This window comes from Novosphingobium aerophilum (assembly GCF_014230305.1).
GTDB lineage: Bacteria > Pseudomonadota > Alphaproteobacteria > Sphingomonadales > Sphingomonadaceae > Novosphingobium > Novosphingobium aerophilum.
In genome coordinates this window covers 1-55,649 of the sequence record NZ_JACLAU010000006.1, presented here as the reverse complement: position 1 = coordinate 55,649, position 55,649 = coordinate 1, and the positions used below count along the sequence as shown (strand labels likewise).

53 protein-coding genes, 1 tRNA gene and 1 pseudogene (1 of these 55 running past the window's edge) are annotated in these 55,649 nt (G+C 68.6%); 22 read left to right on the top strand and 33 right to left on the bottom strand.

Annotation, left to right across the window (positions count from 1 at the left end; genetic code table 11):
- The 4 genes in view from H7F49_RS06275 to H7F49_RS06260 are tightly spaced (at most 16 nt apart) and all read right to left on the bottom strand, a layout consistent with a single transcriptional unit that may run on beyond the window.
- Positions 1–348: the start of an NAD(P)/FAD-dependent oxidoreductase gene (locus H7F49_RS06275; RefSeq protein WP_185682723.1), read on the bottom strand. The gene continues 819 nt to the left of window position 1, outside the view; only the first 348 of its 1,167 coding nucleotides appear in the window; it begins with the start codon at positions 346–348; its stop codon lies beyond the left edge, outside the window.
- Between the two features lie 16 nt (positions 349–364).
- Complete coding sequence (locus H7F49_RS06270; RefSeq protein WP_185682722.1) at positions 365–1,951, bottom strand: FAD-dependent oxidoreductase; 1,587 nt, start codon at positions 1,949–1,951, stop codon at positions 365–367.
- Positions 1,948–3,204, bottom strand: coding sequence for a cystathionine gamma-synthase family protein (locus H7F49_RS06265; protein WP_185682721.1), 1,257 nt, complete (start codon positions 3,202–3,204; stop codon positions 1,948–1,950). Before H7F49_RS06265 ends, H7F49_RS06270 begins: the two co-directional genes overlap by 4 nt.
- Positions 3,194–4,459: an aromatic ring-hydroxylating oxygenase subunit alpha gene (locus H7F49_RS06260; RefSeq protein WP_214647684.1), complete on the bottom strand. Its 1,266-nt coding sequence runs from the start codon at positions 4,457–4,459 to the stop codon at positions 3,194–3,196. Before H7F49_RS06260 ends, H7F49_RS06265 begins: the two co-directional genes overlap by 11 nt.
- A 242-nt stretch (positions 4,460–4,701) precedes the next feature.
- On the opposite strand from H7F49_RS06260, the gene H7F49_RS06255 reads away from it, so the two are divergent.
- Positions 4,702–5,700, top strand: coding sequence for a LysR family transcriptional regulator (locus H7F49_RS06255; protein WP_235981951.1), 999 nt, complete (start codon positions 4,702–4,704; stop codon positions 5,698–5,700).
- A gap of 280 nt (positions 5,701–5,980) precedes the next feature.
- Here H7F49_RS06255 and H7F49_RS06250 read toward each other — a convergent pair whose 3' ends face one another.
- The 6 genes from H7F49_RS06250 to H7F49_RS06225 all read right to left on the bottom strand — a co-directional run bounded on the left by H7F49_RS06250 (position 5,981) and on the right by H7F49_RS06225 (position 16,769).
- A complete protein-coding gene (locus H7F49_RS06250; protein ID WP_185682719.1) occupies positions 5,981–7,966 on the bottom strand; it encodes a tetratricopeptide repeat-containing sulfotransferase family protein in 1,986 nt (661 codons plus the stop codon).
- A 115-nt stretch (positions 7,967–8,081) separates the two neighbouring features.
- Positions 8,082–10,733 carry a TonB-dependent receptor gene (locus H7F49_RS06245; protein WP_235981949.1) on the bottom strand — a complete coding sequence of 884 codons (2,652 nt, stop codon included), beginning with the start codon at positions 10,731–10,733 and terminating at the stop codon, positions 8,082–8,084.
- 249 nt (positions 10,734–10,982) lie between these two features.
- Positions 10,983–11,399, bottom strand: a complete 417-nt coding sequence (locus H7F49_RS06240) for a ketosteroid isomerase-related protein (protein ID WP_185682717.1) — start codon at positions 11,397–11,399, stop codon at positions 10,983–10,985.
- Positions 11,396–12,229 carry an S-formylglutathione hydrolase gene (gene fghA / locus H7F49_RS06235; protein WP_185682716.1) on the bottom strand — a complete coding sequence of 278 codons (834 nt, stop codon included), beginning with the start codon at positions 12,227–12,229 and terminating at the stop codon, positions 11,396–11,398. Before fghA ends, H7F49_RS06240 begins: the two co-directional genes overlap by 4 nt.
- Positions 12,230–12,369: 140 nt before the next feature.
- Positions 12,370–13,482 carry an S-(hydroxymethyl)glutathione dehydrogenase/class III alcohol dehydrogenase gene (locus H7F49_RS06230; RefSeq protein ID WP_185682715.1) on the bottom strand — a complete coding sequence of 371 codons (1,113 nt, stop codon included), beginning with the start codon at positions 13,480–13,482 and terminating at the stop codon, positions 12,370–12,372.
- A 122-nt stretch (positions 13,483–13,604) separates the two neighbouring features.
- Positions 13,605–16,769, bottom strand: coding sequence for a DUF2339 domain-containing protein (locus H7F49_RS06225; RefSeq protein WP_185682714.1), 3,165 nt, complete (start codon positions 16,767–16,769; stop codon positions 13,605–13,607).
- Positions 16,770–17,003: 234 nt separating this feature from the next.
- Here H7F49_RS06225 and bchE point away from each other — a divergent pair, with 234 nt between their 5' ends.
- The 4 genes from bchE (at position 17,004) to sorB (ending at position 21,127) form a co-directional block, all read left to right on the top strand.
- Positions 17,004–18,686 carry a magnesium-protoporphyrin IX monomethyl ester anaerobic oxidative cyclase gene (gene bchE, locus H7F49_RS06220; RefSeq protein ID WP_185682713.1) on the top strand — a complete coding sequence of 561 codons (1,683 nt, stop codon included), beginning with the start codon at positions 17,004–17,006 and terminating at the stop codon, positions 18,684–18,686.
- Positions 18,683–19,285 (top strand): bacteriochlorophyll 4-vinyl reductase, encoded by a 603-nt coding sequence (gene bchJ, locus H7F49_RS06215; RefSeq protein ID WP_185682712.1) that lies wholly within the window; start codon positions 18,683–18,685, stop codon positions 19,283–19,285. The genes bchE and bchJ overlap by 4 nt, the downstream gene beginning before the upstream one ends.
- Positions 19,286–19,562: 277 nt before the next feature.
- Positions 19,563–20,774 (top strand): SorA family sulfite dehydrogenase catalytic subunit, encoded by a 1,212-nt coding sequence (sorA, locus tag H7F49_RS06210; RefSeq protein WP_185682711.1) that lies wholly within the window; start codon positions 19,563–19,565, stop codon positions 20,772–20,774.
- On the top strand, positions 20,774–21,127 hold the full coding sequence (gene sorB, locus H7F49_RS06205) for a SorB family sulfite dehydrogenase c-type cytochrome subunit (protein WP_185682816.1): 354 nt from the start codon (positions 20,774–20,776) through the stop codon (positions 21,125–21,127). Before sorA ends, sorB begins: the two co-directional genes overlap by 1 nt.
- 57 nt (positions 21,128–21,184) lie before the next feature.
- Here sorB and H7F49_RS06200 read toward each other — a convergent pair.
- A pseudogene (locus H7F49_RS06200) lies at positions 21,185–21,310 on the bottom strand (PEPxxWA-CTERM sorting domain-containing protein); the annotation flags it as partial.
- A gap of 360 nt (positions 21,311–21,670) precedes the next feature.
- Here H7F49_RS06200 and H7F49_RS06195 point away from each other — a divergent pair.
- The 6 genes from H7F49_RS06195 to H7F49_RS06170 all read left to right on the top strand — a co-directional run bounded on the left by H7F49_RS06195 (position 21,671) and on the right by H7F49_RS06170 (position 24,514).
- The gene (locus H7F49_RS06195) at positions 21,671–21,883 is read left to right on the top strand and encodes a hypothetical protein (protein ID WP_185682709.1); all 213 of its coding nucleotides are present in this window, start codon (positions 21,671–21,673) and stop codon (positions 21,881–21,883) included.
- A 95-nt stretch (positions 21,884–21,978) separates the two neighbouring features.
- Positions 21,979–22,515 carry a sigma factor-like helix-turn-helix DNA-binding protein gene (locus tag H7F49_RS06190; RefSeq protein WP_185682708.1) on the top strand — a complete coding sequence of 179 codons (537 nt, stop codon included), beginning with the start codon at positions 21,979–21,981 and terminating at the stop codon, positions 22,513–22,515.
- 62 nt (positions 22,516–22,577) lie between these two features.
- Positions 22,578–22,901: a hypothetical protein gene (locus H7F49_RS06185; RefSeq protein WP_185682707.1), complete on the top strand. Its 324-nt coding sequence runs from the start codon at positions 22,578–22,580 to the stop codon at positions 22,899–22,901.
- A 31-nt stretch (positions 22,902–22,932) separates the two neighbouring features.
- A complete protein-coding gene (locus tag H7F49_RS06180) occupies positions 22,933–23,373 on the top strand; it encodes a hypothetical protein (protein ID WP_185682706.1) in 441 nt (146 codons plus the stop codon).
- A 44-nt stretch (positions 23,374–23,417) separates the two neighbouring features.
- Entirely contained in the window at positions 23,418–23,939 is a 522-nt protein-coding gene (locus H7F49_RS06175) for a JAB domain-containing protein (protein ID WP_185682705.1), read from the top strand.
- A 41-nt stretch (positions 23,940–23,980) separates the two neighbouring features.
- Positions 23,981–24,514, top strand: a complete 534-nt coding sequence (locus tag H7F49_RS06170; RefSeq protein WP_185682704.1) for a hypothetical protein — start codon at positions 23,981–23,983, stop codon at positions 24,512–24,514.
- A 76-nt stretch (positions 24,515–24,590) separates the two neighbouring features.
- Here the strand turns inward: H7F49_RS06170 and dinB are convergent, their stop codons facing one another.
- The 4 genes from dinB to H7F49_RS06150 all read right to left on the bottom strand — a co-directional run bounded on the left by dinB (position 24,591) and on the right by H7F49_RS06150 (position 30,241).
- A complete protein-coding gene (gene dinB / locus H7F49_RS06165) occupies positions 24,591–25,676 on the bottom strand; it encodes a DNA polymerase IV (RefSeq protein ID WP_185682703.1) in 1,086 nt (361 codons plus the stop codon).
- 145 nt (positions 25,677–25,821) lie between these two features.
- Positions 25,822–26,181 carry a P-II family nitrogen regulator gene (locus tag H7F49_RS06160; protein WP_185682702.1) on the bottom strand — a complete coding sequence of 120 codons (360 nt, stop codon included), beginning with the start codon at positions 26,179–26,181 and terminating at the stop codon, positions 25,822–25,824.
- 69 nt (positions 26,182–26,250) lie between these two features.
- Positions 26,251–28,803 (bottom strand): DUF2309 domain-containing protein, encoded by a 2,553-nt coding sequence (locus H7F49_RS06155; protein ID WP_185682701.1) that lies wholly within the window; start codon positions 28,801–28,803, stop codon positions 26,251–26,253.
- Position 28,804: 1 nt separating this feature from the next.
- Positions 28,805–30,241: a proton-conducting transporter transmembrane domain-containing protein gene (locus H7F49_RS06150; protein WP_185682700.1), complete on the bottom strand. Its 1,437-nt coding sequence runs from the start codon at positions 30,239–30,241 to the stop codon at positions 28,805–28,807.
- Positions 30,242–30,350: 109 nt separating this feature from the next.
- Between H7F49_RS06150 and H7F49_RS06145 the strand changes: the two genes are divergently transcribed.
- A complete protein-coding gene (locus H7F49_RS06145; protein WP_185682699.1) occupies positions 30,351–31,217 on the top strand; it encodes a LysR substrate-binding domain-containing protein in 867 nt (288 codons plus the stop codon).
- 121 nt (positions 31,218–31,338) lie between these two features.
- On the opposite strand, the gene thiD is transcribed toward H7F49_RS06145, so the two are convergent.
- The 3 genes from thiD to glmM form a co-directional block, all read right to left on the bottom strand.
- A complete protein-coding gene (gene thiD / locus H7F49_RS06140) occupies positions 31,339–32,130 on the bottom strand; it encodes a bifunctional hydroxymethylpyrimidine kinase/phosphomethylpyrimidine kinase (RefSeq protein ID WP_185682698.1) in 792 nt (263 codons plus the stop codon).
- A 169-nt stretch (positions 32,131–32,299) separates the two neighbouring features.
- On the bottom strand, positions 32,300–32,524 hold the full coding sequence (locus H7F49_RS06135; protein ID WP_185682697.1) for a DUF1272 domain-containing protein: 225 nt from the start codon (positions 32,522–32,524) through the stop codon (positions 32,300–32,302).
- Complete coding sequence (gene glmM / locus H7F49_RS06130; RefSeq protein WP_185682815.1) at positions 32,524–33,864, bottom strand: phosphoglucosamine mutase; 1,341 nt, start codon at positions 33,862–33,864, stop codon at positions 32,524–32,526. Before glmM ends, H7F49_RS06135 begins: the two co-directional genes overlap by 1 nt.
- 132 nt (positions 33,865–33,996) lie before the next feature.
- Here glmM and H7F49_RS06125 point away from each other — a divergent pair, with 132 nt between their 5' ends.
- Together H7F49_RS06125 and H7F49_RS06120 are read left to right on the top strand one after the other, a co-directional pair.
- On the top strand, positions 33,997–35,307 hold the full coding sequence (locus H7F49_RS06125; protein WP_185682696.1) for a dicarboxylate/amino acid:cation symporter: 1,311 nt from the start codon (positions 33,997–33,999) through the stop codon (positions 35,305–35,307).
- 122 nt (positions 35,308–35,429) lie between these two features.
- Positions 35,430–36,044 carry a superoxide dismutase gene (locus H7F49_RS06120; RefSeq protein WP_185682695.1) on the top strand — a complete coding sequence of 205 codons (615 nt, stop codon included), beginning with the start codon at positions 35,430–35,432 and terminating at the stop codon, positions 36,042–36,044.
- On the opposite strand, the gene H7F49_RS06115 is transcribed toward H7F49_RS06120, so the two are convergent.
- The 6 genes from H7F49_RS06115 to H7F49_RS06090 form a co-directional block, all read right to left on the bottom strand.
- The gene (locus H7F49_RS06115; RefSeq protein ID WP_185682694.1) at positions 36,029–37,285 is read right to left on the bottom strand and encodes an AI-2E family transporter; all 1,257 of its coding nucleotides are present in this window, start codon (positions 37,283–37,285) and stop codon (positions 36,029–36,031) included. The genes H7F49_RS06120 and H7F49_RS06115 overlap by 16 nt on opposite strands.
- A gap of 219 nt (positions 37,286–37,504) precedes the next feature.
- Positions 37,505–38,140, bottom strand: a complete 636-nt coding sequence (locus tag H7F49_RS06110; protein ID WP_185682693.1) for a sigma-70 family RNA polymerase sigma factor — start codon at positions 38,138–38,140, stop codon at positions 37,505–37,507.
- Positions 38,137–38,331, bottom strand: a complete 195-nt coding sequence (locus H7F49_RS06105; RefSeq protein WP_185682692.1) for a NepR family anti-sigma factor — start codon at positions 38,329–38,331, stop codon at positions 38,137–38,139. The genes H7F49_RS06110 and H7F49_RS06105 overlap by 4 nt, the downstream gene beginning before the upstream one ends.
- 220 nt (positions 38,332–38,551) lie before the next feature.
- Positions 38,552–38,869, bottom strand: a complete 318-nt coding sequence (locus H7F49_RS06100) for a hypothetical protein (protein WP_185682691.1) — start codon at positions 38,867–38,869, stop codon at positions 38,552–38,554.
- 24 nt (positions 38,870–38,893) lie between these two features.
- Complete coding sequence (locus H7F49_RS06095) at positions 38,894–39,691, bottom strand: response regulator (protein ID WP_185682690.1); 798 nt, start codon at positions 39,689–39,691, stop codon at positions 38,894–38,896.
- A 372-nt stretch (positions 39,692–40,063) separates the two neighbouring features.
- Positions 40,064–41,236: an N-acetyltransferase gene (locus tag H7F49_RS06090; RefSeq protein WP_185682689.1), complete on the bottom strand. Its 1,173-nt coding sequence runs from the start codon at positions 41,234–41,236 to the stop codon at positions 40,064–40,066.
- 131 nt (positions 41,237–41,367) lie between these two features.
- Here H7F49_RS06090 and H7F49_RS06085 point away from each other — a divergent pair, with 131 nt between their 5' ends.
- On the top strand, positions 41,368–42,429 hold the full coding sequence (locus H7F49_RS06085) for a fatty acid desaturase family protein (protein ID WP_185682688.1): 1,062 nt from the start codon (positions 41,368–41,370) through the stop codon (positions 42,427–42,429).
- Positions 42,430–42,465: 36 nt separating this feature from the next.
- Here H7F49_RS06085 and lptG read toward each other — a convergent pair whose 3' ends face one another.
- Both lptG and lptF read right to left on the bottom strand, forming a co-directional pair.
- The gene (gene lptG, locus H7F49_RS06080) at positions 42,466–43,563 is read right to left on the bottom strand and encodes an LPS export ABC transporter permease LptG (protein WP_185682687.1); all 1,098 of its coding nucleotides are present in this window, start codon (positions 43,561–43,563) and stop codon (positions 42,466–42,468) included.
- Entirely contained in the window at positions 43,553–44,779 is a 1,227-nt protein-coding gene (gene lptF, locus H7F49_RS06075) for an LPS export ABC transporter permease LptF (protein ID WP_185682686.1), read from the bottom strand. Before lptF ends, lptG begins: the two co-directional genes overlap by 11 nt.
- Before the next feature lie 242 nt (positions 44,780–45,021).
- On the opposite strand from lptF, the gene H7F49_RS06070 reads away from it, so the two are divergent.
- On the top strand, positions 45,022–45,642 hold the full coding sequence (locus H7F49_RS06070) for a VIT1/CCC1 transporter family protein (protein WP_185682685.1): 621 nt from the start codon (positions 45,022–45,024) through the stop codon (positions 45,640–45,642).
- 66 nt (positions 45,643–45,708) lie between these two features.
- On the opposite strand, the gene clpS is transcribed toward H7F49_RS06070, so the two are convergent.
- From clpS to H7F49_RS06055, 3 genes are all read right to left on the bottom strand, one after another.
- Positions 45,709–46,137 (bottom strand): ATP-dependent Clp protease adapter ClpS, encoded by a 429-nt coding sequence (clpS, locus tag H7F49_RS06065; RefSeq protein ID WP_407940291.1) that lies wholly within the window; start codon positions 46,135–46,137, stop codon positions 45,709–45,711.
- Between the two features lie 205 nt (positions 46,138–46,342).
- On the bottom strand, positions 46,343–47,194 hold the full coding sequence (locus H7F49_RS06060) for a phasin family protein (protein WP_185682684.1): 852 nt from the start codon (positions 47,192–47,194) through the stop codon (positions 46,343–46,345).
- 143 nt (positions 47,195–47,337) lie between these two features.
- A complete protein-coding gene (locus H7F49_RS06055) occupies positions 47,338–49,260 on the bottom strand; it encodes a PHA/PHB synthase family protein (RefSeq protein ID WP_235981947.1) in 1,923 nt (640 codons plus the stop codon).
- 188 nt (positions 49,261–49,448) lie between these two features.
- Here H7F49_RS06055 and H7F49_RS06050 point away from each other — a divergent pair, with 188 nt between their 5' ends.
- Complete coding sequence (locus tag H7F49_RS06050) at positions 49,449–50,648, top strand: LL-diaminopimelate aminotransferase (protein WP_185682683.1); 1,200 nt, start codon at positions 49,449–49,451, stop codon at positions 50,646–50,648.
- Between the two features lie 217 nt (positions 50,649–50,865).
- On the opposite strand, the gene H7F49_RS06045 is transcribed toward H7F49_RS06050, so the two are convergent.
- Both H7F49_RS06045 and H7F49_RS06040 read right to left on the bottom strand, forming a co-directional pair.
- Complete coding sequence (locus H7F49_RS06045) at positions 50,866–51,162, bottom strand: hypothetical protein (RefSeq protein ID WP_185682682.1); 297 nt, start codon at positions 51,160–51,162, stop codon at positions 50,866–50,868.
- Positions 51,163–51,200: 38 nt separating this feature from the next.
- The gene (locus H7F49_RS06040; RefSeq protein ID WP_185682681.1) at positions 51,201–51,575 is read right to left on the bottom strand and encodes a hypothetical protein; all 375 of its coding nucleotides are present in this window, start codon (positions 51,573–51,575) and stop codon (positions 51,201–51,203) included.
- Positions 51,576–51,587: 12 nt separating this feature from the next.
- Between H7F49_RS06040 and H7F49_RS06035 the strand changes: the two genes are divergently transcribed.
- From H7F49_RS06035 to H7F49_RS06015, 5 genes are all read left to right on the top strand, one after another.
- Positions 51,588–52,046, top strand: coding sequence for a tyrosine-type recombinase/integrase (locus tag H7F49_RS06035; RefSeq protein ID WP_185682680.1), 459 nt, complete (start codon positions 51,588–51,590; stop codon positions 52,044–52,046).
- 321 nt (positions 52,047–52,367) lie between these two features.
- A complete protein-coding gene (locus H7F49_RS06030) occupies positions 52,368–52,568 on the top strand; it encodes a hypothetical protein (protein WP_185682679.1) in 201 nt (66 codons plus the stop codon).
- Positions 52,569–52,681: 113 nt separating this feature from the next.
- Entirely contained in the window at positions 52,682–53,011 is a 330-nt protein-coding gene (locus tag H7F49_RS06025) for a hypothetical protein (protein ID WP_185682678.1), read from the top strand.
- Positions 53,012–53,092: 81 nt separating this feature from the next.
- Positions 53,093–53,166: transfer RNA gene (locus H7F49_RS06020), tRNA-Cys, on the top strand.
- A gap of 164 nt (positions 53,167–53,330) precedes the next feature.
- Complete coding sequence (locus H7F49_RS06015) at positions 53,331–54,581, top strand: tyrosine-type recombinase/integrase (RefSeq protein ID WP_185682677.1); 1,251 nt, start codon at positions 53,331–53,333, stop codon at positions 54,579–54,581.
- On the opposite strand, the gene H7F49_RS06010 is transcribed toward H7F49_RS06015, so the two are convergent.
- Positions 54,576–54,839 (bottom strand): helix-turn-helix domain-containing protein, encoded by a 264-nt coding sequence (locus H7F49_RS06010; protein WP_328806553.1) that lies wholly within the window; start codon positions 54,837–54,839, stop codon positions 54,576–54,578. The two genes, H7F49_RS06015 and H7F49_RS06010, sit on opposite strands and share 6 nt — an antisense overlap.
- Entirely contained in the window at positions 54,836–55,144 is a 309-nt protein-coding gene (locus H7F49_RS06005; protein WP_185682676.1) for a hypothetical protein, read from the bottom strand. The genes H7F49_RS06010 and H7F49_RS06005 overlap by 4 nt, the downstream gene beginning before the upstream one ends.
- Positions 55,145–55,649: the final 505 nt, after the last annotated feature.

Below are 55,649 nucleotides of genomic sequence, written 5' to 3'. Positions count from 1 at the left end.
CGCATCGATCCGGTCCACCCGATAGCCCATGTCGCCGCACATCCCGGCGATGTAGTGGTAATGCTCGAGCTGCTTCTCGGTGACCGCGATGATCACCCGTTCGGCCTGGAACTCGGTGGGATAGCCCAGCAGCGCGTCCATCTGCGGCCACATCCGCTGTTCCTCGTCGAACAGCGGGCTCTGGTAATGCGAAGCGCCGCCGCCGTTGCGGCTCGAGGCTTCCCAGCCGACCACGCCCTTGTCGAGCACCAGCACGTCGACGCCCGAGCGCGCCAGCCACCAGGCGGCGGAGAGGCCGGTCACCCCGCCGCCGATCACGATCACGGAAGCCCCGCGATTTGAACTCATCGCCGCGTCTCCGCCGTCACAGGTGCATGTTGCCGCCAAGCGCGCGGCGATGCTGTTCCTCGCGCTCGGTGCCGATGTCGCGATAGGGGGTCCACTGGGTGGGGATGCCGAACCACACGTCCCACCCGTCCTTCATGGCCTGGTCCTCGGCCCAGTCGGCGAGGACGCCGAGTGCCACCGGACGGACCGGTGCCCGCCACCCGGCGCGCGGCGCCTGGGCCATCGGCAGGTTGGAGGCCATGGCCAGCAGCATGCCCACCTGTTCGCGGCAACGCCGGGCCTGGCACACGCCCATGCAGGCGCGGGTCAGCCGCTTGACCTGCTCCTGGTCGGGCGGGCCATCCTCGAGCAGGGTGGCGAGCGAGCGGGCCCGCATCTTTTCGCCGCGTTCCAGATAGTTGGGCGGCTGGACGTCGAGCAGGTCGGCGCGGCTGACCTCCTCGCACTGGCAGACGATCACGCGATCGTCCGAAGCGGCGACCAGCGCCCGCAGCCAGGCCTCGCGGTAAGCGAGCCGGTCCACCGCGGTGACGGGTTCGGGGCGCAAGGGCGCGCCGTCAGGATCGTGCCCGAGCGCGCGGCGGGCGGCGGCGCGGCCCTCGGCGGCGGCCTGCGCCTCGTTCAGGCCCAGCCCGGCGCAGTCCCCGGCAAGGAAGATCCCGGGCAGGGCGAGCCCGGCGCGCGCCTGCGGGACATGCCCGCCACGCGCCGGATCGGTGACGATGCGCCCGCCGGCGGCATCGAGCAGTTCGATCGCGGGGACCATGTCGATCGCCAGGCAGATCGTGTCGCAGGCGATGGTTTCGGCCTCACCCCCGCCGAGCGGCGCGATCACGGCGGCGCGCACCCCGTCGATCCCGCCCTGCGCCTCGCGCAGCACGCTGCCGCAATGGACCGCCACCCCGGCCAGCTTCAGCGCGGCCATCTCCGCAAGGTCGCCGACCGGCGCCGCGGCGGTTTCGATCATGGCGGCCACCTCCAAGCCCCGCCCCAGCGCCAGCCGCGCCGTGGCGATGGCCAGATCCCCGGTGCCCAGGATCACGATGCGGCGGCCGGCGAAGGCATCGTAGCGGGTCAGCAGGGCATGCAGCCCCTGCGCGCCCATCACCCCGGGCTGGTCCCAGCCGGTGAACGACAGCGCCAGATCGCGTGCGCCGGTGGCCAGGACGATCGCCTTGAACCCCACGGTCCACGAACGCTCCTCGTCGGCCAGGCCCAGCATCGGTTCGGGGAGGGCCGCCAGGTTGGCGTGGTTGCGCCACAGCCCCCAGGCATAGACGCCCAGTTGCAGCTCGACCCCGGCCTCCATCGCCTGTTCGAACAGGGGCTGCGCCATGAACACCTGTTCGATCATCCGGTCCTTGGTCTGGACCGCGCCGGTCATCCGTCCGCCGAACCAGTAGGGCACGTCATTGCCCATCTGCGCCCCGGCGACCGGGTGTTCGTCGACCAGCAGCACGCTGGCCCCCAGGGCGGCGCCTTCCAGCGCGGCGGCCAGCCCGGCGGGCCCGGCCCCGACCACGACCAGATCGAAATGCTGGTCGGCCCCGGGCAGCTTGCGGTTGATGGCGTAGGGATCGTGCCCGGTAAACTCGTCGCTCACACCGCCTCCAGCGCCTGCGCCAGATCGGCGATCAGGTCGTCGACATGCTCGATCCCCACCGACATGCGGATCGTCCCATCGGTGATGCCACCGGCCAGCCGCCGTTCCGGGCTCACCGCGTAATGCGTGGTGCTGGCCGAATGGCAGACCAGCGTTTCCGACCCGCCCAGGCTGACCGCGACCTTCATCAGCCGCAGGTGGTCGAGCAGACGGAAGGCCTCGGCCTCGCCGCCCTTGAGGTGGAACGAGAAGGTCGATCCCGCCCCCTGGCACTGGGCATCGAACACCGCGCGCTGCGGCGAACCCTGGGGCAGGAAGCCCAGATAGGTGATCCCGGCCACCTTGGGATGATCGCGCAGGAAGGTGGCAATCGCCGCGGCATTGCTCATCGCCCGTTCGGAGCGGACATGGACGCTCTCCATCGAGCGCAGCACCAGCCACGAGGTGAACGGGTCAAGATGGCTGCCGAGCGTGGTGCGCAGCAGTTGCAGCGGCTGGATCAGCGCAGCCTTCCCCGAAACCCCGCCCGCCAGCAGATCGCTGTGCCCGCCGCAGTACTTGGTCAGCGAGGTCATGCACAGGTCCACGCCCAGCGCGATCGGGCGCTGCGCGAAGGGGCCGAGCAGGGTGTTGTCGCAGACCACCACCGGGCGGCGACCGGTGCGCCGGCCGATCTCGTCAGCGACCGCCACGATCATCGGCAGGTCGGTGATCGCCGCGGTGGGGTTGGCGGGGGTCTCGATCACGATCAGCGCCAGCGGCCCGGCGGCAAGCGCGCGCTCGGCCTGGGCCATGACATGATCGCGGCTGCACCCGTCGGTGATGTCGAAGGCGGAAATGCCGAAGCCGGGCATGACCAGATTGTAGAGCCCGTCGGTGCCGCCATAAATCGGGCGCGAATGGAGCACGCTGTCGCCCGGGCGGAGATGGGCGAGGGCGATCGCGCTGTGCGTCGCCATGCCCGAGGCGAAGACCGCCGCGGCCTCGGCCCCGTCAACCTGGGCGAGCCGGTCCTCCAGCATGGTGAGGTTGGGGTGGCCGAGACGCGAATAGATGTAATGGGTCTGGCCGACCTCGGGGCCGGTCCCGTCGAAGTAGGCTTCGTGGATCGCCTTGGCCTGGGCCGCGGATTCGTAAACGAAGGTGCTGGTCAGGTAGACCGGCGGCTTGGCCGCGCCCTGGGCCCGGGCGGGATCGTAGCCGGCGGCGACGGCGGCTGTCTCGGGGCGGACGCTGGCCGGTTCATGCGGCATGCGCCGCTCCTTCCGCATAGGACAGGGCTCCTCCCATGGTGCCGGCCTGTTGTTCGATATAGGCGCGGGCCTTGGTGCAGTACCAATCGACGAAGCGCAGGACCAGCACCTCGGCATCGGGGGAATAGGGCCCGGGGCGATAGCCGGGGCTGTCCACCCCGGCCTGGTTGTTCTCGGCCAGGTCCTTGTCCTGCTGGTTGGTGATGTTCCACAGCTCGATCAACTGGGCCCGGTCATAGTCGACCCCTTCGACCGCATCCTTGTGGACCAGCCACTTGCCGGTCACCAGCGTCTCGCGCGGGCCGATCGGCATGGCGCTGAAGAAGAACAGGTGATCGCCCACGGCATGGGCGAAACTGTGCGGTTCCAGCGCCCAGCGCAGCGAGCCGATATCCCCCTCCGCCGCGCCGACCATCGGGCGGGCGACGATCGGTTCGCCGTCCATCGACATCGAGCGCATGCCCGGGTTGAGCGGGAAGCGGATCGCCTGCCACCAGTCCTCGCCCGCCGGGCCGACCGGCAGGCCATGCTCGGCCATGCGCGCCTCGAAGGTGGCCGCATGATCGGCCCCGCCGAACTCGAAATAGGACGACACCTCGACCGGGAAGGTCTTGGCCAGTTCGGGGTGCCCGGCCTGGCAGTGATAGCATTCGCGGCCGTTTTCCAGCACCAGCTTCCAGTTGGCGTATTCGGTCAGGGTCTCGACATGGGCGACCTTGGCGTTGGCCAGATCGTGGGGGGCCAGCAGCGCGGTCATGTCGCGGCGGAACACCTCGAACGGGGGCGGCGTCTCGGCCAGGCAGATGTAGATCACCCCGGCCACGGTCTCGACATGGACCTCGCCCAGTCCATGCTCGGCGCGGTCGAAATCCTCGGGCATGCGCATGGCGGACAACAGGGAGCCGTCCAGGTTGTAGGTCCAGCGGTGATAGGGGCAGACCAGCCGGGGTGCCTTGCCGGTGCCTTCCTTGCACAGCATCGCCCCGCGGTGCCGGCACGAATTGTGGAAGGCCCGGATCTGCCCGGCCCGGTCGCGGACCAGCAGGATCGGCCAGCGCCCGACCTTGAACGAGGAATAGGACCCGGCTTCGGGCAGTTCGCATTCGAACCCGGCCATCAGCCAGGACTGGCCGTAGATCGCCGTCAGATCGAACTCGAAGACGGCCGGATCGGTGTAGAGCGCCTGCGGGAGGCTGTGGCCCGCGCGTCGTTCATCCAGCAAGGCCTTGATTTCGCCCAGGTCCACCCGCGCCATCCTTTTTGCCTGGCCTTCCGGACATCGCGCGGACGCCCGGGGTCAGCCCCTTGCAGCGCATCCGCGCGCGACCCTCGCTCGAGCCGCGACGGAGCCCCGTGTCCCCGACGTTGCACGGGGCAGGCATGGCCGCGAATCCCATTAAGTCATGCAGTCATGCGAATTTGGCCGCGCCGAGCCCGCGCCCGGCCCGCTTTTCGATTTGACCTGGATCAATGCACGGCGCAATTTCCGCCCAACCCATGGGAGTGCACGCGATCGGACCGCATGGCTTCATCAACCGGCGCTGGCTGCCCCTCAACGCGCTGCGCGCGTTCGAGGCGGTCGGCAGCCGACTGAGTTTCACCGCGGGCGCCCAGGCCCTGACCGTCACGCAGAGCGCGATGAGCCGGCACGTCAGCAGCCTGGAAGACCTGATCGGCAAGCCCCTGTTCGAACGCAGCGCCAGCGGCCTGCGGCTGACTCCCGCGGGCGAGATGCTGCTGCCGGTCGTAAGCAAGTGCCTCGACCGGATCGAGCAGACGCTCAACATGGTCCGCGACCAGACGCTGGAAAGCCGGCCGCTGCGGGTCCATATCCCGCCCTCGCTGCTCTACCAGACCGCGCTGCCCCTGCTCCACGGCTTCCGCCGCGAGCACCCGGATATCCGCATCGACGTCTGCACCTCCAACGTCACCGGCCCGCCGCCCGGCAATGTCGACGTTGCGATCGTGTTCGACCGGCCGAATGTCGATGACCGGGTGACCGATCTCCTGTGGATGGTCCGGGTCGCGCCGCTGTGCTCGCCGGGGACCTGGGAGCAGCACCGCGGCAAGACGTTGGAGCAGTTCCTGAACGACACCGAACTGCTTCACGTCAAGCTGGAGAACGAACCGCGCAGCCTGCTGTGGAGCTCTTATGCCGACCAGCAGCGCATCGCGCTCGACTGCCGCGGCGGGCTGGCCTTCGACACCGCCTTTTCGGCGGTGCGCTATGCGATCGGCGCCTCGGGCGTGGTCCTGGCCGATATCGACATGTTCGCCTCCGAGATTTCCGCGGGCAATCTGGTCATGCCGTTCGAGGCGGTCGCCGCCGACGGCTATGGCTACTACCTGAAGATGCACGCCGAGGACCTGGCCGACCCCGCCCTGTTCCTGTTCCGCGACTGGATCATCCGCCACTTCGCCGGCGGCGCCGCGCATCACGAGGCGCGCGGCGACATGAGCGTCCCGGTCGAACTGCCCTCGCGCCTGGCGGGGTGAGCGCGGTGTTCCGGCCGGCCGTATTGGGCGCGGGTCGGCGTATGCGGGTTGGAACGACGGCAAGCGCCTGAAGTCGGACCTTTGCTTCCTCCCCGGTACGGGGAGGGGGACCACCGAAGGTGGTGGTGGGGCACTCTCCGTGGGGCACGGCAGCTGGTCAAGGCGGGGTCCCCCTCCACCATCCTGCGGATGGTCCCCCTCCCCCGGTGGGGGAGGATCAGGAACCTCCGCTCCCCACCCAACCCCGCCATCGGCCGCGCGCTGAACGCGTCGCGCTGACCTAGCCGACCAGCGCCTCGCCCAGCGCGGCCTTCAGCGGGCCGAGCCAGGGCTCGAACGGTTTCCACTGTTCCATTCCGTCGCGGTAGATCGGGCGGCGGACCTGTTCCGAGCTGGGGGTCCGCACGCTGCGGGCGGTCTTGTGGAAGGACACGCAGGATTCCTCGAAGGGCAGGTCGCAGAAATCGAGCAGGCGCCGGACGCTGCCTTCCAGGTCCTGCACCACGTCCTCGTGCTGGACCCGCAGCACGCGCCCAGGCAGGGCCGTGTCCCAGTGCTGCATCAGGTCGAGATAGGTCCGGTAATAGCGGGCGATATCCTCGAGGTTGTAAGTGAACTCCTGGCCGTTGGCGAAGAGCTGCTTGAAGTTGCTGAAGCAGCAGGCCATCGGTTCGCGCCGGGCATCGATGATCCGGGCATTGGGCAGCATCAGGTGGATGAGGCCGATGTGCCGGAAATTGTTCGGCATCTTGTCAACAAAGCGGGGCGCCCCGTGCCGGTAGATGCGCGTGTCGGCCAGGTACTTGGCGCCGAGCCGGGCGAATTCCTCGCGCGGCATGTCGGCCAGGACGCCGGGATAGATCGGGTTTTCTGGATCGGGATGGCCGCGCTGAAGATCGAGCACGATGCGCGGGATGTCGGCCAGTTCCTGCGTCCCGTCGACTTGCGAGTGCGAGGCGAGGATCTGCTCCAGCAGGGTCGAGCCCGAGCGCGGCAGGCCGACGATGAAGATCGGATCGGGGCGCGGATCGCCCCAGCCTTCGCGTTCGGCGAAGAAGGCGCGGGTGCAGACCTGTTTCTGGTTGCGCGTGTTGGTTTCGAACACGGCGATGGAGAACGCGCTCTCGCTGCGCTTCTGGGCATTGCCCCGCTCGTAGTAGGACCAGGCTTCGGCCGCGTCGCCGCGGTCCTCCAGGCCTTTGCCCAGGGCGAAGCAGAGGTGATAGCGGTCGGCCAGGCGGGTCGTCTCGAGCGCTTCCAGACGCCGCATCTCGGCGATTTCCGCGTCGGTGAAGCGGTAGACCTTGAGGTTGGCGAGGCTCCAGTAGGCATCGCCGAAATCGGGCCGGGTCGCGGCGGCCGAATGATAGGCGGCCACGGCTTCGGGCATGCGGCCGATGGTTTTCAGCGCATGGCCCAGCCAGAGGTACACGTCGGCATCGTCGGGCCGGTCGCGCAGCATTTCGTGATAGAGCGCGATGACCCGCTCATGCTCGCCGAGGCCGACGGCGGCCGTGGCCGCGAGCGCGCGATAATCGTAATTGTCCGGATCGAGCGCCAGCAGCAGGTTGATCTGCTCGCGCGCCTCCACGTACTTGTGGCGCAGGGCCAGGGTGTGCGCATAGTCGAAGCGCGCCGCGCGGTAATCGGGGGACAGTTCGAGCGCCCCGGCCAGCAGCAGTTCGGCATCGTCCAGCACGTCGCGGGCAATGCCGATCTTGGCGAGCAGCCGCATCGCTTCGGCATTGTGGCCATGGGTCTGGAGAAAGTGCCGGACCATCACCTCGGCCGGTTCGAGATCGCCGTCCGAATAGAGCGCCGTGGCGGTGACGACATCGGGCGGCAAGGCCGTGAGGATCGCCACATGGTTGTCGGCCAGGGCGGCGTTATCCTGGTCCCCGACCAGCCGGTAGAGCCCGGCGAGCATTTGCCAGGCCGCCACCAGCGCCGGGTTGATGTTGACCGCGCGCAGCAGGCTGTCGATGGCGCCCGGGGCATCGCGCAGCGCGACCCGGCAAAGGCCGCGCTCCTGGTGCAACCGGCTGAAATGGGGATGGGCCGCCTCGAGCCGGTCCAGGGCGGCCAGCGCGGCATCGATCTGCTTCAGGTGCCGCAGGCTCTGCGCTTCGACCAGCAGGGCATCGCGATCGGTGGGGCTGGCCTCAAGCTGGCGGCGGGCCGGGGCCAGGGCCTCGGCAAAACGCCCCGATGCGACCAGGGCCCGGGCGCGTTCAAGCTCGGACGGAGCGGAGGATGGGGTCAGCATGGGGTTCGGTGGCCGATGGATGGACGTGTCCCGCAGAAAGCGCCCCGATCACAGGTGGAAAGGGCGGGGATCGCCCCCGCCCTTTCGGTTCATTCCGGTGGTCCAGCGGGTGCGATCAGAAGCTGGTGCCCACCTTGAAAGAGATCACCCGGGGGCGCAAGGGCGTTTGCATCTTGATGTATTGCGCCGCGCTGGTGAAGGTGCTGGCCTGCGAATTGGTCAGGTTCGACACGAAGACTTCGGCGCGCCAGTTGTCCCGCGTCAGCCCGACGCTCAGATCGAAGGTCGTATAGGCGGGCTGTTCGTAGCGCAGCAGGGTCGAAGTCGGGATCAGCACACCAGCGCCCGAGGTGTAGGACGAGGGCTGGTTGAACATCTTGCCGACGTGAGTCATGCCCACCGCGATGTGCGCCAGGTTCGAACCGACCATCCATTCATAGCGGCCCTGCAGGCTGCCCTGGAATTCCGGCGAGAAGGCCCCGACCCCGCCAACCTGGCCAAACGGGTTGGCGAAGGGCGCGGTCACGCCTTGCGAGGTGAACTGGGTGATGCACTTGCCCACGCCCGGCGAGGCCGGATTGTTGTTGATCAGGCACGGCGAATTGGACTGGCGGTTGCGGTTGTAGGCCCCGGCGCCCGACAGGGTGAGGCCGGGGGCGAGCTTCGCGGTGAACTGGGCCTCGATCCCCTTGTTGTGGTAGCTCGGTCCATTCATCGTGAAGGCGTAGTTGAAGCCCACCGCCGGGTTGAACAGGCCGAACTGCACGCTGTCCCAGATCATGTAGTAGGCGGTCAGGTTCAGGATCAGCTTGCGATCGAACAGTGAGGTCTTCAACCCGATTTCGTGATTGGTCAGGTTGTCGGGTTCGTAAGTGAGCGGGGTGGCGAACTGGAAGACGCCGTTCAGCCGGGCCCGCTGGTTGGATGACCGGTTGAACCCGCCCGGACGGAACCCTTCGGAGAAGGTGTAGTAGAGCATGGTGTCCGGCGTGACCTGGTAGGTCACGTTGGCCCGTCCCCTGAACCCGGTGTAGACGGATCGCAGGTTCTTGGCGTCAAGGTTGTTGCCCGGGGTGCAGTTGCCGTTCGCGACATTCACGCAACCGTCGAAGCTGCTGAACACCGAACCGGTCTGCCGCTGGGTGTAGCGGAAGTAGCGGCCGCCGGCGGTCACGGTGAGCTTGTTGGGGATGATGTCGAAGTCGAACGATCCGAACACCGCAAGCTGATCATAGCCGCGCTGGATATCCTGCCCGAAGGCGGTGTTGTCACCCCGGACGCCGCCGAAATAGACGGTCGAGGCCGGGTTCGGCCGCAGGTTGGCAAGACAGGTGGCCCCGCCCGCGAGCGCCGAGGCCAGGTTGGCCGGGTTGCACGACGGGATGGTCTTGTAGTTGAAGTTCATCGCGTCGTAGATCTTGAACTGCTCGACAAAGCCGCCGACGATGAAGCGCAGGCGCCATTCGCTGGGCGAGCTGATCCGCAGCTCGTTTGTCAGGTGGGTGTTCCGGACCGTGTCCTGCCAGTTGGCGGTCGGAGCATAGCACGTCGCCGGCTTGCCCGCGCCGAAGGCATAGTTGGTCCCGCCGGTGCACTGGTAATAGACGCCGTAGGGCGCGCGCGAGTAGTTGGTGTAGTCCATCTGCTGCGAGACGTTCCGCACCATGTAGGAGCCGGTGTAGACCACCTTGAGCTGATCGATCTTGCCGTTGATCGTCAGGGCCGTGTTCGAGAACTTGTCGATGTTGTAGGCCGGCGAGAAGGTGGTGGTCTGCATCCGCTGCAGCGGCTGAAAGTCGGCCCCGGTCGGCGTTTCGAAGAACACGCCCTGCGCGTCCATGTGCTGGAAGCTCTGGGTGACCAGCGCATTCCAGTCCTCATCGATCTGGTACAGGGCCGACAGGCGGACACCCTGGTAAGTGACCGGGTTCTGGTCCTTGGCGGCGACCGAGGAATTGTTGATCTGCGGCGCATTGCCGACGGTGCAATAACCCGCCCGGCCCGGGGCCAGGCCGTTCGGGCACAGGCCGGTGTTGTTGGGCCTGATGCCCAGCGTGTAGTTGCCCAGATCGTTGTTGGACCGGGTGAACGTGCTGTAGACGTTGTCGATGTAGCCGCCGCGGCGATCGTTGTAGACGACCGCGCGCACCGCCAGCTTGTCGGCGATGATCGGCACGTTGAAGGTCGCGCTCAGGCTGGTGTTCGGGGCACCGCCGGTGGTCAGGCCATAGGACGCGTCGATGCTTCCGCTCAGGCCGCCGAACTGCGGCTTGTTGGTGATGTACCGGATCGCGCCCGCCTGGGCGCCGCCGCCGAACAGCGTGCCCTGCGGCCCTTCCAGAACCTCGACCCGCTCCATGTCGGCCATGAAGATGTCGGCGTTGCGGCCCGGGAACTGCATCGACTGATCGTCGAGATAGACCGCCACGTTGGGGAAGGTGCCGATCGAGCCGCTGCCCTGGGTGCCGGCGCCGCCGGCGCTGAGGCCGCGGATGAAGATTTCGCCCTGGCCCGGACCGTTGTTGCTGAACGCGACATTGGGGGTGATCCGGCGGACATCCTCGAAGGTCGCGATGTTGTACTTGGCCAGCGCGGCGCCGCTGTAGGCCTGGATCGTCATCGGCACCTTCTGCAGCGATTCCGTGCGCCGCTGGGCCGTCACCACGATTTCCTCGATCTGGTCGCTCCGCGCGGCGGGCGCGGAGCCGACGTCCTCGGCCCAGGCAGAGCCGGGAATGGCCAGGGCCAAGGCGCTGACAGATGCCAAGAGAACGTTCGGCCGAATGCCGGTATGCGCAGGTGACGCCATCGCTTGTACCCCCCGTTGACCCGAGCCACTCGGGCCTCGAATTCGTTCTGGCACCGCCCAGCCAGGTCCAGCCCCCGGCAGGTTAGGTGATGGACTGAACTTTGTCGAACCTGCGGCCCGGCGTAAGCGCTTTAAGCTGATATCAGCATCCCAAAAAGTCATGAGGCCCGCCGGACCCGTTCCGGGCCGGTCCGGAGGGCGACAGGATCAGCCTCCGACCTGCGCGATCCAGTCGGCCAGGTTGTAGTAGACCGAGACCCGGGTGATCGCGCCGTCCGCCAGTTCGAAGAAGGCTCCGGCCGGCAGGACGTAGGTCTGCCCGGTGGCCGGAGGCAGGCCCTCGTCGTCCGCCAGATAGGTGCCGTGGACCGTGAACTCGGCCGCGGCGCGGGTGCCGTCGTCGCTGGCCATGACGACGATGTCGGCCAGTTGCTCGCGATAGCAGCGGTCCATGTGGGCCAGGAACGCGCGGAACGCGTCCTTGCCGGTCTGGCGGGCGCCCTGGTTGATATCGTGCGCGACATCCTCGGCCAGGCAGGACAGCATGCCGGCGTTGTCGCCCGCGTTGAAGGCCGCGTAATAGCGCCCGATCAGCGCCAGCGTCTCGTCCCGGGGCGTGGTCATGCGCTCAGCCTTTCCGCGTGCCAGCCGACATGGTCGGCCATGAAGGTGGAGATGAAATAGTAGGAATGATCGTAACCCGGCTGCATCCGGATCGTCGCCGGCTGGCCCGCGGCGGCGCAGGCCTCGGCCAGCAGATGGGTCTTGAGCTGGCCGTCCAGGAAGGTGTCGGCCTCGCCCTGATCGACCAGCAGGTCGGGCAGGCGCGCGCCGTCGGCGATGAGGGCGCAGGCGTCATACTGGGCCCAGGCCGCGCGGTCGGACCCAAGATAGCCGCCCAGCGCCTTCTCGCCCCAGGGGCAGGACAGCGGGCTGACGATCGGGGCGAAGGCGCTGACCGAGCGGAACCGGCCCGGATTGCGCAGCGCGATGGTCAGCGCGCCGTGCCCGCCCATCGAATGGCCGGTGATCCCCTGCCGGGCCAGGTCGACTGGGAAGTGCGCCCCGACCAGCGCGGGCAGTTCGCTCTCGATGTAGGACCGCATGCGGAAGTTGGCCGCCCACGGTGCCTCGGTGGCATCGACGTAGAAGCCCGCCCCCTTGCCGAAGTCATAGCCCTCGTCATCCGGCACCTCATCACCGCGCGGGCTGGTGTCGGGGGCGACGAAGACGATCCCGCGCGCGGCGCAGGCGGCGCGGTATTCGCCCTTCTCGGTGACGTTGGCGTGGGTGCAGGTCAGCCCCGAGAGGTACCACAGCACCGGCAGCCTCGCGCCGGGCGCGTGGTCGGGTACGAAGACCGAAAAGGTCATCGGCGTGCCGGTGCTGATGCTGGGGTGGGTGTAGACCCCCTGGGTGCCGCCGTGGGCCCGCCAGCTTGAGACCTGTTCCAAAACGAATTCCGTTCGTGTCGAGCGAAGTCGAGACACCTGCGCGCCCGTGTCTCGACTTTGGCTCTTTGCCAAAGTTTATCCCGAGCTTGTCGAGGGGCTCGACACGAACGGGGACGGGACAACCCGTCGCTGACCTGGTCTCAGAACACCACGACCGAGCGGATCGACTGGCCCGCGTGCATCAGGTCGAAGGCGGTGTTGATCTCTTCCAGGCCCATGACGTGGGTGATCATCGGATCGATGGCGATCTTGCCCTGCATGTACATGTCGACGATCTTCGGCACGTCGGTGCGGCCCTTGGCCCCGCCGAAGGCCGTGCCGCGCCAGTTGCGCCCGGTGACGAGCTGGAACGGGCGGGTGGCGATCTCCTTGCCCGCCTCGGCCACGCCGATGATGATGCTGGTGCCCCAGCCGCGGTGGCAGGCCTCGAGCGCGGTGCGCATCACCTCGGTGTTGCCGGTGGCGTCGAAGGTGTAGTCCGCGCCGCCATCGGTCATCTGGACGATCGTCGCGACCACGTCCTCGCGGCTCATGCCCTTGCTGTTGAGGAATGCGGTCATGCCGAACTTGCGGCCCCATTCCTCGCGGTCGGGGTTGATGTCGACGCCGATGATCTGGCCCGCCCCGGCGAGCCGGGCGCCCTGGATCACGTTGAGGCCGATCCCGCCGAGGCCGAAGACCACCACGGTGTCGCCCACCTGGACCTTGGCGGTGTTGATCACCGCGCCGACCCCGGTGGTCACCCCGCAACCGATGTAGCAGGAGGTCTGGAACGGCGCGTCCTCGCGGATCCTGGCGACGGCGATCTCGGGCAGGACCGTGAAATTCGAGAAGGTGGAGCAGCCCATGTAGTGGAACACCGGGCTGCCCTTGTAGCTGAACCGGCTGGTCCCGTCGGGCATCAGTCCCTTGCCCTGGGTGGCGCGGATCGCGGTGCACAGGTTGGTCTTGCCCGACAGGCACGACTTACACTGGCGGCATTCGGGCGTGTAGAGCGGGATCACATGGTCCCCGGGCTTGACCGAGGTCACCCCCGCGCCAACCTCGCGCACGATCCCGGCGCCCTCATGGCCCAGCACCGAGGGGAAGATCCCCTCGCTGTCGAACCCGTCGAGGGTGTAGGCGTCGGTGTGGCACACCCCGGTCGCCATGATCTCGACCAGCACCTCGCCCGCCTTGGGGCCCTCCAGATCGAGCTCGACGATCTCCAGCGGCTTCTTCGCTTCGAAGGCTACGGCGGCGCGGGTCTTCATGGAACGGGGTCTCCGGTTGGCACTGGACAGCGGGAACGGGCCGTCTGGATAGGCACCGGGCGCGGAATCGTCCACTCCCCGCTGACCGAGTCATTGTGGCATCAGATTTTGGCAAATCGGGGTCAGCCCCCGATCGCCTGGGCATCGGCCTTGAGATAACGGCTGTAGAGCCAGCCGATCCCGATCAGGCTGAAGCCGAGCGCGAGGAACGAGGCGATCCGGGCCAGCCCCTCGAGCCCGGAGGCGTCGAACAGGAAGACCTTGCCGACCGCGCCGAGCATCAGGACCAGCGAACCGAGCCGCCAGGTGCGATCGGCCTTGCGGATACCCCAGAGCAGGTAGCCGATGGCCAGGGCCACGGCCGCCAGCGACCAGGCGATGTCCTCGGCCGAACCGACCGCGACCGTCGCGGGCAGGCTCCCCGCGAAGAGCTGGCGCAGGCTGGTGAGGACGAACAGGCCGATCAGCCCCATCCGGGCGACCGCGAGGCCGGTGGCGAGCCGCCGGGAGGCGGAGACGCCATCCGGCTTTAGCGCCTGGGGGAGCAGCCAGAGGGCCGCGAACAGGCCGCCGTAAGCCGGGATCAGCAGGTTGGCGACGGGCCAGGCGCCGATCGCCTGATCGGCCCACAGCGGGTTGTGCAGCAGCACGGTATAGCCCAGCCCATGGCCCAGTGCCGCCCCGATCAGCGCCAGCGCGGCGACCGGTCGACCGGCATCGGCCTGCGCCCGGCGAGCCCAGCGCCATGCCATCGCACCGCCGGCGACCAGCAGCAGCTCCCACACCGTCCGCTCCGCCAGGCCCAGCGCGGTGAACCGGTCGGCCGAGGCGATCGCGAAGAGCTGCTTGTAAAGCACATGGATGGCGATCAGCACGCCGGTCCCCACGCAGCCCTGCGCCAGACGACGCGGGGCGGACGGGATCGTCGCCCCGGCCCGGTGCAGGGCCAGGCCGATCAGCAGGGCGGGACCCAGCAGGCGCCGCAGGGCTTCGCCCGGTCCGGGCAGCGCCGTGACCAGGACAGGCTCTCCCCCAAGCGAAGCCATAACGCTGCCCAGCCAATGCGCGGCCGGAACCAGCGCCCACAGCGCGGCCAGTCCGCCCAGCGTGGCGCCAACGGTGAGAGAGGCCAGATCGGGCCGGCGCTCGCGCAGCAACTGCCCCAGCAGCACGGCCGCGGCAGCGGTCAGCCCCAGCCAGTCGGCGGGCACGATCTGTGCGACCAGCCCATAGGCGACCAAGGTGGCGACCACCTGCCCGGGCCCGACCAGACCACCTTCGGACGGCGCGCGCCGCATGCCCCAGGCCATGGCCGCCGCGGACAGGGCCGCACCGCTCCAGCGGACCAGGGCCTGGACCAGATCGGGCTGCGGGGCCTGTTCCAGCAGGCGCAGGACCTCCGCATCGGCATGGCCGGTGAACCCGAGCGCGAACAGGGCCGCGACCTGGAACGCCAGGGCGCCAAAGCGCAGGTCCCAGTTACCGGCCCGCAAGGCCAGACCCAGGCTGAGCAGGGACACCGCGCCCAGGCACGCCGGAGCCGACCACCCGGGCGCGGCCGAGAGCAGGGCGACCGCGAGCAGCAGGGCCGCACAGCCCGCCGTCAGGGCGAAGCAGCGCCCGCCCGGCTGCCGCGCCAGGCCCCACAGCATGGCCGCCCCGGCCGCCGGCAGCAGGCCCAGCAGCAGCGCGATCTGCGCCGAGACCGGCCCGGTCGGGCTGAACTGCACCTGGACCGCGACGAAGCCGCCCAAGGCCACGGCCGCCAGTCCCACCGCGTCGAGCAGGGCCAGCGGGAGTTCGGCCGCGGTCCGCAGCCGCCACAGGGCGTGGCCCCCATAGATCGCCGCGATCCCGCCCAGCACCAGGGCGAAGGACCAGGCCTGGGGCTGGGTCCACAGCAGCAGCAGGCCCAGCGCGGTCAGCAGGGGCACCGCCACCACGGCCCGGATCGCCGGGACCCTGTGGCCCAGCCACAGGACCGCCAGCGAGAGCAGGGCGTAAAGTCCCCAGGTCAGCAGGGTGAAGCCGCCCGTGGCCACCAGCAGCGCCAGTTGCAGCGCCCCGACCGCCGCCGAAACCAGCCGCAGCGTGATCCCGTCGCGCTGCGCCCCGGCCACTTCGGCGGGAAGCGCCGGAAGGGCCAGCGAGAGCGCCAGGATCAGCAGGCCGACGGCGACGACTCCGGCGGACTCGAGCGCCCCCATGGCGATCATCACCGTGCTCCACGCGGCGCCGCCGATCAGGGCCAGGATGCCGAGCCACGCCCAGCGCTGGCGCCGCGAGAGGAGGGCCAGCCCGGCCACCAGCACGCCGATGTAGCCCGCCAGCAGCGGGGCATTGGGCTGAGCGGCGTGAACCAGCGCCGGCGCGGCGAGTCCGCCGACCAGGCCCAGCACGGCGCAGGGCGGGCCGAACCGCAAGGCGAGGACGCCCGCGGCAAGGGTGATCGCGGTCAGCCCGGCAAAGGCGCTGGCCGGGCCGATCAGGGCGTAGAGGTTGGCCGCCGCCAGCGTGGCGGCATAGAGCGCGCCGATCCCGGCCCCGGCCAGCGCCTGCGCCACCCGCGGATCGTCGATCCATTCGGCCCGGCGCCGGGCGATTTCGGCCGCACCGACCAGCGCCGCACCGAACAGGCCGCCGAGCACGACCCGCACCAGCGGCGAAAGCAGGCCGGATTCGATCGAGTAGCGCACCAGGAACACCGCCGCGACGAGCAGGGTCAGGCCGCCGGCCCAGATCGGCAGCTTGCGGCCGAACAGGTCCTCGAAGTTGACGGCAAAGCCTGTCGCCGCGGGTCCGGCCGCACTGTCCGGCTGCGCCAATGGCGCCCACTCGGGACTGCCCGGGACGGGTGCGGCCATGGCCAGGGCCATGTCCTGGGCAGCGTCCTGGGCGGCGGGTTGGACCGTGGCCGGCCGGGAGACAGCCGGGACGGACGCCCCCGCGGACTTGGCACGGGCCACCACCCTGGCGGGCTGTCGGTCGGGCTGCCGGGCGGGCGGGCGGGCTTCGGCCGGAGCCACGGCGACCGGCGTCGTGGCATGGTCCCCGGGGTCGGCCACGGCAGGGTCAGTCGCAACGGGGCCAGCCGCAACGGGGTCCTCGCCGGTCGCGCGGATTGGCGGCGCCGTGTCCGGGCGGAAGGCTTCGGACGGGACCTCGGTCGCGGTCAGGTCGCGCCAGGGTTCTTCACGCAGTTGCCGCTCCAGCGAGGCGAGCCGCTTGCGCTGGTCGGCCAGCATGATGCCCATGACCACCACGGCGACGAACAGGACCGATTCCATCCAGCCACTCCCTTCACACCAAGTCGAAGCTAGAGCAAAATTATACACTGTGCAATTCAAAATTTATCACTGTATAATTTAGCCTCTGCGCGGCGGGGTCGGGGCTGCGCCGGCTGGCCTGTCGGGGCTGGCCCTGGCCCGAAACGACCGGGCGGCCCCGCGCTTGCGCTGGATCAATGATCGATTGTCCAGTCGCGTGGATGGTTGAGGCTGTCCAATCGGCGAGACAATCCTATGCGCATCCTGCTGGTCCATCCCAATTATCACTCCGGTGGCGCAGAGATCGCCGGCAACTGGCCCCCCGCCTGGGCCGCCTATCTCGCCGGGGCGCTGCGCGGCGCCGGTTATGACGACGTGCATTTCATCGACGCGATGACCGACCACGTCGACGATGCCGAGCTTGAGGCGCGAATCCGCGCGCTGAAGCCCGATGTGGTCGGCACCACGGCCATCACACCGTCGATCTACAAGGCCGAGGAGGTGCTCCGCCTGGCCAAGGCGGTGTCCCCGGCGATCGTCACCATGCTGGGCGGGGTCCACGCCACCTTCATGTTCAAGCAGGTCCTGACCGAGGCGCCGTGGATCGACGTGATCGTGCGCGGCGAGGGCGAGGAGATCCTGCTCGACCTGATCCGCGCGATCGACGAAGGCCGCTGGCCGCTCGCCCGCCATGCCATCGAGGGGCTGGCCTTCCTGGACGGGGCCGACATCATCGCCACCAAGGCCGCGCCCACGGTCAAGGACCTGGAGAAGATCAAGCCCGACTGGGGCATCCTGCAGTGGGACAAATACGTCTACATCCCGCTGGGCAAGCGGGTGGCGATCCCCAACATGGCCCGCGGCTGCCCCTTCACCTGTTCGTTCTGTTCGCAGTGGAAGTTCTGGCGCGACTATCGCATCCGCGACCCCAAGGCCGTGGTCGACGAGATCGAGACCCTGGTGAACGACCACGAGGTGGGCTTCTTCATCCTGGCCGACGAGGAACCGACCATCAACCGCAAGAAGTTCATCGCCTTTTGTGAGGAGCTGATCGCGCGCGGCCTGCCCGAACGGGTCCAGTGGGGGATCAACACCCGCGTCACCGACATCCTGCGCGACGAGGCCTATCTGGCGCTCTACCGCCAGGCCGGGCTGGTCCACGTCTCGCTCGGCACCGAGGCGGCGGCGCAGCTCAAGCTGGACCTGTTCAACAAGGAAACCACGGTCGAGCAGAACAAGAAGGCGATCCGCCTGCTGCGCGAGGCCGACATCCTGGTCGAGGCGCAGTTCATCGTCGGGCTGGAAAACGAGACGGCGGAGACGCTGGAAGAGACTTACCGCATGGCGCAGGACTGGAAGCCGGACCTGGCCAACTGGTCGATGTACACCCCCTGGCCCTTCTCCAACCTGTTCGAGGAGCTGGGTGACAAGGTGGAGATCCACGACTTCGACAAGTACAATTTCGTCACCCCGATCATCAAGCCGGCGGCGATGGAGCGGGGCGAGCTGCTCGACCGGGTGATGAACAACTACCGCCGGTTCTACATGCGCAAGGCGCTGTTCTCTTACCCGTGGCAGGGCACCGGATATCGCCGCAAGTACCTGCTGGGCTGCCTCAAGGCCTTCCTCAAGGCCGGGTTCCAGCGGACCTTCTACGATCTGGGCCGGGTCAACTACTGGGGGCCGCAATCGCGCAAGAAAGTGGACTTCCAGTTCGACCGCAGCCGCACCCTGGCCCCGGCGCAGACCGCCGACTGGCAGGCCGCGGCCGAGCGCAGCCGCAAGGCGGCGGAACGCGGGGCGGTGGTCCATGATGCGGCCGGGGTGATCAAGGCCTGCGGCGGGGGCGACCAGCAGTTGAGCGACGAGGCGGCCGACGCCTTCGCCCCGGCCGGGCCGCCGCCCGACCCCGGCGCGAAAGGCCGTGTCCACCTATGAGCCCGCCGGCGGCCGCATTGGCGGCGCCCGCCGGCCCCGGCAAGGTCGGCCCGAACGCGATTATCCAGCTGGCTGCGGTGCTGCGCGAAGCCCATGGCGCAGCCGCCGAGGCCGCGACCCTGCGCGCCGCCGGACTGGCCTGTTACCTGGACCGCCCGCCCTCCCGGATGACCGACGAGCGCGAGGCGGCGGCGCTGCACCGCACGGTGATGGACCGCTATGCCGCGGACTGGGAAGACCTGTCATGGCGGGCCGGCGAGCGGACCGCGGACTACCTGCTGGCCCACCGCATTCCGCGCGCGGTGCAATGGCTGTTGCGCCGGCTCCCCGCCGGCTGGGCGGCACGCATCCTGGTGCGCGCAATCGCCCGGCACGCCTGGACCTTCGCCGGATCGGGCACCTTCAGCGCCCGCGTCGGGCCGGGGCGCGTGCGGCTGGAGATCGCCGCGAACCCGGTCGCCATGCCGGGCTGTCCCTGGCACTGCGGGGTGTTCACCGCCCTGTTCCGCCGTCTCGTCGCGGCGCGCGCGGTGGTTCGGCATGAGCGATGCGTCGGCTGGGGCGATCAGGCCTGCGGCTTCGTGGTTTCCTGGCGCTAGCCCGGGGGCCGTGACCAAGGCGGCCAAGGGCCGGGATGGGGGGACAGTCATGGCCTGAAAATCCGCAAGGCGGCTGACCATCGCGGCGGACCGGCCGCACTGAGCCGTCGACCCGACCGGACTTGTCTGCCATGCATATGGTGGTTGCCGAATTCCAAGAATTGCCCCACCATCGCAGCGCCTTGCCGCTTTGTGCCGGTGAGGGCCCGCCCCCGCTTCGCCGCCCCGGGGCCAAGCCCTCTCCCGGCGCGGTGCGGACCCCTTCTATGGATCCGACATGACCGCCTTCGATCGCCGTTCGCTGCTGTCCGCCGCCGGGCTTGCCGCGGCTGCGGCACCCCTGCGTGGCCTCGCGCAGAGCGTCCACCGCACGGTCCAGATGCCCTTCGCCAACGGCACGCGCCCGCTGATCCAGCTGCCCGGCAAGCGCGAGATGATCCTGCTGACCAGCCGCCCGCCGCAGCTGGAAACCCCCTTCGCGGTGTTCAACGAAGGGGTGATCACCCCCAACGATGCCTTCTTCGTTAGGTATCACTTGTCCGAACTGCCGCTGGAGATCGATCCGGCCGGATTCCGGCTGACCATCGGCGGCCATGTCGAACGCCCGCTGACCCTCTCGCTGGCCAGCCTGAAGCGCGACTTCGCGGCAAGCGAGGTGGTGGCGGTGAACCAGTGTTCGGGCAACAGCCGCGGCTTCGTCGATCCCCGGGTCGCCGGCGGCCAGTTGGGCAACGGGGCCATGGGCAATGCGCGGTGGCGGGGCGTGCCGCTGCGGGCCCTGCTCGACCGGGCCGGGTTGCGTGCCGGCGCGGTCGAGGTGACCTTCAACGGGCTGGACGGGCCGCCGCTCGACGCCATGCCCGATTTCGTCAAGGCGCTGGGCATCGATCACGCCCGCGACGGCGAGGTGCTGGTCGCCTATGCGATGAACGGGGCCGACCTGCCCTTCCTCAACGGCTATCCGCTGCGCCTGGTCGTGCCGGGGCACTATGGCACCTACTGGGTCAAGCACCTGAACGAGATCATGGTGCGCGACACGCCGTTCGACGGGTACTGGATGAAAACCGCCTACCGCATTCCCGACAACGACTGCACCTGCGTCGTGCCCGGACAGAAGCCCGACAAGACCCGGCCGATCGGGCGGATGAACGTGCGCTCCTTCGTGACCAGCCACACCGACGGGCAGCGCGTCGCGGCCGGGGCGACCACCGAGCTGCGCGGCATCGCGTTCAGCGGCGGGGCGGGGATCGCACGGGTGCTGGTCTCTTCCGATGGCGGCCAGGGCTGGAGCGAGGCGCGGCTCGGCGAGGACCTGGGGCGCTTTTCGTTCCGCGAATGGCGCCTGGGGATCACCCTGCCGGCCGGGCGGCACCGGCTGATGGTCCGCGCCTTTGCCGGCGATGGCGAGGCGCAGCCGCTCGAACCGCGCTGGCAGCCCTCGGGCTATATGCGCAACGTGGTCGAAAGCCTGACCGTGGAGGCGGCGTGATGCGGGGCGCGGGGCTGATCCTGGCCGCGACGGCGGCCCTGGCGGGGCTGGCCATGGCCTCTGCCGGACTGGCCGCTCCCGGTCCGCGGGGGAAAGCCCCCGCCGCCCGGCCGGTGACCTTCACCCTGCCCGAGGAGACGATTCCCGAGGACCTTGCCGATGCCGAGGGCGAAGCCGTGGTCAATCACTGCACGGCGTGCCACTCGCTGGAGTACCTCGTCACCCAGCCGCGCGGCAAGGGCGCGCAGTTCTGGAAGGACGAGGTGGCCAAGATGGTCAACGTCTACAAGGCTCCGATCGAACCGGCCGATGCCGAGGCGGTGGCTGCGGTCCTGGCCCGCAAGTTCGGCTGAGCCGGGCCTGACGCCCGCCCCGGTCATCGGATCGGGCAATTGGATCAGGCAGCCGGATCAGGCGATCGACAGGCGGCGTTCGCCGGCTAGCCGCGCCGGGGTACGGCTGCGGCGGGGGGCGAAGCCAACCGCGCCGAGCCCCAGCATCATCATCGCCCAGGTGGCGGGCTCGGGCACGGCCGCGGTTGCCGCGCTGAACACCACCTGCCCGGTGAAGCCGCCGTTGCGGCCCATGCTACACTCCGTCGCTTCACGTCCGGTCCTCCCTTGTAGCGATCGGGGATCATTAACTTTGGCTAAGGCCAAGGCCCCGGACAGGGTCCAGCCGGCGTCAAAAACAACATATGTGTCAAATAGATATCTTGGGATAGCGGCTCGGCGGGATGAACTGCTCCGGCCTTGAGGCCCAGGATATCGCGGCAGCGGACCCACCCTGCCCCAAGGTCACGCGGCGCTGTATTTTCTATCCGCGGACGATACAAACCGGGGCAGGTGTGATCGAGTCGGCCGCGTCCTGCCGGACGCCGCCAGAAGGAGCCGTGTGTGCCGGATCATTCTGCCCAACCCCGTCCCGTGGAATTGATCGAGCTGGCCGAGGCGATTCGCGGGCTGCTCGCCCGGTCCGATGCGCTGGGACTGCCCTATGTCGCGATCCACCTGTGCAATGCGCTGGAATCGCTCGAAGCCGATGCCGGTCCGGAGGACATGCCGATCGATCCCGATGGCGCCGGCGATGCGGGGCCCCTGCCGGGCTGACCCCACGAATTGCCTCTGCCCGGTGGCGGGGCTAAGGATCACCGGGCAAGGGATCCGCGACAGGTCCACCCGGCTTGCAGCAGGAATACAGACCGATGGCACCAGACATGCTGCCCGATCCGCAGACCCAGGCGCAGGCGCAGGCGCAGCTCGATCGACTGTCCCCCAAGGAACGCGAGGTGCTGGACCAGTTGCTGCTGCACAAGCCGCTGAAGCTGATCGCGCATGACCTTGGCATCACGCTGAGCGCCGTCGACCAGCGGCTGAAGTCGGCCCGCACCAAGCTGAATGCGGCTGACCGGAACGCCGCCGCCCGCACTTATGCCGCCCTCCTCGCCACCTGTAGAGAATCCACATGTGGATTTGAGGCGGTGGTCAGGCCCGGACCAGCCCCGCTAGTCCGGACCCCGGAACCACCCGCGGCTGCCACGTTTACGCTGAGGGACAGCGGGACGATCATCGTCCCTCCGTCGCTTTACGGAAACGGGCCTGCCGGAGCGGTCTCGGAGGTTCTGGACGAACGGTTCGGGCGGCTGTGGCGCATTCTGGCCATTCCCGCCCTGGCGGTTGCGATCGCGATGCTTGCCCTCGCGCTCATGGCCATGGCCCAGATGCTGGGCGAACTGCTCTGACGGCAATCTCCGCAACCCTGGGCGCCGGGACCATCGTGCCGGGCCCAACCGGAGACGCGACCATGATGACACCTGACATTGCCGCCCTGCGCATTGCGCGCGATCTGAAGCAGTTCGAGGATGCCCTCGACACCGCCCTCGCCGCACAGTGTGCGCTGGGCGCCACCCTGGCCCAGGCCCGGATCGATACCGACACGCCGCTGGTGGTCGGCCATGTCGCGCTGATGCGCCTGGTCAAGGCCGGCCAGACGCTGATCGCGGCCCGCGCCGACGCGATCCGGGCCCACGAGGAGCTGTACAAGGTGGCCGAGGAGCGCTGCGATTTCCCGCTCACGCCCAAGCCGAAGTCCGCGCTCGAAAGCTTCGAGGTGGCACAGGCCGCTTGACCACAGCGCGCCGACGGCAACATTCTGGGGCATGATCCTGATCATGCTGAGCATGGCCTTTGCCACCGTCGCGGTGCTGTACGCCTACTGGTTCGGCGGTATGGCAGAGCGATACGGGGCAAAGGTCATCGCCGCGATGTACGCCATGGCGCTGGCCGGGCGAACGCAGCAGGTCGGCGTGTTCCATGAACTCGATCCGGTCGCTTTCGCGGAAGACCTGATCGGTTTCGCAGGTTTCTCCCTGTTGGGGATCTACACGAAGAGGGTCTGGCCACTATGGGCGGCAGCCTTTCAACTGCTGAGCGTCGGAGCGCATTTCGTGCGGATGCTCGAGCTGGACGTCCGGCCGATTGTCTACGCCTGGATGAAGAGCGGGCCGACCTGGGCGGTCCTGGTCCTGCTGCTCATCGGAACGCTTGGCCATCGCCGGCGGACGTCTTCGCGCGCCAGCGGGCCCTTCTCGCCAAGCTGATCGGGGGTGACCCCGCGGGGGCCGAACGCCTCGCGACCGGACTGATGGCCGCGTTCGGATCGATCGGCAGTGTGCTGGGCGCGCCGCCCTCGGCCCTCGCCCGGGTGCTCGACGATCCCGACTTGATCGACCGGCTCGGCGTGGCCCGGGCCGCGGTCATGGAAGGCCTGAGTGAACAGGTGCAGCGCATCCGGTTCGACCTGACCGACTTTTCGCTGCAGCAGTGGGTGGTCGGGCTGTTCAAGGGCCTGCGCCGCGAACGCATCCACCTGGCCCTGCTCGACGCCGACCGGCGACTGATCTTCGACGAACCCCTGGCCGAAGGATCGCTGGATCGAGTGGCCGGCAACCTGCGCAAGCTGGTCGGCCGAGCCATCGGGCTCGATGCCGGGGCCGTGGTGCTGATGCACAATCACCCGTCGGGCGACGTCCGGCCCAGCAGCGAAGATATCGCCGCCACGCGCCGCATTTCCTTTCTGCTCGCCAACATCGACCTCGCTCTGGAGGATCACCTGGTGGTGGCCGACAATGCCATCTTCAGCATGCGCCAGGCCAACATGCTATGAATCATGCCGCTCCTGCGTGCCAATCGGAGCCCGGATGCCGCATGCCGATCCACGCCGCTGAGGTGGAGGCGATGGGCAGGAGCCTGCTCGATCTGGCCATGCGTCTGCGGCGCGAGGCGGCCGGCACGGGGGAAGGGGACACGGGGGCAGGGGACACGGTTGCGTCCGGGCCGGCACCACCGCCCGCCGGTCCGCCGGAGACGAACCCGGCGTTGCTCCGGCACGCGGTGATCCGGTTGCAGGCGATGCGGCAAAGGCGCTTGCACAACTTCGGGCTCGCCCTTGCCGGGGAAACCGCCTGGGACATCCTGCTGGCCCTGTACCAGGCCCTACTCGCCGGTCGCGACCTGACCTTTGCCCAGTTGTGCAAGGAAAGCGGCGCCTACCCGGCCACGATCCGGCGCTGGCTGAGCGTTCTGGCCGGGCTGGACCTGATCGATCTCCCCGAAGCCGGCAGCGATCCGGCGCTGCTGCGGGCCCGGCTGACTCACAAGGGCGAACTGGCGATGGCGGACTGCATCCTGGGGCTGCTGGCCGAAGGCGGGGCGGATTCCGCCGAACCGCTCCCGGCCTGACCCGGCCCACCCAAGGGACGCGGTCATCGCCGGGCCCAGGCTCAACGCCGCGTGCCCCTCACACCCGTTGCCCCGTTCAATCGCCCGCCAGCGCGAGCTCGGGGGCGACCGGATCCTCCGCCCGGCCGCCCAGTCCCGACAGGGTCACGCCCACCAGCCGGATGCCGCGGGCCGCAGGCAGGACGCTGCGGATCAAGGCCAGGCTGACCCGATGCAGCTCGGCACGGCTCGTCACCGCCCCGCCCGGCGTATGGCTGCGGGTGGATTGGCGGAAGTCGGCCCACTTGATCTTGACCGTGACCGTGCGCCCACGGGTCCCGGTGCGTTCGCACCAGGCCCAGACGTCGTCGGCCATGGCCAGCACACCGCGTTCGATAGCGGCCGGATCGGTCAGATCGGCACCGAAGGTGGTTTCCGAGCCGACCGACTTGCGCAAACGGTGTGGGTTGACCGGACGGTGGTCCTCGCCGCGCGCCAGGCCATGATACCAGCCGCCGGCCTTGCCGAAGCGATGGACCAGCGCCTCGCGCGACCAGGCGCGAAGATCGGCCCCGGTGCGGATCCCGGCTTCGTGCATGCGCCGCGCCGTGGCTGGCCCCACCCCGTGGAACCGATCGACCGGCAACGCGGCGACGAAGGCTGCCCCTTCCCCCGGCTGGATCGCGAATTGCCCGTTCGGCTTGCGCTGGTCCGAGGCCAGCTTGGCGAGAAACTTGTTGTAGGACACCCCGGCCGAGGCGGTGAGACCGGTTTCGGCATGGATGCGGGCGCGGATCGCCCGGGCCGTGGCCCAGGCGCTCGGCAGGCCGGCGCGGTTCGCGGTCACGTCCAGATAGGCCTCGTCCAGCGCGAGCGGCTCGACCAGATCGGTGAACTCGGCGAAGATCGCGTGGACCTGGCGCGACACGGCCCGATAGACCTCGAACCGGGGTGGCACGAAGACCAGGTCGGGGCAACGCCGCAGGGCGGTCACCGAAGGCAGGGCCGAACGCACGCCGAAGGCACGGGCCTCATAGCTGGCTGCGGCCACCACGCCCCGCCGGGCGGACGAGCCGACCGCCACCGGGCGGCCGCGCAGGGCCGGATCATCACGCTGCTCGACCGACGCATAGAAGGCGTCCATGTCGACATGGATGATCTTGCGGATCGCCGGCTCGGCCATGTCGGCGCCATAACACGCCGGGCCGCATCCGGGCGATCCCCTGTGAGCAGTGCCCAGCCCTTTCAAGATAGGCCCCATCAAGACCGGCCTTATCAAGATGGGACCGGATCAGGATGGGCCCGATCAAGATGGGACAGGCGGCGGATCAGGCCGCCGTGCTGGTGCTGCTGGCAAAATAGTCCGAGCGCATCACTTCGACATCGGACAGGAACGTCACGCCGGGGCGGCTCTCGAACAGCCTGGACAGGCCGATCGCGACTTCGCTGATCACGGCGGCCTCGGCCACGCCGACGAACATCACCAGCCCGGTGTGATCGTTGAAGATGGTGCGGCCCTGGTGGAACCCGCCATGCCCCATGCCGGCCACGTCGCGGATCATGGTCCAGCCGCCGACCCCGGCGGTCTTGAGCAGCTCCTCGACCGCGCTGTGGTCCTCGGCATGGACGACGATCTCGATCTTCCTCAGCCGGTGCAGTTGCAGCCGAGCAAACACGTTCTGGCTCATCGGGTATTCTCCTGGATCAGGGTCCGCCCCGGACGGGAGGCGGAACTAAGGGGTGTTCGAAAGGGGGGATCAATGCAGCGTCGAACCCTCGGCCGCAGGATCGCCGGCGGGGCGCCAGCAGCGGGTCCGGCCGGTTTCCGGATCGATCACCACCAGCTGGACCCAGCCGTTGCCGAACAGGCGGCCAAGGATCTCGTTGGCCTGGATCACCGCCTCGACCCGGGCGAGCGGCGCCAGCACCACGGTCAGCAGGCGCTGAGGCACGTGGTAGGGATCGCCGGCATCGGTGAACAGCGACTGGCGCGGCAGGCCAATGCGCAGGTCGCCACCATTGCCCTGGATCACCCCGATCCCGCCCAGCACGTTCTGGGTGACCTTGTCGCCCGAACCGTAGCGGCTGTTGTCGATCGTCGAGAACAGGTACTGGCAGTTGATCCACTGGGCGACGACCATCGGCGCGGTAAGGATCGTGGTCAAAGCGGTGGCATCCTCGTCGGCGCGCCAGTCATAGCTGTGCAGGAAGGTGCGGCCTTCCAGGTCCAGCCCGGCGGTCCAGTCCCGCGGCCCGACCAGGAACGCGGCGTTTCCGGCCAGTCCCCATTCGGGCCGGACCTCACCCCAGTGAACCGCGCCGGTCAGCAGATCCTCGGCCGAACGTCCGAGCAGCCCGGCGCGATGCGCGCGGTTGACGGCCCCGGCCCGGGCCAGGCTGGTCTCCAGCGCGGCCAGATCGGCGGCATGGCTGGCCGGCACCTGATCCCGATCGAAGATCGTCACCACGTCGGTGGTGGTGTCATGCTCGGCGGCCAGGAACACGGTGGTCTCGGGCAGAGCCAGGCCATGGGCGGCCATGCCCGCGCGCACGGCGGGATCGTTCAGCATGGCCACCAGGATGCGGGCGTTGGCGCCGCCCTTGTGCCCACCGCAGGCCCCGCAATCGAGCGCGGCAGCATAGGGGTTGTTCACCGCGCTGCCGCCATGGCCGGCCAGCACGACCAGCCGCGCCGTCTGCGGGGTCAACCCGGTCAGGCGGAACAGGGCCGAGGCATAGCCGATCTTCTCGTCCAGGGTGAAGGCGGGGCGCTGACCGTCCGTCGGGCAGCAATCCAGCGCCGGTGCCAGGGCCGATGCCCGGTCCGGGGTGAGCGAGCGGGTCACCCGCTCCAGCACGCGCGGGCCGATCGTGCGGGCTGCCATCAGCAGGCCGGCGAGCGGACCGGTGGCCTCGGCCGTCGCGAAGGCGGTCGCGGTGCCCTGCTTGGCGGCGCCGAACAGGGCCGCGGTGTGCTGCTCGCGCGCCAGTTCGGCCGACAGGCTCGCCGCCTCGTCCTCGCGTCCGGCGACGGGCGCCTCCGCGACATCGTGCTGCGGGGCGAGCAGGACCGGCAGGAACCGCTTGCGGCGCTCCTCGCCGTGGCGATGCAGCGCGATCGGCAGGCCGAAGAACCCGGCATAGCCCAGCGTCTGGTAAGCCCCCTGGGCTTCCAGCGCGCGACGGAACGGTTCGGAACGGACGTCGATGCAGAACACCAACTGGGCGTCGGGACCCGCGCCCGCGGTCTGGTGCGCGGCGGCCTCACGCTCAAGCGCGGCGGCCTCGAGCCGGGGCACCAACTGGTTGCGGTAACTCCATTCGGCGGCGGTCATGAACAGCGCGCCAAGCGCCCCCTCGGTCAGGGCAGCAATCCGCCCGAAGGCTCCGTGCGCGGCAGCCAGCGCGGCGTCGACCGCCGCCGTTTCAAGCCCGAAGTGGGCGGCGAGCCGGGCCGCACCCACGTGCGCGGTCGCCTGCGGCACCGTCCGGGGGGCAAGCGCCCCGGCGCGCTCGATCAGCAGCCACAGCGCGATCAGATCGGCCATGCCCGCAGGTGCGCCGGAGACATTGGCGGGATCGGTGTGCTCACCGCGCCAGCGGATGTGACCGGCCCAGCCGGGCAGGCGGGCGACCAGATCGGCCAGGTGGTCGACCTCGTCTCCCTCGCTGACGCCGAGCGCGGACAGCCCCTCGGCAATCGCGGTCAGCGGATCGCGCGAAACGGTCAGCAGCAACTGGGCGCCGAGCGCGCCGGTCAGGCGGGCATAGTCCGGATCGTGCCCGGCCAGCGCCAGAACCGCGCGATAGAGCCCCAGATCGCGATGCGGCATCGGGCTGGCGGCCTGGCTCTGGTCGAAGAAGGCGGCACACCACTTGGCGAGGAAGGCGACATCGGCCGTGGTGGAGTCCTGCTCGGGCTCGGGTCCGGAAGCGGGCAGGTCAACCAGGCGGGCCATCAGCAGGTCGAGCGCCGTGATCCCCGGCGCCACCTGCGCTTCGGCGGCGTAGATGCCGCCAAGCTCGCGGATCGCCGCGTCGCGCAGCGCCTTGGGGTCGATCCGGCCCGTCGCCAGCAGCCCCCGCCAGGCGGTCAGCGGCAGGCTTTCGCGGGCCCCGAACCGCCGGGCGGCTCGGTGCACCGCCTCGGCGAAGGGCAGATCCTCGAAGCCGGCCAGCGGATTGACCGCGATCGCGCTTTCCAGCGGCCAGAGCGGGGGGACACTGCGCGCGGCGAGCGCGACCAGGCCGGCGACCTCGGTGCGGGTCAGTTGGGTTTCCGCGGTGGTGAGCGGGGCCATCATGTTCATGTCAGATCTCCGCGGTCTGGAGGGCGGGGGCCGGGGCACTGCCGGCATTGAGCAGGTGGACGTAGAGTGCGGCAGGCAGCGGCCGGGCCCGGGCCTGGCGGAGCTGCTGCCACATCCAGGCCGCCAGGAAGGCGCCCAGCAGGGCCAGCAGGGCCCAGGGCGGCAGGAGCGAGGGCGCATCGGCCCCGAGCAGGGCGTGCATGGCGGCCAGGCCGGCAGCGTGGAAGCCGATCAGCGCCGCGACCAGCCCGCCGATCGCCAGCCGGGCGCGCAGCGGGATGTTCCCGGTCAGCCCCTCGACCAGAGTGGCCAGCGCCGTGGCGAGGCCGAGCAGCAGGGGCACCAGGCTGCCCGACGCGTCCGGCGAGAGGGTCAGCCAGGCACCGACCGCCAGGGTCGCCACGGCCACCCCGCCAATCGTCGCCGGCTCGCCCAGGCCGGCAGGCTTGTCGCCGCGCATGCCGACCGACGAACCCGAACCGAGGAACAACCAGGCCTTGAACAGCCCGTGCGCGACAATGTGCCAGAGCGCGGCGGCGTAAGCGCCCAGCCCGCAGCTCATGATCATGAATCCCATCTGCGACACCGTCGAACCGGCCAGCGACCGCTTGATGTCGGGGCGCACGCTCATCACACCGACCCCGTAGAGCGCGGCGACCAGTCCGATCGCCACCGCCGCGGCACGAGCGATCGGCGCGGCCTCGAACACGGGGGCGAAGCGGATCAGCAGGAACCCGCCGGCGTTGACCAGGCCGGCGTGCATCAGGGCCGAGACCGGCGTCGGCGCGGTCATCGAGGACAGGAGCCAGCCGGCGAAGGGCGGCAGGGCGCAGCGCGCCGCGGCCGCCACCAGCAGCAGCAGGGCCGCGCTCAGCGTGACCCAGCCGGGCAGCGACGGCACCGCCGCGAGGACCGCATCGACCTGGGCCGTACCGGTCTGGCTGACGAGCAGCACCAGCGCGACGACCAGCGCGGCATCACCCACCGCAAAGGTCAGCAGCGCCCGCCGCGCGGCGCCGCGCGCTTCGCTCCAGGCGGTGTCATGCCCGACCAGCCGGGCGAGCAGCACGCCGCTGGCCAGCCAGCCGATCCCCAGCACGACCAGGTGCCGCGCAAAGACGAACAGCATCACGCTGGCGATCAGCAGGGCAATCCCGCCGAAGTAGGCGGCAGGCCGGCGATCGGCGCGCATGTAACGGAGCGAGAAGGTCACCACGATCGCGGCGACGAACAGCGTCAGCAGTCCGATCACGGCCGAAAGGCCGGGCAGACTGCCGATGCCCGCCGGCAGGGTCCCGCCCGCAAGGAGCAGGCCCAGGGCCAGGGCGAGGCCGGCAAAGCCGAGCCACAGGACCAGCGCGAGGCTGCGTCCGGCGGCAGCGTGCGGCGCCACGGCGCCGGTCGAGGGAGAGAGCGGGGAATGGGATGCGGTCGACATGGTTGAGCCCTTTCGTCCCGGGGCTCTTGGCGCAGGCGGATAAATTGGAGAAACGATTTGTTGAAATGCTTAACATTGACGTTTTAAATGTTTGGGCGCATCAGGAGGCATGCCCGGAACCCGCACCCTCGACCTTGATCTGCTGCGCTGCTTCGTCACCATCGCCGAGACCGGAAGCTTCACGCGCGCCGGTGAACGCCTGGGGCGGACGCAGTCGACCATCAGCCTGCAGGTCAAGCGCCTTGAGGACCAATTGGGCCGCGCGGTCTTTGCGCGCAGCCCCCGCGCGCTCAGCCTCACCCCCGAGGGGGAGCGCCTGCTCGGGCCCGCACGCCAGTTGCTGCGGCTGAACGATGCCGCCATCGCCGAACTGTTCGAACCCGACATGACCGGCCGGGTCCGGCTGGGCGTGCCCGAAGACTTCGCCACGGCCCACCTCCCCGCGGTGCTCGCCGCCTTCGCCAAGGCCCACCCTCTGGTCGAACTCGAAGTGACCTGCGACCTGACCCTCAATCTGCTCGAACGGTTCCACGACGGCGCCTTCGATCTGGTGCTGGTCAAGCGCGAGCCCTCGGCCCCGCTCGAAGGGGTGCGGGTGTGGCGCGAACCGCTGGTGTGGGTGGCGCGTGACCAGTTGGCGGTCGCCGGACAAGCCTGCGTCCCGCTGGTGGTCTCGCCGGAGCCCTGCGTCTATCGCAAGCGGGCGGTCGATGCGCTCGAGGCGACGGGGCGAACCTGGCGGATCGCCTACACCTCGACCAGCCTGGCGGGCAGCCAGTCGGCGGTCAACGCCGGGCTGGGGATCACCGTCCTGCCGCGCGAGATGGTGCCGCCCTACCTCACCGCGATCACCGACGACCCGGCCCTGCCCCCGCTGTACGACACCGAGATGGCGCTGATCGAGGCCCCCGGCCTGTCCGCGACCGCGCACCGTCTGGCCCAGCACATCGTCGCGGCCCTCGAACGGGGCGCCTAGGCGCTCAAGGCCCCCACCCTCCGAGTTGCGCCGCGCAACTCGATGGGCGGGGCGCCCGGATGTCCGGGTGAGGCCCCTCCGGGATCACGGCACCCGGGGGCGCCGACCGAGGTTCCGTTCGTCAGCGGGGAGGATCGGTCGCGGCGGGCGCATCGTCAAAGGGCACCCGGCCCAGGCCATGCCCGAGCGGGCCATGGCCCCGGCCGAACCCGGGAGCGGCGGCGATGGCCCGGCCGACGAAGGCGATGCCGCGCGCGACCGCGACTTCCAGCGCCAGCCCCGCGCCAAGGCCGGTGGCGATCGCGCTGGCCAGGGTGCAGCCGGTGCCGTGGGTGTGGAGGGTATCCTGCCGGGGGGAGCGGAAAACGTGTTCACCGCCGGACACATAGAGCCGGTCCTCGATCTGGCTCCCGGTGCCATGGCCGCCCTTGACCAGCACATTGCGCGCCAGGATGCGCACCCGGTCCAGCCCGCCCAGTGCGGCCAGTTCGGGCAGGTTGGGCGTGGTCACCGTCGCCAGCGCCATCAGCCGGGCAAAGGCCGCGATCGTGTCCGCATCGGCCAGCACCGCGCCGCTGGTGGCGATCATCACCGGATCGAACACCACCGGCACGGCCAGCGCCTCCAGCCGATCGGCCACACGGTGCGCGATCGCGGGCGCACCGAGCATGCCGATCTTCACCGCATCGACCCCGATGTCGCTGGTGCAGGCATCGATCTGCGCGGCGATGAGGTCGGGCGAGAGCGGCTCGACCGCGGTCACCCCTACCGAGTTCTGCGCGGTGATCGCGGTGATCGCCGTCATCGCGTAACCGCCGAGCATGGTGACGGTCTTGATATCGGCCTGAATCCCCGCCCCGCCCGAGCTGTCGGAACCGGCGATGATGAGGATGCGGGGGGGTGTCTGGAGCATGGCCTGGATCTGCTGTTGGTGCGCGGGCTTCGACCGGCTCAGCCTGAGCGGGGTGGGTGCTGAACGATGTTTCGGTTCCGAGCCATGCCACAACGCCCGCTCAGCCCGAGCGGGTCGAAGCATGTCCTGAGCTGCGCCGAAGGGGGCACGCGCCGTCCTGTCCTTTGCCCTACCCCCGGAACCGCCGCTCGGTCGACGGCGGGCTCTTGGCATGGTGCCGCTTGGCCCGGGTCGGCCGATCGAGCAGCTCACCCCCGCAATTGGGGCACAGCTCGTCGAGCGCGTCGGCGCATTCGGCGCAGAAGGTGCATTCGAAGCTGCAGATGAAGGCGCCTGGGGCCTCGGCGGGGAGATCGGTGCCGCAGCGTTCGCAGTCGGGGCGCATCTCCAGCATCAGGCGGCCGCCTCGGCCACGGCGGCGCAGATCGCGTCGACCACAGTGGTCACCTCGGCCGCATCGTCGCCTTCGGCCATCACCCGGATCACCGGCTCGGTCCCGGACGGGCGGATCACCAGCCGGCCGCGCCCGGCCAACTGGCCTTCGGCCTCGGCGATGACCTGCTGGACCCGCGCATCGGCCAGCGGCTTGCCCCCGGCGAAGCGCACGTTCTTGAGCAGCTGGGGCACCGGGTCGAACAGGTGGAGCAGTTCGCTTGCCCGCTGGCCGGACTGGACCAGCGCCGCCAGCACCTGCAGCGCGGCAACCGTGCCGTCGCCGGTGGTGGCGTGATCGAGCAGGATCATGTGGCCCGACTGTTCGCCGCCGACGTTGAAGCCGCCGCTGCGCATCCGTTCGAGCACGTGGCGATCGCCCACCGCAGTGCGTTCCAGCGTCAGCCCATGCCCGGCCAGGCACCGTTCCAGCCCCAGGTTCGACATGACCGTGGCGACCACGCCGCCGCCGCGCAGCTCGCCGCGCGCCGCCAACTGGGTGCCGAGCAGCGCCATGATCTGGTCGCCGTCGACCACCGCGCCCTGTTCGTCGATCACGATCAGCCGGTCGGCATCGCCATCCAGCGCGATGCCGATGTCGGCGCCCGAGGCGACCACGGTTTCGCGGACCAGATCGAGGTGAGTCGATCCGCAGCGGTCGTTGATGTTCTTGCCATTGGGGCTGACCCCCACGGTGACGACCTCGGCGCCGAGCTCCCAGATGGCCGAGGGCGCGACCTGATAAGCCGCGCCATTGGCGCAATCGACCACGATCTTCAGCCCGTCGAGCCGGACGTTCTCGGGCAGCGAGCCCTTGACCGCGTGGATGTAGCGGCCGCGCGCATCGTCGATCCGGCGGGCCCGGCCGATCTCGGGCGCGCCGGCAAGCGGGATGTCCTCGGCCAGCATGGCCTCGATCGCCAGCTCGTCGGCATCGGACAGCTTGAACCCGTCAGGGCCGAACAGCTTGATCCCGTTGTCCTCATAGGGGTTGTGGCTGGCCGAGATCATCACGCCGACATCGGCGCGCAGCTCCCGCGTGAGCAGGGCCACGGCCGGGGTCGGCATCGGCCCCAGCAGCACCACGTCCATGCCGACGCTGGTGAAGCCCGCGACCATCGCGTTTTCCAGCATGTAGCCCGACAGGCGCGTGTCCTTGCCGATCACCACACGGTGCCGATGCCCGCCGCGCAGGAAGCGGGTGCCCGCCGCCTGGCCGACCTTCATCGCCATCGTCGCCGTCATCACCCCGGCATTGGTGCGGCCGCGAATCCCGTCGGTGCCGAAGAACTGCTTGCCCATCGTGGTCTGGCCCATCCTTTTGCCTGCATCCCGTTCGCGGTTTGCGCATTGGTCCCACGGGATCCCCTCGCTAAGGTCGCCCCGGGCTTCGCCCATAGCAAACCACGCCTAGCAGACCATAGGGAGCCCGTCATGACCGATGCGACCCGGCCGGACGACGCCGAACCCGGCGATTTCGCCGCAATGATCCCGGCGGTGAGGGTTCCTGCCACCCTGACCTTCGCCGGGCTGGTCGGCGGCTTTGCGGTGGGCTTGATCCTGGCCGGCCAGCCCGGCCTGAGTGGAGTGGCGACGGGGGTGGAGGCCCTGGGCGGGCTGTGGCTGCGCGGCCTGCAGATGACGATCATTCCGCTGGTCGCCTCGCTGATCGTGCTGGGCGTGATCCAGATGGTCGCCGCCGCCAGCGCCGGCGCCATGGCCCGCCGGACGCTGGGCCTGTTCACCCTGGTCCTGGCGATCGGGACGAGCCTGACCGCGCTGGTCATCCCGCCGCTGCTCGACCGGGTGCCGATTCCGGCCGGCGCCGTCCAGGCGCTGCGCACCGCGCGCGACACACCGGCCAAGGTGCCGGGCCTGGCCGACTTCCTGAACTCGCTGGTCCCGACCAACGTGATCGATGCGGCGGCGCGTGACGCAATCCTGCCGACCGTGGTGTTCTTCACCCTGCTGGCCGCCGCGATCACCCGCCTGCCCGCGTTACCGCGGCGCCAGATGAGCGAACTGTTCGCGGCCATCGCGGCGGCCATGCTGATCGTGATCGGCTGGGTGCTGCGGCTGGCCCCGGTGGGGGTCTTCGCCCTGGCCCTGGGGGTCGCGGCGCGCAGCGGCGGCGGCGCGATCGCCGCGCTGGCGCATTACATCGTGCTTGTTTCCGGGGTTGGCGGCGTGGTCCTGATCGCCAGCTATGGCGTGGCGGTCACCGCCGGACGGCTGCCGCTGGGGGCCTTTGCCCGGGCCCTGCTGCCGGTCCAGGCCGTGGCCTTTTCCACCCAGTCCTCGCTTGCCAGCCTGCCCGCCATGCTCGCCGCCTGCCGCACGCTGGGGGTGCGCGCGGCCAGTGCCGAATTCGTCCTGCCCCTCGCCGTGGCGCTGTTCCGCGCCACCAGTCCGGCGATGAACCTGGCCGTGGCGATCTATGTCGCGCGGCTGACCGGGGTCGCCCTGACCCCGACCGTGCTGATCACCGGGGTGGTCATGGCGCTGCTGGTCTCGCCCAGCACGGTCTCGCTGCCCGGATCGATCAGCTTCATCTCGACCATCGGGCCGATCGCGCTGGCCATGGGCGTGCCGGTGGGGCCGCTCGGGCTGCTGGTCGCGGTCGAGATGCTGCCCGATCTGATGCGCACGCTGGGCAACGTGACGATGGACGTGGCGGTGACCGCGGTGCTCGACCGGCGGGGAGGCACCCGCGCGGCGGCCGGGCGCAGCGACGGGGCGGACTGACGCAAGCGGGGGCCCTGGGGCGCAACCGGGCGCCCGTGTTGCCGTTGGATCGAGGCGGCGGCGCTTCCCCCTTCCCCCTTGGCGCCGCCGCATCCCCTCCGCACCCTGGCCACGGAGCGTCCATGCCGGTTTCGCTGATGCCGCTGCCCTATGCCGACGATGCGCTGGCGCCGGTCATTTCCGCCGAAACGCTGGGGCTGCATCACGGCCAGCACCACCGCGGCTATGTCGACAAGACCAATGCCGCGATCGCGGGTGGACCGCTGGCCGATGCCCCGCTGGAGGCCATCGTCGCCGCGGCGCGGGACGATGATCCGGGACTGTTCAACAATGCCGCGCAAAGCTGGAACCATGGCTTCTACTGGGCCAGCCTGACGCCCGTCCCGACCGAACCCGAGGGTGCACTGCGCGCCGCGATCGCGCGCGATTTCGGCTCGGTCGAGGCGCTGCGCGACGGCCTGGCCGGACGCGGGGCGGGCCACTTCGCGTCGGGTTGGGCTTGGCTGGAAAGCCGCGACGGCCAGCTCCGCCTGACCGAAACCCATGATGGCGATACCCTGGCCGACCGGGGCGCCAATCCGCTGCTGGTGATCGATCTCTGGGAGCACGCCTACTATGTCGATCACCGCAACCGGCGCGCTGCCTATCTCAAGGGCGTGATCGGCGAGCGGATCAACTGGGCCTTCGCCGCCGAGAACCTGGCGCGCGGCACCTGCTGGACCTATCCGGCGGCCTGATCCGCCGCCAGCGCCGCGCCTCCGCCCCCCGATCCTCCGGCCGCCGCCTCCTCGCCCGCGGCGATCTCCGGCAGGCGCGGGAACAGGGGCTCGCCGAAGGCGAAGCCGATCAGGTTGGGCTTGCCCAGGTGATCGAAGGTGGCGAGCAGCGTCAGCAGCAGCGGCACCGACAGGATCGCCCCGATCGCCCCCCAGATCCAGGTGAAGTAGCTGAACGCGAACAGGATCAGCACCGGGTTGACGGTGAAGCGCCGGCCCAGGACCGAAGGCGTGACGACATTGGCCTCGATCGTGTGCAGACCCAGATAGGCGAGCGGCGCGACCAGGGCGAAGGGTACCGTGCCATAGGTCACGATGCTGACCAGCCCGAGCGTGCCGATCATCGTCAGGGGGCCGATGTAGGGCAGGAAGTTGAGCAGCGCGGCGATCCCGCCCCACATGATCGGGGCGTTCCAGCCGAGCAGCCAGGCCCCCACCGCGGTGATCAGGCCGATCCCCAGGTTGATCATCGCCACGGTCAGGATGTAGGTCCCCACCCGGTCCTGGATCTCGCGCAGCAGCAGCGCGGCCTTGCGGGTCGATCCGGGGCTCGATCGTTCGAGCAGCAGGTGCCGGCGCAGGCGCCCGCGAGATTCGATCATGAAAAAGGCCATCAGGAAGGTCAGCAGCGTTTCGAGCACGACGCTGGGCGTGGCCACCGCCACCTGTTCGATCAGCGACGGCGCCGCGACCACCACCTCGCGCGAGGCGGGCGGACGGCCCGAGATGCGGGCGACCGCGCGGTTGATGTCGTTGAGCCAGTCGAAGTTGCTGCGCAGCCGCGCGATCTGCTGGCTGGCCCGGGTCACCATGCCGGGCAGATCGTCGAGCAGGGCGATCGCCGGCTGCAGGATCAGCGCGACGACCAGCAGCAGGAAGGTGACGAACAGCAGCACGGCCAGCATCGAGGCGACCACGTTGGGCAGGCCGACGCGGGTGAGCTCGGCCGCCAGCGGGGTCAGCACGATCGAGAGGATGAGCGCCGAAACCAGCGGGAGGAACACCGCCGAGCCCACCGACAGGACGAAGGGCAGGGCCATGAACAGCCCGATCCCGATCAGCGCCACCAGGGTGGAGATCAGCCGCAGTTCCTGCGCGGCGAAGACCGCCGGCTGACCGGGCGCGGGGGCGCCGGCATAGGGCTGCGCGAGGGAGTCCGGAGCGGGTGCGGGCGGGACGGGGGAATCGGCGGGGTCGGGCATGGTTTCACGATCAAACCTAGGGGGGATGGGGTCGTTTGCAAACGCGACGGTCGAGCCCCCTCCCCGCTGCAACCAGCCCCGCCTGCGGCAGGGCAAGTCTTGCTTCCCTCCCCTCGTGGAGGGGCTGGGGGTGGGGGTTCCGCGCTGGCGCTGGCAATCGGCCCGATGGCCACCCTAGGACGTTGGCCGGACGACGCAAGAGCCTGACCTGCGCCGGGCTCAGTCGAGCGAGCCGCCGTGCGAGACATGCTCCAGATCCTTCATGATCGCGGCATGCGCGGCCGGTTCGTTCTCGCCGCGGGGCGGCATCTCGCCGTTTTCGATCATGCGGGTCAGCGCGGCGCGGGCCCGGCCAACGCGGCTCTTGATCGTGCCCACCGCACACTTGCAAATGGCGGCGGCCTCTTCGTAGCTGAACCCGCCGGCCCCGACCAGCAGCAGCGCCTCGCGCCGTTCGGGCGGCAGGGTCATCAGGGCGCGATGCATGTCGGACAGGTGGAGCGGCGCCTCCTGGCCGGCCGGAGCGGTCAGCGTGCGTTCGGCCATGCCCTCGTCGTACTCGCCGCGAAACCGGTTGCGGCGCATATCGGTGAGATAGGCGTTGCGCAGGATGACGAAGGTCCAGGCGCGCATCGAGGTGCCCGGCTCGAACCGTTCCTGTGCGGCCCAGGCCTTGAGCAGGGTTTCCTGGACCAGATCGTCAGCCGCATCGGGACGCCCGCACAACCCGCGGGCAAACGCGCGCAGGTGCGGGATCACGCCTGTCAGCTCGCGCTTGAAGGCGATCCGTTGATGTTCCGGCCGATCGTTGCGGGGGTGGCCCGCACGATCGTCGGAAGGCTTGGCACTGGTCATGTGTCGCTTTCATCGAGCTTGGACAGCAGGTCTGCGAAGCTGCCCGGCAGCGGTTCATTGAGGACCGAGTCGTAGAGCTGGCGCAGCCCGTCGGCCCATTCCGGCTTGGTCCGCTTGCTGTCTCGTTGCCCCCCCAACGGCCCGGTTGGCGGAGCCGGGCGCTTCGGTCGCTTGGCCTTGTCGTTCGTCATGGGTTTCGTGTGACGTCCCTGTTTCCTGGCACCCCCATGGGCGCCGCCCCCGTCTTACGCCAGCCTTCGATACGCCTGCATCGCCTGCCGTGGTGATCTGGAACGAAATGCGGCGCTTGTGGTTCCCAAGATGCCGGCACAACTGCCGGACCCCGGCCACCGCCTCCGCACCCGCCGACCCAGGCAGGCGCCGAACGCGCGGCGGCCAGCATCGCCGCATTCAGGAAACCGGGTGGAACAGGTCGTAGCTGAAAGGGTTCGCGCCCAGCGCTGGTACCTCCGCTTTCCGCGCGCGGTCCCGGTGGCGCTGTTCCTGCTGGTGTCGGCGACCACTGCTCTGAGCGTGTTCGCGATCGAGCACGTGGAAGCCCAGCGGGCCGAGGCGCAGCACCGCCAGATGACCGACCGGGTGGTGGCCGCGCTCGAACGGCTGGCCAATGCCAATGCGGTCTACCTCCGCGCGGGGGCCGGCATGATCGCCATTCACGAGACCGTCCTGCAATCGGCCTTTCGCGAATTCGCCCGCCAGCTCCGGCACGACGACAGCCTGCGCAGCGGCGGATCAGGCGACCGGCCGGCTCGACTTGAAGAACAGCGCCTGGCTGATCGCCGCGCGCACCGTGGCCTCCTGGAACGGCTTGGTCACCAGGTAGGTCGGCTCCGGGCGGTTGCCGGTCAGCAGCCGTTCGGGATAGGCGGTGATGAAGATCACCGGCACGTCGCCGAGGCCGAGGATATCGTCGACCGCATCGAGCCCCGAACTGCCGTCCGCCAACTGGATATCGGCGAGCACCAGCCCCGGCCGCCGCTCCGCGACCACCTGCTGGGCCTGGCCCCGGGTGGCGGCGGTCCCGCAGATGTCATGGCCCAGCGAGTGGACCAGGTCCTCCAACTGCATGGAGATCAGCGGTTCATCCTCGATGATCAGCACGCTGGTGGTCGATTCCCGATCGATCTCGGCGATCGCCTCCTGGATCAACGCCTCCACCTGACGGGGATCGATGCCCATGATCGTGGCGACGTCGTCGATCGGGAAATCCTCCAGCGTGGTCAGCAGCAGGGCCTGGCGATTGAGCGGAGTTATGGCGGCGAGGCGCTGCTGCGCGGCCGCCTCCAGCCCGCCGCCGTCACCCGCCGGTTCGGCCGGAACGTCCATGTAGGCGCTCGCCCAGACCTTGTTGAAGGCCCGATACAGCGGAACCCGCCCTCCGGCGAGGCTGCGCTGCAGCCCGGGATCGGTCAGGGCCGCCTCCAGCGTGGCGCGCACGAAGGCATCGCCGGTCGCCTGCGATCCGGTGAGCGCGCGCGCGTAGCGCCGCAGATAAGGCAGCTGGGCAGCGACCTGGGTGCCAAGCGTCATTCATACCCCTTCCCTTGTGGCCCCCTGCCCGTTTGGGCAGGCCAGTGCTTGTGGAACGTCCGGAGCCTTCGGGGGTTCCCACCGGGGGCGAGGGACTGCCCGCCGGGTGGGACAGGACGCACCGGGCGAGCGGCAGAAGGGTTTCCGCGGCGCGGAGGGTCCCCGAAAAAATTGCGGCAGCCGGGATCTCACCGGGAACCGGGGCCAGGGCCGAGCATTGAGAGGGTGTCACTGCCGAGACCCCCCTCCCGTCCAAGCGGTGGTGATACGATCCCGAAAGGCCCTCGTTCCGGCAGGAGCGGGGGCCTTTTTGGCGTCATCCTGCCGTTCAGGCCACGGATCACAAGCCACTGATCATAACACCGCCGGAGGTCAGAGCGCCTTCTCGTAAATGCGGTAGGCCTTGTTGACGTGGCTGTCGATCGCGTCGGCAATCGCCACCATCCCCTGGTTGTCCTCGAGGATCCAGCCGATTTCGCCCCGGGTCGCGCCATAGCGGCTGATGGCGTTGCGGCGGATGAACTCGATCATCATGAAGGCCAGTTGGCTGGCCAGGCGGCTGGCCTGGAGGTGCTTGCGCACCCCCATCAGCGGCACCCGCATGGTCCGCACCCGCGGCTTGCGCAGCCAGGCGAGCAGCTTGATCCAGTGGAACGGGAACAGGTTGCCCTTCATTGGCGCCAGCACCTCGTTCAGATCGGGCAGGGTCATCATGAAGGCCACCGGCTCGCCGTCGTACTCGGCCACCATGATCAGGTCCTCGCGGACGATCGGCTTGAACTTCTTGCCGGCGTAGGCGATCTCGCGTTCGGTGAAGGGCACGAAGCCCCAGTTGTCGGACCAGGCATTGTTGAGGATATCGAGGATCAGCCGCGCTTCCTGATCGAACTTCGACCGATCGACATTGCGGACCCTGATCCGGGCGTTCTTCTCGCCCGACTGGACGATCCGCTGGATCAGCGGGGGGAACTCCTTGGTGATGTCCAGCTCATACGTGTAGAGCGTCTTGACCGGATCGTAGCCGGCGCCCTCGATCCAGCCGCGATAGCGTTCGGGCTGGTGGCCCATCATCACCGTCGGCGGATGATCGAAGCCCTGGATCAACTGGCCGGGCTCCTCCCAGATCGACATCGACAGCGGCGCCAGGACCCGGGTCATGCCCTTGTCGCGCAGCCACGCCTCGGCCCGGGCGATCAGCGCGGCGGCCACATCGGCGTCGGTCGCCTCGAGCATGCCCCAGTTGCCGGTGCCCGGCCCCATCCCCTGCTCGGGCGGCTGGGCAATTGCCAGGTGATCGATATGGGCCGAAATGCGCCCGACCACGGCCCCGCCCCGACGCGCGAGGAAGTGCTGGACATCGGCATGGTCGAAGAACGGGTTCTTGCCCGGGGTGACCAGCTCCATCGCCTCCATGCGCAGCGGCGGGACCCAACTGGGATCGGTGGCATGCAGCCGATAGGGCAGGTCGACAAACTCGTCACGTTCCCCCTTGGTGGAGACAGGAGCGATCACCAGATCGCCGGAAGGGTTGGCTGCTGCGGGCACGGAACGGTCCTTGTCTGAAGTCAATGCGACCTGTCGGTTCAGCTCCCAGCTTGTCAAGCGTGGTATTATGCAACGCTGTGATGTAGGGCGGCGACGCGCCAGCCTGTGCCACATCGTGCCGGACGGATGGAATGACGGTTTACGAAACGATCAAGGCAGACCCGGTGTCGGGCGCCATCCCCGATGACAAGGCCATGCTGCGCGCCGCGGTGGAACTGACCCGCGACATCGCGACGGCGCGCCCCGGGATCTACTGGCCGGACATGCTGGTCTCGGCCGCAGTGGGCTATGGCGCCCTGGCCGGGGCGATCCTGCTGGACAATCCCTGGGCCGCGCTGGCCTGCGCCGCGGTGGCGGTGCTGGCGCTCTACCGCGCGCTGCTGTTCATCCACGAACTGACCCATATCCATCGCGATGCCCTGCCCGGGTTCCGCTTCGCCTGGAACCTGCTGGTCGGCATTCCGATGCTGATCCCCTCGTTCATGTACGAAGGGGTCCACACCCTGCACCACGCGCGCACCCGCTATGGCACGGTGGAGGACCCCGAGTACCTGCCGCTGGCGCTGATGAAGCCGTGGTCGCTGCCGATGTTCCTGCTGGTGGCCGTGCTTCTGCCGATCGGGCTGCTGATCCGTTCGGCCGTGCTGGTGCCGCTCGGCGCGATCATTCCTCCCCTGCGCCGGCTGGTCTGGGGTCGCGCCTCGGCCCTGTCGATCAATCCCGCGTTCGAACGCCGCGCCCCCGAGGACGATTTCGCGCGGATGGTGTTCTGGCAGGAGCTGGGCTGCTCGGCCTGGGCCATCGCCCTGCTGGCCAGCACGCAGTGGCTCGGCTGGCGCCCGCTGCTGATCGCGATCGCGGTGGTTTCGGTGACCGCGGTGTTCAACCAGTTGCGCACCCTGGTGGCCCACCTGTGGCAGAACGAGGGCGAGGCCATGACGGTGACCGCGCAGTACCTCGATTCGGTCAACGTGCCGCCGCCCGGCCTCTGGGCCGAGCTGTGGGCGCCGGTGGGCCTGCGCTATCACGCGACGCACCATCTGCTGCCGAGCATGCCTTACCATGCCCTGCCCGAAGCGCACCGCCGCCTGGCGGCGCACTGCGGCGCCGGATCGACTTATGACCGGGCGAGCTATCCCGGCATGGCCATGCTGATCGGGCGGATTGCGCGGAGCACGATGCGCCGGCGCTGAGGGTTAAGCCGCGGACGGGGGCCGGCGCACGGGGCGCTATTCCTCGGTCCGGATCAGCACCGTCTCGCCGATCAGGGCAAACAGCAGGAACGGCGCCCAGGCCGCGACCAGCGGCGGGTAGCCGCCGAAGTTGCCGATCGCCAGCGCGGCATTGTCGATCACGAAATAGGCAAAGCCCAGCGCCATGCCGATCACCGCGCGGACCAGCAACTGGCCCGACCGCGCCAGGCCGAAGGCGGCGATCGCCCCCAGCAGCGGCATCAGCAGGGCCGAGAGCGGACCGGACAGGCGGTGCCACCACTTGCCCTCGAGCTCGTCGGTGTGGCGCCCCGAGGCCTTGAGCGCCCGGATCGTATGGGCCAGCTCGAACACGTTCTGGCCATCGGGATCGACATTGGTCAGCTCGACCGTCGCGGGCGGGACGTCAGGGGCCACGGCCAGGGCTGGCAGCGGGGTTTGGGTGGTGCTGTGCACATCGAAGCGCACGGGTTGCTCCAGCGCCCAGCCCGCCGCGGTCCAGCGGGCCCGACGCGCGCGAACCTGTTCGGTCACCATCATCCGGCTGTCGCGGCGATACCAGGTAACATCGTCCAGGACCGTGGCACGGCCCGTGCCGGTGACCAGCCGGGCCATCAGGATGTTGTTGCCATCGCGCAGATAGACGTTGCTGCGCACCGCGGTGTCCTGGGGAATTGGCCCGAAATCGACCGCCTGCCAGGCCTTCAGCGTGGCGCTGGCGCGGGCGACGAAGCGTTCGTTGAAGGCGAAGCTGACGCCCGAGATCACCAGCGCGGTCAGCAGCAGCGGGGCCAGCACCTGATGCGCCGAGAGCCCCGCCGCCTTCATCGCGATCACCTCGCTGTTCTGGTTCAGCGTGGCCAGCGTCAGGATGGTCGCCAGCAGGACCGAATAGGGCAGGAAGCGGGCGACGAGCTGCGGTGCGCGCAGGCTGACATAGGTCCACAGCTGCGGCTCGCCATTGCCGGGATAGGCCAGGATGTCGCCGCTTTCCGACAGGAGGTCGAGCATCTGCAGGACCAGCACCAGCATCAGCAGGACACCGATGATGCGCGTGGCGAACAGCCGCACCAGATAGAGCGTCAAGGTGCGCGAGGGGAAGAATTCAAGCTGCATCGCCACCTCCCTCGATCCGCCGCGCCGACGGGTTGCGGCGCACCAGCCGCCTGGCCCACTTGCCCAGGTTGGCGGCAAAGCGTTCGAGCGCGGCGATCGGCTGGCCGCCGGGAACATAGGCCACTTTCCAGTACATCCACCCGATCAGCAGGCTGAAAAGCACGAAGGGGCCCCACAGCGCGAGCAGGGGATCGACCCGGCCGAGCGCGGCGACCGACTGGCCGTATTCGTTGACCTTGTGATAGGCCACCACCATCACGATCGATACGAACACGCCCAGGGTCGAGGTCGAGCGCTTGGGCGGCACGGCCAGGGCCACGGCGAGCAGCGGCATCATCAGCATCATCACCACTTCGACCATGCGGTAATTGAAGCTGGCCTGGGTGGAGTTGCGCACCTGGGGCGAGACCTGGTCGCTCCAGCCGATCCGCAGCAGTTCGGGCAACAGGTATTCCCGCTCCTTCCCGCCGCGCTTGCGGAAGGCCTCCACCGCGGGGAGATCGATCGGCAGGTCATGCTGGGCAAAGCTCAGCACGCGCGGGGTCTGGCCTGGCTCGTTCTGGATGATCTGGCCGTCGGTCAGGCGCAGGATCACGGTATCGGGATTCTCCTTGAGCGCCAGGAACCGCCCCTCGCGCGCGGAGATCGCCAGGACCTGACCCTTGGCATCGGCCACACGGGCGAAGATCCCGCCCAGCTGGCGCCCCTCGTCGCGGCTGCGCTCGATCCGCAGCGCCATGCGATCGGCCAGGGTGGTGAATTCCCCCACCTTGATCGAGGCGCCCAGCGCGCCGCTCTGCAGTTCGAAATAGAGCTGTTCGTAGTAATAGCGCGACAGGGGCTGGAGATAGCCGACAATCGCGAAATTGAGCGCCGCCAGGGTGATCGCAATGGCATAGGGCACACGCAGCAGCCGGGTGTAGGACAGGCCGACCGCGCGCATCACGTCGAGCTCGCTCGAGGTCGCCAGCTTGCGGAAGGCCAGAAGCGTGCCGAGCAGCAGCCCCAGCGGGATCGCCAGGCTGGCATATTCGGGCATCATGTTGGCCAGCATGCGGAACACCACGCCGACCGGCCCGCCCATGCTGGCGACGAAGTCGAACAGCTTCAGCATCTTGTCCAGCATCAGCAGCGTGGCAGCAATGGCGAAGACGCCCAGCATGGGCATCACCACCAGGCGCAGGATGTAGCGGTCGATGGCGGGAAGCAACGTCAACGGCGGCTCATCGGATCGGGGGCGGACCTGGCGCCGGCACGAGGGTTTGGGTTTCGCCCGGCTCCGGCCTGCCTAGGTCATGGCCGGGCCGGTGGCAAGGCGGCGTCTGGGCCGGGATGGGGCAAAGGACCGGCGGTTGACGCGGCGGGCTGGTCAAGCGGCCGGACCTGTGCCTAGAATGCCGCCGGGACCGCCGAGAACAGACAGAACCGGCCGCACAGGACCGGGAGAGGGGATTTGTCATGCTGGAACCCGAACGCCTCATCGCGCATCACGCCCGCGCCCGGCTGGCCTGGCTGCGGTCCGCCGGGCTGCGCGCCCAGGGCGGAATGGTGGCCCTGGCCGCGCTGCTGGTGGGCGTGGCCGCGGCCGCGAGTACCGAGGGCGAGGTCCTGCTCGCCGGGCTGGCCGGGCTCATCGCCGGGGCGCTGGCCATTGCCACGGCCGAATATGCCGCCCTGGCGGCGCGCCTCGGCCTGCCTCCGCAGGATGTCGAGACGGACGAGGCCCAACTGGTCGTGCACCGCCGGGTCGGACCGCGCGACGATCTGGTGCCGACCGCGACCGGTGGCCTGGGCGACTACCATGGCGCCGCGCCCCTGCAGGTTGCCGCCACATCGGCCGCCGGCTTCGCCATGGGCGGGATTCTTCCGCTGGCGGCGGCATCGGCCTTCCACCTCGGTGCCATGCCGCTGGGCATCGCGACGGTCGCGCTGTGCGGCGTGGCGGCGGTTTCGCTGCTGGTCGCCCGCGCCTCGGGGCTGGTTCCCGCCCCCTATGCGCTGCGCGCGTGCACCTGGACCGGTGCGGGCCTGGCCGGGGCCTTCGCGGTCGGACGGATCGTGGGGACCACGCTGGTCTGACAGGCGGGGCCGGTCCCACGGCGAACCGGACCGGCGCGCGATCGACCGATCAGGCGCGGGGGCCGATCAGGCCTTCTCGAGCGTGCACTGCAGCGGGTGCTGGTTCTGCCGGGCGAAGTCCATCACCTGATTCACCTTGGTCTCGGCGATCTCGTAAGGGAACACCCCGCAGACCCCGACACCCTTCTGGTGGACGTGGAGCATCACCCTGGTCGCCTGCTCCAGGTCCATGTGGAAGAACCGCTTCAGGACGATCACCACGAACTCCATCGGGGTGTAATCGTCATTCAGCATCAGGACGCGGAACTGGCTGGGCTTCTTGGGCTTGGCCCGGGTGCGGGTGGCAATGCCGATCTCGGTGCCCGACCCGCCGCCGCCGTCATGATCGCCATCCCCGTCATCGTCGGGACCGCCCACCGGGGGCAGGGACCAGCCGGCGCCGGTCGCGCGCGCAAGGCCGTGGTCCGGCCGCAACGGCAGGATATCGTCGGCGATCGGGAAGGGGGCGGAAACCATCGCTGGCAGAATATCGTATCTGACCGTCGCCATACAAGACTCCGGCCGACGAAATTGATGGTAAACGGGCCGGACAGCGCGCTGGCTGTCCGGCCCCTCTGCATGGCAGGCCCGTCCGGCGGGAGAGGAGAGAACCGGACCGGGCTTGCCCGAGGATCCGCGCGCGGGCGGACCGGAGTTCAGGTCAGGCGACCTTCGAGACCTTCTCGACCGCCAGGGTCACGCGGTTCGAGATCGGCGCCATCGAATCGTTGGCCAGCTTGAGCATGGCCTCGGTGCTCTTCGAGGTCTGGGCGACGGCGGTGTCGAAGTGCTTGCGCAGCAGGGCGCTCTGCAGCTGGAAGAACTCGGTCGGCGACTTGGCCGAGGCGAGCGACTTGATCTCGGTGGTCAGCGTTTCGAAGGCGGTCTTCGAATCGGTGAGGGTGGCGGCGCTCAGTTCCTGCAGGCCGCTGGCCAGGATCTTGCCCGATTCGACCAGGGCTTCGACATTGCCCTTGGCGAAGTCGTTGGCTTCGGTGAACGAGGCGGTGCCTTTTTCGTAAGCTTCCTTGGCCTTGTCCTGGATGTCGGCGAAGGCGGTCTTGAACGGAGCGACGAAATCGAACGCTTGGCTGGCCATGGTCTTTTCCTTGGATGACGGCAGCGGTCGCGAAACGGGAGCTGCCTGGTTTGCGGTAACGGGCTTCTTCACCGGCCGGGCCTTGGCCTTGACGGGCGCGGGCTTGGTCGGGGCGACGGACTTGATCCGTGCGGCCGGCTTGGTCGCGACGGGAGGCTTGGTCGCGACGGGAGCCTTGGCCACCGGAGCGGTGGGAGCGGGCACCTTCGCGGCGGCAGGCTTGACGGCAGCAGGCTTGCGACGGACCGGAGCCTTGCGCGCCTTGGCCACCGGCTTCGTGGCTGCGGCGACAGCCACAGGCGCCACCTTGACAGCCGGCACCTCAGCCGCGGCAACGTCCTGGGCCACCGCCTTGATTTCGGGCGTGGCTTCGGTGGCAGCGGGAGTCTGCGGCACTTCGGTTTCGGCAGCCATGATCGTGCAATCCTTGTGCGGTCGGACCCGGGAAGAGCCCTATTGCTGCATTGCACAATAATGTTGGGCGGGCTCGCTGTCAAGGAATTTTGTGCAGTGCAACAATTCCGCCCTGCACCCCGCGACGCGACCCGCAGGCCCGGTCAGGGCTGCATCACATACCGCCCCGGGGCCTCCTCGATCACGGTGTCGCCACGGCCGCCGGGAACCCGCTTGCCCTTGGCGGGAACCTCGGCCGGAGCCTGGGCGCGTAGCCAGGCGATCCAGTGCGGCCACCACGATCCGGCATGCTCCTCGGCGGTGGCGACGAACGCGTCGTAGCTTTCGGTCACCCCGGGGTTGGTCCAGTACTGGTACTTGCGGGCGGCGGGCGGGTTGACCACCCCGGCGATATGCCCGGACCCGGCCAGGGTGAAGGTCCAGGGCCCGGCGAGATGGTCGGTCAGCCGCCAGACGCTTTGCGGCGGGGCGATGTGATCCTCGCGTCCGGCCTGGATGAAGCACGGCGTGGCGATGCGCCGCAGGTCGATCGGGGTGCCGTCGGCCGACAAGCGGTCGGGCTCGACCAGCAGGTTGTCGCGATAGAGGTCGCGCAGGTAGTCGCGGTGCCAGCGGGCCGGCAGGTTGGTGGCATCCCCGTTCCAGTGGAGCAGGTCGAAGGCCCGGTAATCCTCGCCCAGCAGGTAGTTGTTGACCACGTAATTCCAGATCAGGTCCTGCCCCCGCAGCAGATTGAAGGTCGAGGCCAGATAGCGCCCATCGATGCAGCCTTCGCGGGCCAGCCCGTCGATCATGGCCAGCTGGGTATCGTCGATGAAGTTGCGCAGCTCGCCCGCCAGCTCGAAATCGACCTGGGCGGTGAAGAAGGTGGCACTGGCCACCTTGTCGCCCTCGCCGCGCCGGGCCAGGACGGCGAGGGTCGCGGCCAGGGTGGTTCCGGCCACGCAATAGCCGATGGTGTGCACCGCGGGGACCTTGAAGCGCGCCCGGGCCACCTCGATCGCCTCGATCTGGGCGCGGATGTAATCGTCCCAGGTGACATCGGCCAGGCTGGCATCGGCCGACTTCCACGACACCATCAGCACGGTCACGCCCTGCTCCACCGCCCAGCGCACGAAGCTTTTCTGCGGGGTGAGGTCCAGGATGTAGAAGCGGTTGATCCACGGCGGGAAGATCACCAGCGGCGCGGCCAGCACCTGGGGCGTGACGGGGCTGTACTGGATGAGCTGGAACAGCCGGGTTTCGTGGATGACCTTGCCCGGCGTGGTCGCCAGATCGCGGCCGACCACGAAGGCCCCGGGGGCCGACTGGGTCAGTTGGCCGCGGGCCAGATCGGACAGGACATGGCGCAGGCCGGTGACCAGGCTTTCGCCCCGGGTCTGGACCAGCCGCTCCAGCACCACCGGGTTGGTGGCGGGAAAGTTGGCGGGGCTCAGCGCATCGATCAGGGTGCGCATGGTGAAGGCCAACTGCTGGCGGTGCGCGGGATCGATTCCCTCGGCCTGTTCGACCAGCGCGTTCACCTGGTCGGCCAGCAGCAGGTAGGACTGGTGGATCAGGGCGAAGACCGGCTGGTCGCGCCAGCGCGGATCGGCGAAGCGCCGGTCGCGGCGGGGCAGCTCGGGCACGTCGCGTCCGGCCTCCGGGCCGATCCCGTACTGGCCCAGGATCGAATCCCACAACTGCAGGCTGTCGGCCAGCAGACGCTCGCGCGTGGCATCGTCGGGAAAGGGCAAGGCGCGATACCAGCCGTCGACAAAGCCGCGCCACTGCCCCGGATCGGCCAGCGCGCCGCCCAGTGCGTCGCGCAGTCCGGCAGGGTCGGCGGCGGCCTGTGGCTGCCACGCCGCAGCCAGTTGATCGGCCATGGCGTTCCAGGCGGCGGGAATGCCGCCGTCGCGGGCCAGGGCCACGGGGGTCAGGCTGGCCATGCCCGCCAGCATCGCCTCGGCCGCTTCGGCCTGGAGCTTGACCATCGCGCCGAACATCGCCCCGGCCGCCGCCACCGCGCCGGCGGCAACCTCGGTCGTCCCGTTCAACAGCGTCGTGCCCGATTCCTCGTTCATGCCTTTTCCTGCCGCTCGAACCTGGCTGCCCGCCCCTCTTGTGCCCGCAATTGGCGCGCTTGTCAGCGCCTGCCGTGCCCGGCCGGGCAGAATTCGGGTCTCAGTCCATTTGCGCCCTGCCCCGGAAATGCCTAGAGCAAGCGGTGCGGCGCCGTTGCCGCAGCTCTATTTCCGGAATTGCCAAGGTCATGGACGACGAGTTCTACCGCATCAAGCGCCTGCCGCCCTACGTCATCGCCGAAGTGAACGCGATGCGGGCCGCAGCCCGCGCTGCGGGACGGGACATCATCGACCTGGGCATGGGCAATCCCGACCTGCCCCCGCCCCAGCACGTGATCGACAAGCTGTGCGAGGTCGCGCAGAAGCCCTCGGCCCACGGCTATTCGGCCTCGGCGGGGATCCCCGGGGTGCGCAAGGCCCAGGCCAACTACTATGCTCGGCGCTTCGGAGTCGATCTCGACCCCGAGACCGAGGTGGTCATGACCATGGGCTCGAAGGAGGGCCTGGCCAGCCTGGCGACGGCGATCACCGGCCCGGGGGACGTCGTGCTCGCCCCCAACCCGAGCTACCCGATCCACACCTTCGGCTTCATCATCGCCGGGGCGACGATCCGGTCGGTGCCGACCACCCCGGACGAGCGCTACTGGCAGTCGCTCGAACGCGCGATGGCCTTCACCGTGCCGCGGCCCTCGATCCTGATCGTCAACTATCCGTCCAACCCCACGGCGGAGACGGTGGACCTGGCCTTCTACGAGCGGCTGGTCGCCTGGGCGAAGGAGAACAAGGTCTGGATCCTGTCCGACCTTGCCTATTCCGAACTCTACTACGATGGCCAGCCGACCCCCTCGATCCTGCAGGTGCCGGGCGCCAAGGACGTGGCGGTGGAATTCACCTCGATGTCCAAGACCTTCTCGATGGCCGGCTGGCGCGTGGGCTTCGCGGTGGGCAACACCCGGCTGATCGCGGCGCTCAAGCGGGTCAAGTCCTACCTCGATTACGGCGCCTTCACCCCGATCCAGGCCGCCGCCTGCGCCGCGCTCAACGGGCCGCAGGACATCGTCGAGGCCAACCGGGTGCTCTACCAGAAGCGCCGCGACGTGATGGTCGAGGCCTTCGGCCGCGCCGGCTGGGAGATTCCCACGCCCAAGGCCTCGATGTTCGCCTGGGCGCCGCTGCCCCCGGCGCTGAGGGAAATGGGCAGCCTGGAGTTTTCCAAGCAACTGCTGACCCATGCCGAAGTCGCCGTGGCTCCGGGAGTCGGCTATGGCGAGGACGGCGAGGGCTTCGTCCGCATCGCCATGGTCGAGAACGAGCAGCGGCTGCGCCAGGCGGCGCGCAACATCAAGCGCTACCTCGCCAGCATGGGGATCAACTCCAGCGCGGCGTGACAGCGGGATGGCGGGCCGGGATCACCCCGGCTCGCTGCCCGGAGAATCGCGTTGCATTGCGCGTAGGGGGCCGCTAGACGCGCCCCACCACGCAACCCTGCGATCTGGCCCGATGGCGGAGTGGTTACGCACCGGACTGCAAATCAGGTCGCCGGCCCGCTTCCCCGCCGTTTTCCGCAAAATCACCGGGATCGAGCCGCACGGTTTTGTGCCGCGGTCAGCCGCCTACTGCGGAACGAAATCGGTGCAACCGCCACTCCACCACCTCGATCTCCCGCAGCGGCCGGAACACGCCGTTGAGGTAATCGAACTCGTTCCAGCCTGGGCAGCCGGGCGTCAGGCGACAGCGGCAGCGTCGATTGCGTAGGCTGTAGAACCCGCCCACACGGTCGCGCAACGCGACCAGGTCGACGTCACGGTTCTGTCTGCAGCTCGAGCACCACACGCGGATCTGGCCGCCCGCAGCGATCGCCGTGTCGAGGGTAGCAGTCCAGGCGGGGAGCATCGCGACCATGGCCCATCTGAGCCATGGTCATGCGATTCGGCAACGGCTCAGCGGCGCAAACGCGCGATCGCCCGCCCGACCAGGGCGGCGATGAATGGGCGGCCCGCCTCGAAGCTCAAGTGAATGCGGACGTTGTTGGCCGCCTCAGTTGTGTTGAACAGCGGGTCAGCCTGCACAAATGCTGCATCAGAGTAGTTCGGCAAATCGAATGGAGACCCCGGGTAACGGGTGTCGGTCTGCCCCACGATCCAGACGATCCAGCAATAGCTGCTGGCCGTGCTGGCCTTGCGCAGCTTGCCATCGTCCCCGGCGCTGAACGGATCGAGCGCGCCGGTCCGGATCAGCCGATCCGCAAGCTGAAGGCCAAGGTCAACCACATCCCGATCTGGAGCGACGAGGAGGTCGACCACTTCCTGAAGCACTGCGATCCGTTCATGCAGACGCCCGTGCTTCTGGCGCTCTACACCGGCCAGCGCCGCGAGGACCTGGTCACCATGACCTGGGCGGATTACCACGGCGGCATCGTGCGGGTCGCCCAGAACAAGACCCAGGAACGGCTCGATCTGCCCTGCCACCCGAAGCTGCGCGAGCATCTGGACAACAAGCGCACCGGCTTCGGCGGCACGATCGTCCGCGCCGCCAATGGCCGCCCGATGACCGCCGGCGCCCTCAGCGCCGCGCTGAACCGCGCCATGGCCGATATCGCCGAGATGCCGCACAGGTCCTGGCACGGCCTGCGCTACCTCGCCGCGGGCAAGCTGGAGGAGGCCGGCTGCAGCGTGGTCGAGATCACCAGCGTGATCGGGCACCGGACCTACCAGATGGCGATGCAGTACATCAGCCAGCGGCGGGCAGCGCGAGCTGCGATCGAGAGGCTGGAGGCGGCGGGGTGACATGTTGGGCTGACATTCCTTCGTCACCGCCCAGCAGTCGCATGAATTTTCGTGCCAGCAATGAGGCTTTGTATCTGGCTGAAACCTCACGATTTTGACGCTGGAGTCGTCGATCCGCAGCCAATCTCCCGGGAAAAATAGGCTTGCTTATGTCCATATTTCGCGACACAGAACGGGCAGGCATTGAACGAGTGCCGGGAGGAAATAAATAGCATTTTGCGCGAAGAGCTTGGCGGCAGTCAACGCGCGTTCAGGCGCGACTCGTTAACCCTTGCTCAAGTTTGCCATGCAACATTTCCGAACGATCGACGTTCTCGCTTTATGAACATCAACCTCGCAGAGAGCAGGGCCATGTCCGCACAAAAGCACCATCGGCCGGGTCGTAACCAAAGGACGGCCCCGCCGCATCCTATGTACGACGACGAGATCTCCGATGCCCAGATCGACGTGATCCGTCACCTGGCCGATCCGGATGGTAAGCGCGCGGCCAAGCGAGTGATCCTGTATCCGTCGCTCGTGTGACCACGACGTTCTTCCCGGTTTCCACGCTCCCGGCACCATACGACATCGTATGGTGCCGGTTTCCGTTTCACCCTGATCTGGGGAAACCTGGGCCCAAAGCTCGACCGGCTGTAGTGCTGAACGCCGCCGTCTACGCGACCGATGGAACGGACGAAGCAGAAGTTCAGCTGATCTACGGCACCACGCAGCTGAAGCTGATGCAGCGTCGGAATGACTTCTTTGTCACGAATGCCGCTGAAATGGACTCGTGCGGCCTTCACAAGGCCACTAGGTTCGATCTGGACAAGGTGGCGTGGATTCCCTGGGCCAGCGAATGGTTCGATTGCCTCACCGGCTACAGCTCGCCCATCATCGGTCACCTTTCGCAGCACAGCACCAAGCTCCTCCAGTACCAGCTTGGGCGGCGACAAGCCCTCCGACAGCAATCACTTGATGGCATCTGAACGAGCAGAACTGCGGAATAATCGGATTGCATTGCGGAAGATCGGGCGCTAGGGCCGCGAAACCACGCATCTCTGCGATCTGGCCCGATGGCGGAGTGGTTACGCACCGGACTGCAAATCCGTTTACGCCGGTTCGATTCCGGCTCGGGCCTCCATTTCTCCGTTTGGAGACGTCCGGCAACGTCCATCAAGCGGCTGTTTTCCGGCATTTTTTCTGATATCATCTCCCGCAGCGGTTCGGACGGTTCCACCTGCATCCGGGTACAATGATGGTACGGATGATGGATCGGACCCCGAACATGGATTCGGAGGTCCATCAATGTCGGACGGTGCGAAACGCAAGACGGGCCTGACCGCAAACGCGGTGAAGCACGCGAGACCCAGGGATAAGGATTACAAGCTATCGGATCGCGATGGCCTTTACCTTCTCGTGAAAACCACCGGCATCCGATACTGGCGAATGAACTACCGCTTCGGCGGACAGCAACGGACATTGTCGTTCGGGCGCTGGCCTGAGATCCTGCTGGGTGATGCGCGCGAGATGCTGCTCGAAGCGCGTCGCCAACTCGCCAAAGGCCTTGATCCGCTGGAGCAGGCAAAGCTGGAAAAGATCGCAAAATCCATCGCTGCCACCAATACGTTTCAGGCCGTGGCAGAAGAATGGCTGGCGAAGATCGAGAAGGAAGGGCTGGCACCGATTACCCTCAAGAAGGCGCGCTGGTTGCTTGCGCAAACCTACCCGGTCTTGGGCAGGCGACCGATCTCCGAAATCACGGCCCATGAACTGCTGCTCGTCCTCAAGAAGATCGAAGCGTCCAAGCGGTACGACACCGCCAACCGCATCCGTAGCACGTGCAGTCAGGTCTTCCGGTACGCCATTGCTACCGCGCGAGCGGAGCGTGACATCTGCTCGGACCTGCGTGGCGCGCTCGTCACCCCGCGCACCAACCACCGGGCCGCGATCACCACTGCGGCCGATGCTGGCGCATTGCTACGCGCTGTCGAGGACTACGAGGGCAATGCACTGACCCGGATTGCGCTGCGCCTCCTTCCGCACCTGTTTGTCCGCCCGGGCGAGCTGCGCTGGGCAGAATGGAGCGAGTTTGACTTCGACAAAGCTGTCTGGACGATCCCGGACCACAAGATGAAAATGCGCCGTCCTCACGCAGTGCCGCTGTCACGGCAAGCGTTGGCGATCATCGGCGAGATTGAGCACGACGCCAGCTACAGCGGCTTCCTCTTTCCGTCGCTGCGCGCCCTCGACCGCCCGATGTCGGACAATACCATTAATGCGGCTCTGCGCCGTCTGGGTTTCAGCAAGGATCAGATGACAGGCCACGGCTTTCGCGCCATGGCCGCCACCCTGCTGAATGAAATGGGCATCTGGAACCCCGATGCCATTGAGCGACAACTGGCACATGCGGACGGCAACTCGATCCGCCGCGCTTACGCCCGTGGCCAGTATTGGGAAGAGCGGGTGCGCATGATGCAGCACTGGTCCGACTACATCGATCAGCTGCGCGACGGCGCGACCATCCTGCGCCCCAAGTTCGGCCACAGCGCATCATAGCAGCCCTTGCCTCGCGCGCTCGATCAGAGCGTGCAGGCTGGCTACCGGGACCAGAGTGCACCGCCCGATTTTGACCGTCTCCAGATCACCAGAAGCGATCAGTTCATAGAGCTTGGATCGCCGGATGCCGGTCAACCGAATGGCATCCGCGATCCGGACGGAGATTGGCTCGAGCGCGGTTTCTGTCACAGCGGGCTTGGCAAATGGCAGCGCAAGCTGCCCGCTCTCGCGCAACATTGATCCTGCGGGCCGGATCATCGCCCCTGCTCCGGATCGGCCTCTGTTACCTTGCGCCGGTGGGCTTCGTGCACCCGGCCGCGAAGGGACTTGTCCGGATGTTCGAGAAGCAGGCCATCGAGCGCCACGGCAATGAACGTCAACTGCCGCTTGATATGCTCGACGTTCCTGCGGCCTTCCTCCCGGAATTCCTGGCCCTGAAACAGATCGGTGACGATAGCGCCGATCCACTGGCTGCGGCTCTGCTTGGCGCGGGTGGCCTCATCCTGAACCCAGGCAGCGACATGCTTGGGCAGGTAGGTTTGGATGGAAACGTTGCGTGTCATACTGGACTCCATGGTGGCGGAGCCTGGAACACACTGCGAAAGGCAAGCAAGTTCTACTTATGTTCTGGTTGGCCGTCAAGAGACTGGCGATTGCCGGAAGTCCGCTATTTCCTCGACCAATTGATTTGCCACAGAAGGCTGGATGCACGGCAAGTCAGATTTGACTGAGAAGCTGCCATGTTGAAAAAATGGCATATTATGACATTATTTCATAGTTTTAGCCGCTGCGATTTGTCGCGTACGGTGTGTATTGAACTGTACCCAACTTTGGGGCCGGGGCCAGCCTATGCAGTCCTATTTCGCACACGGCATCTGCGCTTTTGTATCGTTTGGGCGAGCAAGCATCGGTGGCGATTGAACCGACCGAAATCGACCAGAGCACGAACCCGCTGCGCGGGAGGGTCGCTTGGGGTGGCGTAGCGTAGTATTGATCAGGCTTTAGGCAGGGCGGCGTCGCCTGCCGACCGTGGAGTTCCTTCAACGCAAAGGAACTCACGATGGATGC

What these genes read in the sequence shown, in the direction of transcription:
- H7F49_RS06265 (WP_185682721.1), bottom strand. Translation starts at nt 3,204, where the DNA reads ATGCCGCATGAACCGGCCAGCGTCCGCCCCGAGACAGCCGCCGTCGCC.
- H7F49_RS06260 (WP_214647684.1), bottom strand. Translation starts at nt 4,459, where the DNA reads ATGGCGCGGGTGGACCTGGGCGAAATCAAGGCCTTGCTGGATGAACGA.
- H7F49_RS06255 (WP_235981951.1), top strand. Translation starts at nt 4,702, where the DNA reads ATGGGAGTGCACGCGATCGGACCGCATGGCTTCATCAACCGGCGCTGG.
- H7F49_RS06250 (WP_185682719.1), bottom strand. Translation starts at nt 7,966, where the DNA reads ATGCTGACCCCATCCTCCGCTCCGTCCGAGCTTGAACGCGCCCGGGCC.
- H7F49_RS06240 (WP_185682717.1), bottom strand. Translation starts at nt 11,399, where the DNA reads ATGACCACGCCCCGGGACGAGACGCTGGCGCTGATCGGGCGCTATTAC.
- H7F49_RS06230 (WP_185682715.1), bottom strand. Translation starts at nt 13,482, where the DNA reads ATGAAGACCCGCGCCGCCGTAGCCTTCGAAGCGAAGAAGCCGCTGGAG.
- H7F49_RS06225 (WP_185682714.1), bottom strand. Translation starts at nt 16,769, where the DNA reads ATGGAATCGGTCCTGTTCGTCGCCGTGGTGGTCATGGGCATCATGCTG.
- bchE (WP_185682713.1), top strand. Translation starts at nt 17,004, where the DNA reads ATGCGCATCCTGCTGGTCCATCCCAATTATCACTCCGGTGGCGCAGAG.
- bchJ (WP_185682712.1), top strand. Translation starts at nt 18,683, where the DNA reads ATGAGCCCGCCGGCGGCCGCATTGGCGGCGCCCGCCGGCCCCGGCAAG.
- sorA (WP_185682711.1), top strand. Translation starts at nt 19,563, where the DNA reads ATGACCGCCTTCGATCGCCGTTCGCTGCTGTCCGCCGCCGGGCTTGCC.
- sorB (WP_185682816.1), top strand. Translation starts at nt 20,774, where the DNA reads ATGCGGGGCGCGGGGCTGATCCTGGCCGCGACGGCGGCCCTGGCGGGG.
- H7F49_RS06190 (WP_185682708.1), top strand. Translation starts at nt 21,979, where the DNA reads ATGGCACCAGACATGCTGCCCGATCCGCAGACCCAGGCGCAGGCGCAG.
- H7F49_RS06185 (WP_185682707.1), top strand. Translation starts at nt 22,578, where the DNA reads ATGATGACACCTGACATTGCCGCCCTGCGCATTGCGCGCGATCTGAAG.
- H7F49_RS06180 (WP_185682706.1), top strand. Translation starts at nt 22,933, where the DNA reads ATGATCCTGATCATGCTGAGCATGGCCTTTGCCACCGTCGCGGTGCTG.
- H7F49_RS06175 (WP_185682705.1), top strand. Translation starts at nt 23,418, where the DNA reads ATGGCCGCGTTCGGATCGATCGGCAGTGTGCTGGGCGCGCCGCCCTCG.
- H7F49_RS06170 (WP_185682704.1), top strand. Translation starts at nt 23,981, where the DNA reads ATGCCGATCCACGCCGCTGAGGTGGAGGCGATGGGCAGGAGCCTGCTC.
- dinB (WP_185682703.1), bottom strand. Translation starts at nt 25,676, where the DNA reads ATGGCCGAGCCGGCGATCCGCAAGATCATCCATGTCGACATGGACGCC.
- H7F49_RS06160 (WP_185682702.1), bottom strand. Translation starts at nt 26,181, where the DNA reads ATGAGCCAGAACGTGTTTGCTCGGCTGCAACTGCACCGGCTGAGGAAG.
- H7F49_RS06155 (WP_185682701.1), bottom strand. Translation starts at nt 28,803, where the DNA reads ATGAACATGATGGCCCCGCTCACCACCGCGGAAACCCAACTGACCCGC.
- H7F49_RS06150 (WP_185682700.1), bottom strand. Translation starts at nt 30,241, where the DNA reads ATGTCGACCGCATCCCATTCCCCGCTCTCTCCCTCGACCGGCGCCGTG.
- H7F49_RS06145 (WP_185682699.1), top strand. Translation starts at nt 30,351, where the DNA reads ATGCCCGGAACCCGCACCCTCGACCTTGATCTGCTGCGCTGCTTCGTC.
- thiD (WP_185682698.1), bottom strand. Translation starts at nt 32,130, where the DNA reads ATGCTCCAGACACCCCCCCGCATCCTCATCATCGCCGGTTCCGACAGC.
- H7F49_RS06135 (WP_185682697.1), bottom strand. Translation starts at nt 32,524, where the DNA reads ATGCTGGAGATGCGCCCCGACTGCGAACGCTGCGGCACCGATCTCCCC.
- glmM (WP_185682815.1), bottom strand. Translation starts at nt 33,864, where the DNA reads ATGGGCAAGCAGTTCTTCGGCACCGACGGGATTCGCGGCCGCACCAAT.
- H7F49_RS06125 (WP_185682696.1), top strand. Translation starts at nt 33,997, where the DNA reads ATGACCGATGCGACCCGGCCGGACGACGCCGAACCCGGCGATTTCGCC.
- H7F49_RS06120 (WP_185682695.1), top strand. Translation starts at nt 35,430, where the DNA reads ATGCCGGTTTCGCTGATGCCGCTGCCCTATGCCGACGATGCGCTGGCG.
- H7F49_RS06115 (WP_185682694.1), bottom strand. Translation starts at nt 37,285, where the DNA reads ATGCCCGACCCCGCCGATTCCCCCGTCCCGCCCGCACCCGCTCCGGAC.
- H7F49_RS06110 (WP_185682693.1), bottom strand. Translation starts at nt 38,140, where the DNA reads ATGACCAGTGCCAAGCCTTCCGACGATCGTGCGGGCCACCCCCGCAAC.
- H7F49_RS06105 (WP_185682692.1), bottom strand. Translation starts at nt 38,331, where the DNA reads ATGACGAACGACAAGGCCAAGCGACCGAAGCGCCCGGCTCCGCCAACC.
- H7F49_RS06095 (WP_185682690.1), bottom strand. Translation starts at nt 39,691, where the DNA reads ATGACGCTTGGCACCCAGGTCGCTGCCCAGCTGCCTTATCTGCGGCGC.
- H7F49_RS06085 (WP_185682688.1), top strand. Translation starts at nt 41,368, where the DNA reads ATGACGGTTTACGAAACGATCAAGGCAGACCCGGTGTCGGGCGCCATC.
- lptG (WP_185682687.1), bottom strand. Translation starts at nt 43,563, where the DNA reads ATGCAGCTTGAATTCTTCCCCTCGCGCACCTTGACGCTCTATCTGGTG.
- H7F49_RS06070 (WP_185682685.1), top strand. Translation starts at nt 45,022, where the DNA reads ATGCTGGAACCCGAACGCCTCATCGCGCATCACGCCCGCGCCCGGCTG.
- H7F49_RS06060 (WP_185682684.1), bottom strand. Translation starts at nt 47,194, where the DNA reads ATGGCTGCCGAAACCGAAGTGCCGCAGACTCCCGCTGCCACCGAAGCC.
- H7F49_RS06055 (WP_235981947.1), bottom strand. Translation starts at nt 49,260, where the DNA reads ATGAACGAGGAATCGGGCACGACGCTGTTGAACGGGACGACCGAGGTT.
- H7F49_RS06050 (WP_185682683.1), top strand. Translation starts at nt 49,449, where the DNA reads ATGGACGACGAGTTCTACCGCATCAAGCGCCTGCCGCCCTACGTCATC.
- H7F49_RS06045 (WP_185682682.1), bottom strand. Translation starts at nt 51,162, where the DNA reads ATGGTCGCGATGCTCCCCGCCTGGACTGCTACCCTCGACACGGCGATC.
- H7F49_RS06035 (WP_185682680.1), top strand. Translation starts at nt 51,588, where the DNA reads ATGCAGACGCCCGTGCTTCTGGCGCTCTACACCGGCCAGCGCCGCGAG.
- H7F49_RS06030 (WP_185682679.1), top strand. Translation starts at nt 52,368, where the DNA reads ATGAACATCAACCTCGCAGAGAGCAGGGCCATGTCCGCACAAAAGCAC.
- H7F49_RS06015 (WP_185682677.1), top strand. Translation starts at nt 53,331, where the DNA reads ATGTCGGACGGTGCGAAACGCAAGACGGGCCTGACCGCAAACGCGGTG.
- H7F49_RS06010 (WP_328806553.1), bottom strand. Translation starts at nt 54,839, where the DNA reads ATGATCCGGCCCGCAGGATCAATGTTGCGCGAGAGCGGGCAGCTTGCG.
- H7F49_RS06005 (WP_185682676.1), bottom strand. Translation starts at nt 55,144, where the DNA reads ATGACACGCAACGTTTCCATCCAAACCTACCTGCCCAAGCATGTCGCT.